Origin of the sequence: Vibrio sp. 1151_11 (assembly GCF_029478525.1) — a bacterium.
Classification (GTDB): Bacteria; Pseudomonadota; Gammaproteobacteria; order Enterobacterales; family Vibrionaceae; genus Vibrio; species Vibrio anguillarum.
Genome location: NZ_SHMN01000003.1, coordinates 57672 through 115342, shown reverse-complemented (window position 1 = coordinate 115342; position 57671 = coordinate 57672). Strand labels below are relative to the sequence as shown.

General features: G+C 44.7%; 40 protein-coding genes and 4 tRNA genes (2 of these 44 cut by a window edge). 28 read left to right on the top strand and 16 right to left on the bottom strand.

Annotated elements, in window-relative coordinates; genetic code table 11:
* Nucleotides 1-1915, bottom strand: partial view of a DNA polymerase II gene (locus EXZ60_RS03605; protein ID WP_277435340.1) — the 5' portion only. The gene continues 449 nt to the left of window position 1, outside the view; only the first 1915 of its 2364 coding nucleotides appear in the window; it begins with the start codon at nt 1913-1915; the stop codon falls past the left edge of the window.
* A 481-nt stretch (nt 1916-2396) separates the two neighbouring features.
* On the opposite strand from EXZ60_RS03605, the gene uvrY reads away from it, so the two are divergent.
* The 8 genes from uvrY to EXZ60_RS03565 all read left to right on the top strand — a co-directional run bounded on the left by uvrY (nt 2397) and on the right by EXZ60_RS03565 (nt 7895).
* Nucleotides 2397-3041: a UvrY/SirA/GacA family response regulator transcription factor gene (gene uvrY, locus EXZ60_RS03600; RefSeq protein ID WP_277435339.1), complete on the top strand. Its 645-nt coding sequence runs from the start codon at nt 2397-2399 to the stop codon at nt 3039-3041.
* Complete coding sequence (gene uvrC / locus EXZ60_RS03595) at nt 3041-4873, top strand: excinuclease ABC subunit UvrC (RefSeq protein ID WP_277435293.1); 1833 nt, start codon at nt 3041-3043, stop codon at nt 4871-4873. The genes uvrY and uvrC overlap by 1 nt, the downstream gene beginning before the upstream one ends.
* A gap of 46 nt (nt 4874-4919) precedes the next feature.
* On the top strand, nt 4920-5477 hold the full coding sequence (gene pgsA, locus EXZ60_RS03590; RefSeq protein ID WP_013856615.1) for a CDP-diacylglycerol--glycerol-3-phosphate 3-phosphatidyltransferase: 558 nt from the start codon (nt 4920-4922) through the stop codon (nt 5475-5477).
* Nucleotides 5478-5745: 268 nt separating this feature from the next.
* Nucleotides 5746-5819 (top strand) — tRNA-Cys (locus EXZ60_RS03585).
* Between the two features lie 2 nt (nt 5820-5821).
* Nucleotides 5822-5897: transfer RNA gene (locus EXZ60_RS03580), tRNA-Gly, on the top strand.
* Nucleotides 5898-5982: 85 nt separating this feature from the next.
* A tRNA-Leu gene (locus tag EXZ60_RS03575) sits at nt 5983-6069 on the top strand.
* Nucleotides 6070-6092: 23 nt separating this feature from the next.
* Nucleotides 6093-6168 (top strand) — tRNA-Gly (locus EXZ60_RS03570).
* 752 nt (nt 6169-6920) lie between these two features.
* A complete protein-coding gene (locus EXZ60_RS03565) occupies nt 6921-7895 on the top strand; it encodes a carbohydrate porin (RefSeq protein WP_170888333.1) in 975 nt (324 codons plus the stop codon).
* 84 nt (nt 7896-7979) lie between these two features.
* On the opposite strand, the gene EXZ60_RS03560 is transcribed toward EXZ60_RS03565, so the two are convergent.
* Nucleotides 7980-8462: a GNAT family N-acetyltransferase gene (locus tag EXZ60_RS03560; RefSeq protein ID WP_019282586.1), complete on the bottom strand. Its 483-nt coding sequence runs from the start codon at nt 8460-8462 to the stop codon at nt 7980-7982.
* A 216-nt stretch (nt 8463-8678) separates the two neighbouring features.
* Between EXZ60_RS03560 and pheS the strand changes: the two genes are divergently transcribed.
* From pheS to ihfA, 3 genes are all read left to right on the top strand, one after another.
* Nucleotides 8679-9662 (top strand): phenylalanine--tRNA ligase subunit alpha, encoded by a 984-nt coding sequence (gene pheS / locus EXZ60_RS03555; RefSeq protein WP_277435338.1) that lies wholly within the window; start codon nt 8679-8681, stop codon nt 9660-9662.
* Between the two features lie 16 nt (nt 9663-9678).
* Entirely contained in the window at nt 9679-12066 is a 2388-nt protein-coding gene (pheT, locus tag EXZ60_RS03550) for a phenylalanine--tRNA ligase subunit beta (RefSeq protein ID WP_277435292.1), read from the top strand.
* Nucleotides 12067-12487: 421 nt separating this feature from the next.
* Entirely contained in the window at nt 12488-12784 is a 297-nt protein-coding gene (gene ihfA, locus EXZ60_RS03545) for an integration host factor subunit alpha (RefSeq protein ID WP_010319630.1), read from the top strand.
* 70 nt (nt 12785-12854) lie between these two features.
* Here the strand turns inward: ihfA and EXZ60_RS03540 are convergent, their stop codons facing one another.
* Complete coding sequence (locus EXZ60_RS03540; RefSeq protein ID WP_017044849.1) at nt 12855-13628, bottom strand: phosphoribosylglycinamide formyltransferase; 774 nt, start codon at nt 13626-13628, stop codon at nt 12855-12857.
* 347 nt (nt 13629-13975) lie between these two features.
* Here EXZ60_RS03540 and EXZ60_RS03535 point away from each other — a divergent pair, with 347 nt between their 5' ends.
* A complete protein-coding gene (locus EXZ60_RS03535; RefSeq protein WP_047688272.1) occupies nt 13976-14623 on the top strand; it encodes a thiopurine S-methyltransferase in 648 nt (215 codons plus the stop codon).
* A gap of 121 nt (nt 14624-14744) precedes the next feature.
* Nucleotides 14745-16043: a PAS domain-containing methyl-accepting chemotaxis protein gene (locus tag EXZ60_RS03530; protein ID WP_194545179.1), complete on the top strand. Its 1299-nt coding sequence runs from the start codon at nt 14745-14747 to the stop codon at nt 16041-16043.
* A gap of 64 nt (nt 16044-16107) precedes the next feature.
* Here the strand turns inward: EXZ60_RS03530 and purT are convergent, their stop codons facing one another.
* Nucleotides 16108-17283: a formate-dependent phosphoribosylglycinamide formyltransferase gene (gene purT, locus EXZ60_RS03525; protein ID WP_194545180.1), complete on the bottom strand. Its 1176-nt coding sequence runs from the start codon at nt 17281-17283 to the stop codon at nt 16108-16110.
* Nucleotides 17284-17571: 288 nt separating this feature from the next.
* Here purT and EXZ60_RS03520 point away from each other — a divergent pair, with 288 nt between their 5' ends.
* Entirely contained in the window at nt 17572-20319 is a 2748-nt protein-coding gene (locus EXZ60_RS03520) for an EAL domain-containing protein (RefSeq protein ID WP_277435291.1), read from the top strand.
* Nucleotides 20320-20377: 58 nt separating this feature from the next.
* Here the strand turns inward: EXZ60_RS03520 and cdd are convergent, their stop codons facing one another.
* The 8 genes from cdd to EXZ60_RS03480 all read right to left on the bottom strand — a co-directional run bounded on the left by cdd (nt 20378) and on the right by EXZ60_RS03480 (nt 31570).
* Nucleotides 20378-21265, bottom strand: a complete 888-nt coding sequence (cdd, locus tag EXZ60_RS03515) for a cytidine deaminase (RefSeq protein ID WP_017047013.1) — start codon at nt 21263-21265, stop codon at nt 20378-20380.
* A 208-nt stretch (nt 21266-21473) separates the two neighbouring features.
* Nucleotides 21474-22154 carry a CidB/LrgB family autolysis modulator gene (locus EXZ60_RS03510; RefSeq protein WP_010319624.1) on the bottom strand — a complete coding sequence of 227 codons (681 nt, stop codon included), beginning with the start codon at nt 22152-22154 and terminating at the stop codon, nt 21474-21476.
* Nucleotides 22154-22486, bottom strand: coding sequence for a CidA/LrgA family protein (locus tag EXZ60_RS03505; protein WP_033197434.1), 333 nt, complete (start codon nt 22484-22486; stop codon nt 22154-22156). The genes EXZ60_RS03510 and EXZ60_RS03505 overlap by 1 nt, the downstream gene beginning before the upstream one ends.
* 124 nt (nt 22487-22610) lie before the next feature.
* Nucleotides 22611-24035, bottom strand: a complete 1425-nt coding sequence (gene sbcB / locus EXZ60_RS03500) for an exodeoxyribonuclease I (RefSeq protein WP_017044049.1) — start codon at nt 24033-24035, stop codon at nt 22611-22613.
* Nucleotides 24036-24186: 151 nt separating this feature from the next.
* Entirely contained in the window at nt 24187-25554 is a 1368-nt protein-coding gene (locus EXZ60_RS03495; protein ID WP_026028454.1) for an L-cystine transporter, read from the bottom strand.
* Nucleotides 25555-25975: 421 nt separating this feature from the next.
* Nucleotides 25976-28111, bottom strand: a complete 2136-nt coding sequence (locus EXZ60_RS03490; RefSeq protein WP_277435290.1) for a type I secretion system permease/ATPase — start codon at nt 28109-28111, stop codon at nt 25976-25978.
* Between the two features lies 1 nt (nt 28112).
* Nucleotides 28113-29465, bottom strand: coding sequence for an HlyD family type I secretion periplasmic adaptor subunit (locus EXZ60_RS03485; RefSeq protein WP_088728917.1), 1353 nt, complete (start codon nt 29463-29465; stop codon nt 28113-28115).
* On the bottom strand, nt 29462-31570 hold the full coding sequence (locus EXZ60_RS03480) for a type I secretion system permease/ATPase (RefSeq protein WP_277435289.1): 2109 nt from the start codon (nt 31568-31570) through the stop codon (nt 29462-29464). The genes EXZ60_RS03485 and EXZ60_RS03480 overlap by 4 nt, the downstream gene beginning before the upstream one ends.
* Before the next feature lie 317 nt (nt 31571-31887).
* On the opposite strand from EXZ60_RS03480, the gene EXZ60_RS03475 reads away from it, so the two are divergent.
* From EXZ60_RS03475 to btuD, 10 genes are all read left to right on the top strand, one after another.
* The gene (locus tag EXZ60_RS03475) at nt 31888-32223 is read left to right on the top strand and encodes a hypothetical protein (RefSeq protein ID WP_277435288.1); all 336 of its coding nucleotides are present in this window, start codon (nt 31888-31890) and stop codon (nt 32221-32223) included.
* A 15-nt stretch (nt 32224-32238) separates the two neighbouring features.
* Complete coding sequence (gene rtxC / locus EXZ60_RS03470; RefSeq protein WP_017044044.1) at nt 32239-32700, top strand: RTX toxin-activating lysine-acyltransferase RtxC; 462 nt, start codon at nt 32239-32241, stop codon at nt 32698-32700.
* 21 nt (nt 32701-32721) lie between these two features.
* Nucleotides 32722-45333, top strand: coding sequence for an MARTX multifunctional-autoprocessing repeats-in-toxin holotoxin RtxA (rtxA, locus tag EXZ60_RS03465; protein ID WP_277435287.1), 12612 nt, complete (start codon nt 32722-32724; stop codon nt 45331-45333).
* Between the two features lie 192 nt (nt 45334-45525).
* Nucleotides 45526-46554: a nicotinate-nucleotide--dimethylbenzimidazole phosphoribosyltransferase gene (gene cobT, locus EXZ60_RS03460; protein WP_277435286.1), complete on the top strand. Its 1029-nt coding sequence runs from the start codon at nt 45526-45528 to the stop codon at nt 46552-46554.
* On the top strand, nt 46554-47354 hold the full coding sequence (locus EXZ60_RS03455) for an adenosylcobinamide-GDP ribazoletransferase (RefSeq protein ID WP_277435285.1): 801 nt from the start codon (nt 46554-46556) through the stop codon (nt 47352-47354). Before cobT ends, EXZ60_RS03455 begins: the two co-directional genes overlap by 1 nt.
* Entirely contained in the window at nt 47354-47953 is a 600-nt protein-coding gene (cobU, locus tag EXZ60_RS03450) for a bifunctional adenosylcobinamide kinase/adenosylcobinamide-phosphate guanylyltransferase (protein WP_094133604.1), read from the top strand. The genes EXZ60_RS03455 and cobU overlap by 1 nt, the downstream gene beginning before the upstream one ends.
* Nucleotides 47950-48552 (top strand): histidine phosphatase family protein, encoded by a 603-nt coding sequence (locus tag EXZ60_RS03445; RefSeq protein WP_088732562.1) that lies wholly within the window; start codon nt 47950-47952, stop codon nt 48550-48552. Before cobU ends, EXZ60_RS03445 begins: the two co-directional genes overlap by 4 nt.
* Nucleotides 48553-48774: 222 nt before the next feature.
* Nucleotides 48775-49803 carry a succinylglutamate desuccinylase gene (locus EXZ60_RS03440; RefSeq protein ID WP_194661926.1) on the top strand — a complete coding sequence of 343 codons (1029 nt, stop codon included), beginning with the start codon at nt 48775-48777 and terminating at the stop codon, nt 49801-49803.
* A gap of 139 nt (nt 49804-49942) precedes the next feature.
* Nucleotides 49943-50938, top strand: coding sequence for a vitamin B12 ABC transporter permease BtuC (gene btuC, locus EXZ60_RS03435; RefSeq protein WP_029388300.1), 996 nt, complete (start codon nt 49943-49945; stop codon nt 50936-50938).
* On the top strand, nt 50925-51680 hold the full coding sequence (btuD, locus tag EXZ60_RS03430) for a vitamin B12 ABC transporter ATP-binding protein BtuD (RefSeq protein ID WP_277435284.1): 756 nt from the start codon (nt 50925-50927) through the stop codon (nt 51678-51680). Before btuC ends, btuD begins: the two co-directional genes overlap by 14 nt.
* Before the next feature lie 228 nt (nt 51681-51908).
* Here the strand turns inward: btuD and EXZ60_RS03425 are convergent, their stop codons facing one another.
* From EXZ60_RS03425 to EXZ60_RS03415, 3 genes are all read right to left on the bottom strand, one after another.
* On the bottom strand, nt 51909-52484 hold the full coding sequence (locus EXZ60_RS03425) for a nucleoside triphosphate pyrophosphohydrolase family protein (protein ID WP_010318603.1): 576 nt from the start codon (nt 52482-52484) through the stop codon (nt 51909-51911).
* A gap of 143 nt (nt 52485-52627) precedes the next feature.
* Nucleotides 52628-53194: a DUF1415 family protein gene (locus EXZ60_RS03420; protein WP_026027360.1), complete on the bottom strand. Its 567-nt coding sequence runs from the start codon at nt 53192-53194 to the stop codon at nt 52628-52630.
* A 69-nt stretch (nt 53195-53263) separates the two neighbouring features.
* Complete coding sequence (locus EXZ60_RS03415) at nt 53264-54478, bottom strand: MFS transporter (protein ID WP_277435283.1); 1215 nt, start codon at nt 54476-54478, stop codon at nt 53264-53266.
* 154 nt (nt 54479-54632) lie between these two features.
* Here EXZ60_RS03415 and EXZ60_RS03410 point away from each other — a divergent pair, with 154 nt between their 5' ends.
* Nucleotides 54633-55502, top strand: a complete 870-nt coding sequence (locus tag EXZ60_RS03410; protein WP_026027359.1) for a LysR family transcriptional regulator — start codon at nt 54633-54635, stop codon at nt 55500-55502.
* 23 nt (nt 55503-55525) lie between these two features.
* Here the strand turns inward: EXZ60_RS03410 and EXZ60_RS03405 are convergent, their stop codons facing one another.
* Complete coding sequence (locus EXZ60_RS03405) at nt 55526-55753, bottom strand: glutaredoxin family protein (protein WP_010318599.1); 228 nt, start codon at nt 55751-55753, stop codon at nt 55526-55528.
* A 164-nt stretch (nt 55754-55917) separates the two neighbouring features.
* Here EXZ60_RS03405 and EXZ60_RS03400 point away from each other — a divergent pair, with 164 nt between their 5' ends.
* The 3 genes from EXZ60_RS03400 to EXZ60_RS03390 all read left to right on the top strand — a co-directional run.
* Complete coding sequence (locus EXZ60_RS03400) at nt 55918-56421, top strand: M48 family metallopeptidase (protein WP_194566728.1); 504 nt, start codon at nt 55918-55920, stop codon at nt 56419-56421.
* Nucleotides 56421-57455, top strand: coding sequence for a 23S rRNA (adenine(1618)-N(6))-methyltransferase RlmF (gene rlmF / locus EXZ60_RS03395; RefSeq protein ID WP_277435282.1), 1035 nt, complete (start codon nt 56421-56423; stop codon nt 57453-57455). Before EXZ60_RS03400 ends, rlmF begins: the two co-directional genes overlap by 1 nt.
* A gap of 62 nt (nt 57456-57517) precedes the next feature.
* Nucleotides 57518-57671, top strand: partial view of a hypothetical protein gene (locus EXZ60_RS03390; protein ID WP_017048653.1) — the 5' portion only. It continues 68 nt past the right edge of the window; the window shows 154 of its 222 coding nt (coding positions 1-154); it begins with the start codon at nt 57518-57520; its stop codon lies beyond the right edge, outside the window.

The following is a 57671-nucleotide window of genomic DNA, read 5'->3' as shown; positions in this document are numbered from 1 at the left end:
CAAGCCCTTTAAAAATTAGCCGCTCGTTTTCGCCTTCACCGATCAATCCCGCATAGCGTTTTTTTGACCCTGTTTCTGAACCTCGGATGGTTGGCATCAGAAACTTTCGGTAGTGGGTTTCGTATTCCAATTCCAGCATCGATTCCAATTGGTACTCTTCACGCAAGTGGGTCGTCCACCATTGATTGATGTGTTCAACCAGTTGTATTCCTACGCGATCCGCTTGCTGCTGTGAATATTGACCACCTAAAGAGACAAAGGTTGAGTCGGTATCACCATAAATCACTTGATAGCCTTGCGCCTCAATTAACTTTTTAGTTTGCTTCATGATCTCGTGTCCGCGCATGGTAATGCTGGACGCCAAACGAGTATCAAAAAAACGACAACCTGACGATCCAAGTACACCGTAGAAAGAGTTCATGATGATTTTTATCGCTTGTGAAAAGGCTTTGTTATTGTTCTTTTTCGCCACATCACGCGCAGCCCACAATTTCTCGATCATCTCTGGAAGAAAATGTTTGGTGCGGTGAAATTGACCGCCACGAAATCCCGTTACCGCTTGATTATTCTCTTTGCCAATCGGAATTTTTAGCCCTTTAATCAAGCCAAGTGGGTCAATTAAAAATGAACGAATGATCGAGGGATATAAGCTTTTAAAATCAAGAAGTAACACAGAGTCGTAGAGGTTAGGGATGGAGTCCATCACATAGCCTCCGGGGCTTGCGACCCAATTTTCGGAGTGTAAGTTAGGCGCGATGTAACCCGCGCGATGCAATTGAGGTAAATAGAGATTGGTAAAGGCGGCGACAGAACCGCCGACGCGATCTAGCTCCACACCCGTGAGACGGGAACGTTCAATGGCGAAATCCAGCAAATGGGTATGTTCAAAGATTTTATTCACTAACACACAATCTTGCAGGTTGTATTTTGCCAGTGAAGGTTTGTCTTTTTTAAACATACGGTTGATTTCATCCATTCGATCATGAGCGTTGTGAATCGCTTTTCCTTCGCCTAAGAGCTCCCTTGATACTGATTCCAATGACCAAGAACGAAATTGGTAAGTGGCTGTTTTTAATGTATCAATTCCATCCAACACGACTCGCCCGGGAATGGTGATAAACCCTTGCTGACTCTGGTTTGAACTACGAAAAAAACTGTGCTGTTTACCGCGACCAATCGCAAGTTTTAACTTATGCCACTCGGCTCTTTTGTGGAGTAAGCGAAAATCAAAATCAATCACGCTCCAGCCAATTATTACATCAGGGTCGAACTCAGTGAACCAATCGATGAGAGCGTTGAGCAATGCGTATTCGTCTTTCACCCACTGAATTGGGGTATCGCAAGGTTCGGGCTCACCAATCATGATAACGCGGCTGTCCATTGGGCTATCAAAACCAATCGAGTAGAGAATGCCTTTTTCAGAACACTCTAAATCCAGCGAAACCACTTTCAGATGAGGAAGATAATTGCCTGGTCGACATTTCGCCTGTTCTATTTTTGAATGGGAAAACGTCTGGGTAAGCCGTCCAGTGAATTCAATGCTGCCTTTAAGAAAACGCTCCATAAGAAAGCGGTCGGCAAGCTTAATATCATCTTCTAACGTCAGAATATGATGTTGCTTTAGTAGTGCCGAAAACTCAGCATGCGTTTGAATCGTTTGACAATAACAACCCGCTAGGAGGGTATGTTCAAAATCTTCCAAATCCAATGTTTTTAATTCGATAGAGAGCTGCCGCTCTAACGCTAATTTTTGCGCTTGTGGTACATCTTTCTGTGGTATGAAGAAAACGGGTTTTTCACCACGGATAATCAGTTGGGTTGGACCTTGAGGCGTACTCAACCACAACTCAATATGAGTCGAGCCATGAAGGTCTCTTGCATGGCGAGTAAGTAAAAAACCGTGTTGAATAACCAAGCGTAATAAATCCAAATAGTCGTAACCTTGGGGGAGGGCATCATATCAGAGCTACGAGGTAAATAACGAATTTCAGTGAGGTGAGTAAGCGGGCGATGGAGATCAAATAACCGTTAATTGGTATGGTGTATGCATTTTAACTTTATGATTTGTTTTGGTTTTGTATTTTTATGAGGCTGGTTGCATTTTTATGTTTAGGTTCAAATTTGTCAAAAAATCATGTAAAAGTCGTGCGGCATCTCTGCTAATATAATTAAGCTTTTGATTTGTTAATGGATTCTCATTGGATGATTAGCCGAACAAATAAGTACTTGCCAAATTTGGGGTTTGAGCACATATTCAGTGTGAGTAAAAACCAATGTTAAGTTAATTACCCGATTGTGAGTTAATTTCCAATTGTGAGCTAATTAATGTGGGCCGCGATGCTGCTATCCACGATTCAGTGGGTGCAGAGCCAATAGATGAGTGTGGAGATACAAGTTTGATAAGTGTTTTCCTTGTAGATGATCACGAGCTGGTTCGCACAGGGATACGACGTATTATTGAAGACGTCCGTGGAATGAACGTAGTAGGGGAAGCTGACAGCGGTGAAGAAGCAGTAAAATGGTGTCGCAGTAATCATGTCGACGTTATTTTAATGGATATGAACATGCCTGGTATCGGCGGTTTGGAAGCGACAAAAAAAATTCTGCGCTTTAATCCAGATGTGAAAATCATCGTGTTAACGGTTCATACGGAAAATCCATTTCCGACCAAAGTGATGCAAGCTGGAGCCGCGGGTTATTTAACCAAAGGTGCAGGCCCAGATGAAATGGTCAACGCGATTCGCATTGTGAATAGCGGGCAGCGTTATATCTCGCCTGAAATCGCACAGCAAATGGCATTAAGCCAATTCTCGCCAGCTTCTGACAATCCATTTGCTGATCTCTCGGAAAGAGAGCTGCAGATTATGATGATGATTACCAAAGGGCAAAAAGTGACGGATATTTCCGAGCAACTTAGTCTTAGCCCCAAAACAGTAAATAGCTATCGCTATCGACTGTTTAGTAAGTTAGCGATCAGCGGTGATGTTGAACTGACCCATTTAGCTATTCGACACGGAATGTTAGACACAGAGACGCTTTAGTGACTTCTTTGTTCGACTCGGTCGCTTTTCTTAAAACCGTTACCCATCAGCCCGGCGTTTATCGAATGTATAACGCCGAGGCTGATATCATCTATGTTGGCAAAGCCAAAGACCTCAAAAAACGCCTTTCGAGCTACTTTCGAAAAACAATCGACAGTGAGAAAACGCGCGCGTTAGTCAGCCATATCAATAAAATTGATGTCACCGTTACTCACACAGAAACGGAAGCGTTGATCCTTGAACACAATTACATCAAGCAATATTTGCCTAAATACAATGTGCTGCTGCGAGACGATAAATCTTACCCGTATATTTTTATTAGTGGGCATAAGCACCCTCGTTTGTCGTTGCACCGTGGCGCGAAAAAGCGCAAAGGTGAGTATTTTGGTCCATACCCTGATTCTGGTGCGGTTCGAGAGTCGTTACACCTCATCCAAAAAATATTTCCGGTAAGACAATGTGAAGATACCGTCTATAGCAACCGGACTCGTCCTTGCCTGATGTATCAAATTGGCCGCTGCGCTGCACCTTGTGTGAGTCATATCATTGCGGATGAAGAGTATGCTGAATTGGTTAATTATGTTCGATTGTTTTTGCAAGGCAAAGATAACCAAGTACTTGAAACATTAGTGCAAAAAATGGAACAAGCCAGCCAAGCACTGCAGTTTGAAAATGCCGCTAAATTTAGAGACCAGATCCAAGCCATTCGAAGAGTCCAAGAACAACAGTTTGTTTCTGAAGAGACGATGGATGACATGGATGTATTGGGATTTGCCCAAGAAAATGGCATCGCTTGCATCCATATTTTGATGATCCGCCAAGGTAAAATATTGGGTAGTCGTAGCCATTTTCCTAAAATTCCGGCTAACACGACTCAAGAAGAGGTGTTTGATGGCTTTTTAGGACAGTATTATTTAAGTCACAATGAAGCGCGTACGATCCCAAGTCGAGTGATCTTAAATGCGGGTCTGCTAGAGGATGCAAAGCCGCTGCAAGAAGCCTTACAGACCCTGGTCGGACGTAAAGTTTCTTTCCACATCAGCCCAACAGGTGTGCGTGCTCAATATTTAAAATTGGCTAATACCAATGCATTGAGCGCAATAACGGCTAAAATTAACCATAGAATGACGATCAACCAGCGCTTTAAAGCACTTCAAGCTGTTTTAGGGTTGGATAGCATAGAGCGTATGGAGTGTTTTGATATTTCGCACACCATGGGAGAGAGCACGATCGCCTCATGCGTGGTATTTAACCAAGAAGGGCCTGTTAAACCAGAATACCGCCGTTATAACATCACGGGAATTACTGGTGGGGATGATTACGCTGCAATGGGACAAGTGTTAGATAAGCGGTATTCCAAGCAGCTTGACGTGGAAAAAATCCCCGATGTCATTTTCATTGATGGTGGTAAAGGGCAATTGAATCGAGCTTTGCAGATCATCTCTAGCCATTGGCAGGATTGGCCGAAAAGACCGGTGATGATTGGTATCGCCAAAGGTGTTACCCGCAAACCGGGGCTAGAAACGTTGATTACAACCGATGGTGATGAATTTAACCTGCCAAGTGATGCGCCAGCTTTGCATTTGATTCAGCATATTCGCGATGAAAGTCATAATCACGCCATTGCTGGGCATAGAGCCAAACGAGGTAAAACACGGCGTACTAGTACATTGGAAGGCATAGAAGGGGTTGGGCCTAAACGCCGGCAAGCACTGCTGAAATATATGGGAGGGCTGCAAGAGCTAAAAAGAGCCACTGTTGAAGAAATCGCCAAAGTACCCGGTATTAGCCATTCTTTAGCTGAAAACATTTATCAAGCATTGAAACAATAAGAAAAATAACGCAACATAACCGCGCAATCGATAAGAGCCTATAAATATGCGTTTGAATATTCCTAATATTTTGTCTTTATTACGACTTTTCCTTATCCCAGTATTTGTCGTTGTTTTCTATCTGCCTTACGGCTGGGGCCCTTTTGCTGCGGCAATGGTGTTTTGGGTAGCGGGTTTTACCGATTGGTTAGATGGCATGCTTGCGCGAAAACTTGGGCAAACCTCTCGCTTTGGTGCTTTTATTGACCCAGTAGCGGATAAAGTGCTCGTTGCGACGGCTCTTATCTTGATCACCGACCATTACCACAGTCTCTGGATAACGATTCCAGCCGTGACAATGATTGCCCGTGAAATCATCATTTCTGCGTTGCGAGAATGGATGGCGGAAATTGGTAAAAGAGCCAGTGTGGCCGTTTCATGGGTTGGGAAGGTTAAGACGCTCACCCAAATGTTTGCATTGTGGGTACTGATTTGGCGTCATGATGATTGGATGGTGTGGGTCGGCTATGCAGCGTTATACATCGCAACCATTTTGACCTATTGGTCAATGGTTCAATACTTGGCGGCAGCTAAAGACGACCTCCTCAATGCAGAACATCATTAAGAAACGGGCTTAGGCCCGTTTTTTGTTCCTCCAATTTCTACAATCCCTTTCACAACATGCATTATTGCTTCAGTTAAAGCACAGTTATCTCGTGTAAAAGGTGGTGAATTTTGCTATCAAATTAACCAAATCTGTCCTTTTTGAATGCAAAATAGCCAAACGGTTTAAAAACTAAAAAAATAATATTGACTCATCGAATCGAATGCGTAGAATGCATCCCGTACTTGAGAGGAACGGAAGAAACAACCCAACCCCTTGATGTTACAGGGGCGCGTTGGCAGAGGGGCTATGCAGCGGATTGCAAATCCGTGGACCTCGGTTCGACTCCGGGACGCGCCTCCATTGCGACACTAGCTCAGTTGGTAGAGCGCAACCTTGCCAAGGTTGAGGTCACGAGTTCGAACCTCGTGTGTCGCTCCAAATTTTGAGGTGTTGAACTTAACGTTCAGTATCTAAAGATGGTGTTACTAAATTTTGTAAACAGCATCGCAATGCAGAATTGCGTGCCCTGGTGGTGAAATTGGTAGACACAAGGGATTTAAAATCCCTCGACTTTCGAGTCGTGCCGGTTCAAGTCCGGCCCGGGGCACCATCTTTTTACTGCTTATGCAGTATGCGACACTAGCTCAGTTGGTAGAGCGCAACCTTGCCAAGGTTGAGGTCACGAGTTCGAACCTCGTGTGTCGCTCCAAATTAAAGCCCTAGCAGAAATGCTGGGGCTTTTTCATCTCTGTCTCACAGCCAGTTTACAACCAACGATATCGTTTTAGAGCAACCTTGCCAAGGTTGAGGTCACGCTTTTAGTTCAAAAGAAAGCGAACCTCGTGTGTCGCTCCAAATTAAAGCCCTAGCAGAAATTGGGTAAATCCCCCCTACGTTCACTATATTCGTTGACGGTTTCGGACGTGAAATTGAAATATTTTAAGCAAAGCCATCACCATCAAACAGCAGTGCTTCAATTTATGGTCAAATCTCGCATCGTTTTTACTCTCCATCCCCAATTCTAGAATGTTAATAATTTGATAAAGCAACCTTTATCTTGAGTTGTTATTATTTTGTGATGTGAAATTTCGGCCTACTTCACATAATTTTCGTGCCAACATTTAATTTATGGTGTGAATTATTTGCAAAAGCGTGATTTATATAAACTTATCAATAACCCATTCATGGGAACGGTTCCTAATGTGACATTGATCTATTTTTACATTGATTTGGTGAATGTAAACTCCATCCCCGTCAGCAACGTTAAGGGAATACATAAGCAGTGGTTGCTGAGCAATAAAGAGATTGAGCTGTTCATGATTACCAAAGTAGCGTGCTACTTCCCCCGGTGAATTTGAATCTAACTCATTAATTTTATTGAATATATCTCAGGATGAGATTCAAGGTGCCAAGCACCAACATAATGATAATGATGACCATAAGGTCGATGGAGTATAAAAAATGAATTTTGCTACCTCTGGTAAACTTTCTCTTGCCGCAATTCTAATTTCAGCGGCACTACAAGCAAACGCAGGTATCAGTGTTGAAGGTGAACAAGGTGTTTTCTCAATCGGCGGTGATGTTGAGTTCGATATCAACCTTCGTGATAAAAATGCCACTGATAAGCAAGAGCTAAATCAAGACGGTCGTCTTTTGGTTCAAATCGCTGGTGAGCGCAGTGTGAGTGGTGACCGTTATATCAAAGCACAAGCACAGCCTTTACTTAAAACAACGGGTGATGTTGAGCTTGATGATGCGTGGATTGCATTTGGTCAAGCAAATAACTGGGAATTGAGAGTAGGTCGTTATGAAGCATTTGATCTATTCCCTGTTGGTCAAGATACTATGCTTGAATACGCAACAGCAGAACCGTATCGAGCGAATGCGGCTCGTGGTCGTGGCGATAACGGCCAAGTCGGTTTTAGTAAGACAGCGGATAATCTTTACTTTGAACTCTCTACCAAATTTGAGAAGAATGCGACTACAGCGGATAAAAATGCTGTGTTCATACGCCCAGTTGTTGCGTACCAAATCGTTGACTCAGTTCGTGTTGCTGCTGGTTTAGAAGCCAATCTGACTGCAGATGATAAAGATGCTGCGAATGATTTCCTTGGTTATGGCGCGACAGTTAACTATTCTGCTAACGATCTTTCTATCAACGTGAACTATGCGTTCCGTGATTTCGACAAAACTAAACAAGAAGATACGACCATCGGTGCTAACTTACTGTTTAAAGGCTTTGGTCTAGGTCATGTCTATGGTGATGTTGATAAAGGTACTAGCGAGAAGGTAAATACCACTTATGCTTCTTACCAATTTGCTAATGTGATGGATGTGGAAGATTTCTCTGTTTATCTAGGTACTTACTACTCGAAAGTAGACGACACAGAAAACAAAGATCTAGGCATGCGTATCCGTCTAAAATACTTCTTCTAAGTTTTAAAACTTAAGCATTAAATCTCAACTGCTTTTGATGCCTACCGTTCGGTAGGCATTTTTTGTATAAGCAGATGCGATGATTTACAGCTGTTTAAGCATCCACACATCGCAGCCGTTGTGCTCAGTGCCGTCCATTGGTCGATCCAAATGTATAAATCCGAGCTTTTCATATAACTGAATGGCGGATGTCATACTAGATAATGTATCCAAATAGCAAGATTGATAACCTGCATTTTGAGCAAACGATAGGCATGCTTCACTGAGCATTTTTCCCAGCCCGCAACCGCGACTTTCTGGTAATAAGAAGAGTTTTTTTAGCTCACAGATCCGTTGGCTATGATGAAAGGCTGCAATACCTGCTCCACCGACAATGATGCCGTCACGTTTGGCTACCAGATAAAGGCTGCTGCTCTCTTGCGTGTAATGTTGACTCATGTTTTCCACTTCAGCATCAGATGGGCCAAAACCCTCACCGATGGCCCCAAATTCAGCACCTACAGATTGGATAATTTTACAAATGTCCGGATCATCTTGTGGTTCGATTGGTGTTATCGTGATGTTCATCGTTTCTTCTTAAAAATAGTCATGTTTTTATTATTGTTTGGGGGGAGGGAGGTAATATCAAGAGAGCGGCAAAAATAATGCCGTTTTTTTGTTCAAGAGCAAGCCTCAGTATCATTTCAATTTGGCTTTAGAGGTGGCTTTCGATACTATGTGCAGCTATCTGAAAAATACAAAAACATCCTATACGGACACTACCTACAGGTAGATGAGGAAACGATGCAACATCTAGAAGAGATTATTGCTAATGCGAGCGCAGCGATTAATGCTGCCGATTCGCTAGTCGCACTTGATGAAGTGCGTGTTCAGTACTTGGGTAAAAAAGGTGAGTTAACCACTCAGCTACAGAGCCTAGGTAAATTGCCACCCGAAGAACGTCGCGCTGCAGGTCAAGAGATCAACGTTGCGAAAGAAACAGTGCAACACGCCATTGCTACGCGTAAAGATGCTTTGCAGCGAGCAGAGTTAGAAGCCAAACTAGCGGCTGAAACGATTGACGTTACTTTGCCTGGACGCCGCATTGAAAATGGTGGCTTACACCCAGTGACTCGCACAGTTGAACGCATTGAGCAGTTCTTTGGTGAGCTTGGTTTTCATGTTGAATCTGGCCCTGAAATTGAAGACGCCTTCCACAACTTTGATGCGTTGAATATCGCTGCCGATCACCCTGCACGTACTGATCACGATACCTTCTTCTTTAATCCAGATTTAATGTTGCGTACACACACGTCAGGTGTGCAAATTCGCACCATGGAAAATGGCCAACCACCGTTTCGTTTTATTGCGCCGGGCCGCGTATATCGTAATGACTACGACCAAACACACACACCAATGTTCCACCAAGTTGAAGGTATGTTGGTTGATGAGCACGTCAATTTTGCTCAGCTTAAAGGTATTTTGAACGATTTCTTATGTAACTTCTTTGAAGAAGAAGTTGAAGTGCGTTTCCGTCCTTCTTATTTCCCATTTACAGAACCTTCTGCGGAAGTGGATGTGAAGGGTAAAAATGGTAAATGGCTTGAAGTTCTAGGCTGTGGCATGGTTCACCCGAACGTTTTGCGCAGTGTTGGTATTGACCCTGAAAAATATTCTGGCTTTGCATTTGGTATGGGTGTTGAGCGTTTAACGATGCTTCGTTATGGCGTCAACGACCTACGCGCGTTCTTTGAGAACGATCTGCGCTTCCTCAAACAATTCAAGTAATTCAAGGGTAAACACAATGAAATTCAGCGAATCATGGCTTCGTGAGTGGGTTAACCCTGCGGTTACGACTGACGAACTTACACATCAAATTACAATGGCAGGCTTGGAAGTCGATGACGTTCTTGCTGTCGCCGGTGAATTTACTGGCGTCAAAGTGGGTCACGTTGTGGAATGTGGTCAACACCCAGATGCCGACAAACTGCGTGTAACGAAAGTTGACGTGGGTGAAGAAGAACTGCTTGATATCGTTTGTGGTGCAGCAAACTGCCGCCAAGGCTTAAAAGTGGCGGTAGCGACTGTCGGTGCGGTACTTCCTGGCGATTTTAAGATCAAAAAAGCAAAATTACGTGGTCAACCTTCTCACGGCATGCTTTGTTCATTCAGTGAGCTAGGGATTGATGTTGAATCCGCTGGCATTATGGAGCTTGCAGAAGATGCCATCGTTGGTACTGATTTCCGCGAATTCCTAAGCTTAGATGATGTGACTATTGATGTTGATTTGACCGCGAACCGCGCAGATTGCTTTAGTATTCGTGGCCTTGCTCGTGAAGTAGGTGTATTGAACCGCATTGATGTCACTGAGCCATCGGTCATCGCTGTTCCTGCTTCAATTGAAGATAAAGTCTCTATTGAAGTGAAAGCACCGGCCGCTTGTCCGCGTTATCTTGGCCGCGTGGTTAAAAACATTAATGTTCAAGCCCAAACACCGCTTTGGATGCAAGAGAAGTTACGCCGTTGTGGTCTACGTTCAATTGATCCAGTGGTTGATATCACTAACTATATCTTGCTTGAACAAGGCCAACCGATGCATGCCTTTGATCTTGCCAAGATCGAAGGCGGTATTGTTGTTCGTATGGCCGAGCAGGATGAAAAACTTACGCTACTCGATGGTACAGAAGCTAAGTTGAATGTCGATACGCTGGTTGTTGCCGATCACAATAAAGCATTAGCCATTGCGGGCATTTTTGGTGGTGAAGGTTCAGGCGTTAGCTCAGAAACCCAAGATGTACTGCTTGAGTGTGCTTTCTTTGCACCAGACCATATCCGCGGTCGTGCCCGTAGCTATGGCCTACATACTGATTCATCCATGCGTTTTGAGCGCGGTGTTGACTACGCGTTGCAAGCCAGTGCGATGGAACGAGCGACTCAGCTGCTGGTTGATATTTGTGGCGGTGAAGTTGCACCTATGGTTAGTGTTGAGTCTGAAACGGATTTACCTAAACCAAATCAAGTCACACTTCGTCGCACTAAACTGGACAGTTTGCTTGGTCATCACATTGCGGATGCTGATGTGGTTGAAATCCTAAAACGTTTAGGTATGAGTGTTGAGAGTTGCGCAGAAAGTTGGGTTGCTACTGCGCCAACGTGGCGTTTTGATATCGCGATTGAGCAAGACTTGATTGAGGAAGTTGGCCGTATTTACGGTTACAACAATATTCCTAATCAAGCTCCCGTTGCAGCATTGAGCATGAATGACCACCAAGAAGCAAACTTGCCACTTAAGCGTGTTCGTCATTTGTTAGTTGACCGTGGTTACCATGAAGCGATCACCTACAGCTTCGTTGAGCCAGAGCAGCAGAAACTGATTGTTCCAGATGTTGAACCACTCATTCTACCTAATCCTATTTCTGCTGATATGTCGGCGATGCGTTTGGGCTTGATCCAAGGTCTATTAAATACCGTGGTTCATAACCAGAAACGCCAGCAGCCACGCGTTCGTTTGTTTGAATATGGTTTGCGTTTTATTCCTGATGCTTCGGCAGAGAACGGTATGCGCCAAGAGCCTATGCTCGCGGGGGTAATATCCGGTACTCGTGGTGAAGAGCACTGGAACATGGACACCGCAACGGTTGATTTCTTCGATCTAAAAGGTGACTTGGAAGCCATTCTTGATTTAACCGCCAACGGCAAAGCTTACAGCTTTACTTCTATTGCACACCCAGCGCTGCACCCTGGGCAATCGGCCGCTATCGTTGTCGATGGTGAGATTATTGGGGTGATAGGCACTGTTCATCCAGAGCTTGAGCGTAAGTTTGGCTTGAATGGCCGCACCATCGTATTTGAACTTGAATGGTCAGCTGTGAACACCCGTGTAATTCCAGAAGCTGCATCACTGTCTAAGTTCCCAGCGAACCGCCGTGATATAGCACTGGTTGTTGATGGCGCCATTGCTTCAGGTGATATTGTCGATGCATGTCGTAACGCTGGTGGTGAGCTTCTAAAAGAGGCGAAGCTGTTTGACGTTTATGTAGGCAAAGGGGTTGAAGAGGGCAAGAAGAGTTTAGCGATTGCGTTGATGCTTCAATCGACTGAACGTACTTTAGAAGAAGCCGATATTGCAAGCGCTGTTGAATCGATTGTGACTTCAGTAGCGGCACAGTTTGGTGCAGCCCTGCGCGACTAATTCAGAAAGTAGCCTAAGTATATTTGAGCAGGTTCAAGTTGGGCCTGCTTTTTTATATGCAATTTAGTGACAAGTTAGTGTTAAACAAGTCTATGATTTAACAGGTTATAAATTTTTTTATCAGAAATCGATATCCATTCAAAATAGTATGAAATTCTGAAAATATTGGCTGTTATGATATAACTAACTAAATTGTCAGTGTTTTTTCTCAATCTTCGACGTCTAATTGTATAAATGCAGCCAGTATATGCGCTTATTTTGATGAAACTATTAATATTGTTGCGAATAAAAAAGTTGGCGAAAATCAGAAGCTTGGCATACACTTTTCAGGTAAAGCCGATATCTTATTGATTGGCTAAGCGAAAATGCTTTGGCGCTGCTTAGAAGCAGCAAGGTTTAACATAGCTTTGAGGGAAGTTTTATGGCGCTCACAAAGGCCGAATTGGCTGAAAACCTGTTTGAAAAGCTTGGATACAGTAAACGGGATGCCAAGGAAACGGTTGAAGTGTTTTTCGAAGAGATTCGCAAGGCGCTTGAAAGTGGCGAACAGGTAAAACTATCTGGTTTTGGTAATTTTGATCTACGAGACAAAAACGAGCGTCCGGGTCGAAACCCAAAAACAGGTGAGGATATTCCTATCTCCGCTCGACGTGTCGTAACGTTCCGCCCAGGGCAGAAATTAAAAGCCCGAGTCGAGAACATTAATGTCGAAAAATAGACCGAGCAATAGACCACGCTATGCGTGGTCTTTTTTTTCTGTTTATGGTGAGTTAAGGGTTCTGAACGTATTAGGCTGCTTGAATATGAGTGGTGATATACGGCTGCCAGGCGTTTTGGTAGAGCTCGATAGATTGGCGACGAAACTGGTTAATTTGCGCTTTTTCAATATCATGTAACGCTCGCTTCTCTAATGCGGCGACACGTTCAAACTTCTGGATCTGTTCATAGAAACGATGTTCGGGGCCATTTTTCACATCGGCAATGGCTTTAAGATGTAATTGTACTTCTGCAATAACATTGGTTTTAGGAAGTTGAACCAGTAAGTTTAAATCACGATAGCCTGATGCGGCAGGCGATTTAAAGCGGTTCTTTACTTTTACGATGCTGGCTTCTCGGCTTAATACTTCATAAGCCTCGACTAAGCTTGGCACATCATTTGCCACAAGAGTTGTTCTGGCTAAATCTGTGATCCTATCAGCTCGCCCACCTAATTCATGTTCTATTTTACTTAATGCTCGGTCACGTGATTTCACGCCAGAAAAGTGAGCCTCTGTTGATGTTAGTAAAGCAGTACTTCTGCACAATGTTTCAAGTTCACGTTGAGCTTGGTGAGCTTTACTGTAGAGAATTTCAAAATCGTTGTAGGGTTGCAAAGGCTGGTTGTTGGTGGACTGGATGCCATATAAACCGCTTAAACTATGCTTGAACAGTTTAGATGAGAGTTGATTTTTCGATTCACCAACTTTGGCATCACTTTCTGAATTGAACGGAACGGCTGCAAAGGCAGGGGCTCTGCTTAGTACTAAAAGCATCAGTGCCGTAGTACGTAAAAATAGGCTCATTCATTCTCCTTAACTTAGTCTAGGTAAAAGGTGAAACCAAAATAGACCTAAACACGTGATAACCAGAGTCGCTTGCTATGAGATCTTGGGATGAACAAAGTCAACTCAATAGCTCGTGGAACAATTAATCCATAATTTTGCGCTTTATCACAGGTCTTATCTTCAGACGCCTCGCCAGGCTATCTGTTCAATTTGATGTGTTACCAAGTGTATCTAATGAGGATGAACCAAATATGAACATCTTTATCTGTCTTTGTGCTGTTTGTTTAACCCGTTGGGGATTCACTTATTAGTCAGTAGCATGTACTTTGTCTGGCTGTAGATTTTAATCGTAGAGTACGAAGATAATGAAAGATCCCGAGTTTTGGCACAAGAAATGGGCATCCAACCAAATAGGATTTCACTTAGAAGATGTGAACCCATTGTTGATCGAATATTGGCCTCAACTCTCACCTCAACGAAATGAAAGTGTATTTGTACCATTGTGCGGAAAAAGTGAAGATTTGATATGGCTCGCTTCCCAGCATGAACAGGTTCAGGGTGTAGAGCTGAGTGAAATTGCCGTTCGTTCCTTTTTTGCCGAGCATTTTTATACGCCAACGGTCACTCGCTTAAATGGAGCGCATGAGCTGTATCAGTTTGATGAACTGATGATTTATACCGGAGATGTCTTTAGTGCGCCGCTAAAAGCGGTTGAGCTTATCTACGACCGAGCGGCGTTAGTTGCGTTGCCCCCTGAAATGCGAAAGGAGTACGTTACTCGCTTGCTTTCACTGTTAAAAGAGGGCGGAAGGGTGCTGCTTGTGACGCTGGATTACGTTCAAAGTGAAATGATGGGCCCTCCATTCTGTGTCGCCAAAAATGAAGTTGAGTCGTTATTCACTGACTGCAAAGTGACGTGTCTGTTTCGTGACGATGCTGATGAAAATCACCCTAAGATCAGTCAACGAGGATTAAGCCGTTTTGCTGAAGTCGTGTGGTTAATTGAGAAGTAACAGACTATGCTTAAATCGTTTATTTATACATCTTATACAACAATAAATAGGTAGGTTTTAGGCGTTTGATGAGAGCAAGCCATTACGTCTATATCAGCCGCTCTAATACTAAGGAAAAACTATGGGTTTGTTTAGTAGGAAGCCAAACAGCAATCAACAGTCTAAAAAGAGCAGTGATGAACTGGTGGTTGATTCAATAAAACGCACGATGGCTTATATTGAGTTTGATCCACAAGGACATATTCTGACTGCCAGCTCCTCATTCTTACAAGTGTTGGGTTATTCATTATCGGAAGTGGTGGGCCAGCATCATCGAATGTTCTGTGAAAGTGAATTTGTTAATGCGCCTCAATATAGTCAACTTTGGCAAAATTTAGCGCAAGGTAAAACTCATGCGGGTACGTTTTGCCGTTTAACTAAAAGCCATAATAAAGTGTGGATTGAAGCTACGTACATCCCAGTAAAAGATGAGCAAGGAAAAGTGGTTAAGGTGGTGAAGATTGCCAGTGATGTAACTGCTGCAAAAGAGAAATTGGATAGACAAGTGGCCGTATTTGAAGCTGTCGATAAGTCAATGGCTGTGATTTCTTTCACTCCCGATGGGACGGTTGTAGACGCGAATCCAAACTTTCTGTCCTGTGTTGGGTACAAATTGCAAGAAATCGTTGGTAAACACCACCGATTATTTTGTGATGATGAATTTTATAAAAAGAACCCAAATTTTTGGGCGTCGCTCGCCAGTGGTCATTTTAAAACGGGATTATTTAAACGTTTTACAAAACATGGTGATGAAATTTGGTTAGAAGCGACTTATAACCCCATCTTTAACGAAAAGCATAAAGTGATTGGTGTGACTAAGTTTGCAACCGATGTCACGCAACGAGTACAACAAGCTCGGGCGATTAAAGATGCAGCAGAAGTGGCGCATCACACCTCACAAGAAACGGTACATATTGCTCAACTTGGGACGGGAACGCTAGCCGAAGCCGCCTCCATTGCTAAAGAGATTGATAACGCGATCACTAAGGCGAATACATCGATGACGCAACTGGCCAATCAGTCGCAGCAAATCACCAAAATTGTAACCACCATTACAGGCATAGCAGAACAGACTAATTTGCTGGCGCTCAACGCCGCTATCGAGGCTGCGCGTGCTGGGGAGTATGGCCGGGGTTTTGCGGTGGTTGCTGATGAGGTGCGCTCATTGGCCTCCAATACCACCAAAGCGACCGATGAAATTGGTAATATTGTTAAGCTCAATAGCGAACTGACCAACAGCTCGACATCGATGATGGGGGCAATTCAAGGCCAAGTCACGGCATGTAACAGCAAACTAGAAGAGACGCAAAAGCTGATTGATGAAATGAGAAAAGCCGCGGACAGTGTGGTTGGCACGGTCAGTGAACTGATTAAAGAGTAAAGCTCTGCAGCGAGTATTGTTGGTGAAGAAAATGAAAGCGAGCCTAGTGGCTCGCTTTGCGTTTTTACAGAATCACTTGCACGCTTTTGGCACATTGAATTGCGTTGTGCAAAGCCTGTTTGAGTTCTTTATCTTTCGCCAGAGCAACCCCAAGCCGACGGCGTCCATCAATGTCTGGTTTACCAAACAGACGAAGTTGAGTGTGTGGGATAGACAGTGCTTCATTTATTCCATCAAATCTAAGGTTAGTGGAGGTGCCTTGACCTAAAATAACCGCAGATGCCGATGGCCCATATTGGGTAATACTGTTGATTGGCATACCCGTGAACGCGCGCACGTGTAGCGAAAATTCAGACAGCTCTTGCGAAATAAGGGTGACCATTCCCGTATCATGTGGGCGAGGGGATACTTCATTGAAGATAACATTATCGCCTTTTACAAACAGTTCAACCCCAAATAAGCCGTAACCACCGAGTGCATTAACCACTTGTTCTGCTACATATTCAGCGGCTTTAATTGCGTTAGCCGACATCACTTGTGGTTGCCATGATTCGCGATAATCCCCTTCCTCTTGTCGATGGCCAATGGGAGCGCAGAAATGGACACCATCCACTGCTCGAATCGTCAAGAGAGTAATTTCGTAGTCGAAATCGATAAAGCCTTCGACGATCACTCTCCCAGCTCCACTGCGGCCACCTTCTTGAGCGTATGCCCAAGCGCGGCTAATATCCTCTTGCGTCTTAATCACACTTTGGCCTTTACCTGATGAACTCATCACAGGCTTAACTACGCAAGGCATACCGACATGCTCAATCGCCAGTACAAAATCATTATAGTCATCAGCAAACTGATAAGGAGAGGTAGGTAAGGCAAGAGTTTCTGCGGCTAAACGGCGAATGCCTTCACGGTTCATCGTCAATTGAGTGGCCGTTGCAGTGGGGACAACGTTTAAGCCTTGCGCTTCCAGTTCAACCAGCTTATGCGTGGCAATTGCTTCAATTTCTGGCACCACGTAGTCTGGTTTTTCGAGTTCGATAATGGCTTGTAGCGCATCGCCATCGAGCATATCCAATACGTGGCTACGATGCGCCACCTGCATTGCTGGAGCGTTGGCGTAGCGATCACAGGCAATCACTTCTAAACCAAGGCGTTGGCATTCAATTGCCACCTCTTTGCCCAATTCTCCGGAACCAAGCAGTAAAACGCGGGTGGCATTTTCACGTGTAGCAGTACCAAACATAGTGAATCCTTACATTCAAGCAATAGGTAATAGCGAAAACAGCCAAAATCATACTAAAATTAAGAATAAAAGCAAACGTTTGCCTTTGTGATGAGAGATGAGTGATTTCCTGTTCGTGCTGCCGATAGAGTGGTTTGTGTAATACGCAGTAAACGAACTCATATCTGTACAAAATTAAGGCTGAAATAGCAATTAATGTGCAGTAAACAGCATTCGAGAAACTGCGTTAAGAATATGAAGTAATTTCAGTCTAAAGTTTATGTGAGATTGACTAAGAAAAAGACACCTATGGCTATGAAAACTTTCTTACGTTTGCGTTTTATTACTCTACACACGAAAACTGCTCTGTTGTTTTCTGTCGGGTTGGTTGGGATCATTCTTAGCAGCTTATTTATTACTCGCCACTTTTTTTTATATAGTTTGAATGAACTTGAATCAATTGAGATTCATCGAGATAGCAATCAAGCTCAGTCGGTCATTCAAGATCTTTTAGTACAGCAAGAAAAGCGTTCTTATGATTGGGCTTATTGGGATGAAACTTATCAGTTGCTGTTGAATGGCGACACTCAATTTGCTGAGCGCAACTTGTATCCTGATTCCCTCGATACTTTAGGTTTAGACGTCTTGGCTTTCATCACCGAATCTTCGCAATTGGTTGAATACTTATGTCGGGATATTGAGTTTGGCACAAACTGTTCGTTAGTGGAACAGTTGATACGCTCACAAGGTGTGAGCGACCATTTAATTCAGATGCATCATACACTTGATGAGGATAAAACCAGCCGCTCTGGCCTCATCCGTGTGGAAAATAGTGTATGGGTGGTGAGCCTAACTCCGGTGCGTAACAGTGAAGGTACGGCTGATGTTGTGGGTTGGATGCTATGGGGACAGCACTTAACCCGTCGTTTCCCTTCTCAGTATCAGAACCTACTAACCGCTAAACATGACATTGTAGTTACCGATGTTCCTGTGATTTTACCTGTTAGTCATAATCAAGAGGGTATTGAAAGAGATCAAAATAATATCACGCATTACACCTTACTTAGTGATATGACAGGGCAACCTATTGGTTATCTAAAAACCTGTGCTCAGCGGCTTTACTATCAAAAAGGGAACGAAACTTTTTATTATTTGATTTTGACGATCATTATTGCGGCCGCCTTTGTTGCCGTGGCTACTTTTGCTCTGTTTCGCAGCAAGGTAGCCAAACGGTTTGAGAATTTTGAGCGAGGGATCAATCAGCTGATTGAAGAGAGTGCATTCTCTTCACAATCGAATGATAAGCAAGATGAGTTTGAACGAATTACCGAACTTGTCCGTTCACTTGCTGCCTCATCCTCTTTGGCGGAAGATAGGCTTAAAGAGACGTTACAGAAATTTGATGCACTTTATCAAAGCCAAAATCTCGGAATGTTGCTGGTGGTTGATCGCTTCATTGTCGATGTGAATCAAGCCTTGTTGGATATGCTTTCTTATTCTAGAGATGAGTTGGTTGGAAAGGTTTTAGATGAGTTTTGTATTATACAAAATGATGTAGTGTGCAGCAGTGAATTACTCTACCAAAATATAGAACAAGGGATGCGTGAATTTGAGGGACATGTTGTTACAAAGGGTCAGCAGCGTTTAGAGTGTCTTATCGAAGCTACATTGATAGAACAACGTGGGCATCGCTCTATCATGCTATCGATTACTGATATCAGCGAGCAAAAGCAGCAAGAGCAGCTTATTTACGACCTTACCCATTGTGACCCAGTGTCAGGTTTACTTAATCGTCCAACGATGATGAGCCAAGTCCAGCCTTTGATTGACAATCCGACCGAATGTGGTGGGTTTTCCATGCTCTACCTACGGGTTAAAAGACTAAAAGAAATTTCAGAAGTGTACGGACACAGTGCTTACGATATGGCCGTTAAACATTTTTCGGCTACGCTTAGAAACCGTTTCAACACGTCCATAATGGGACGAATTAGTGAATATGAATTTATGGTGTGTGAGTTGGGTAACGGTGGAACCTCTTTTTTGATTCACAGAGGCACTAAGCTTATCGATAGTTACAAGAGGAAGACTGACATTGGCGGCTTGGAACTCGATTTGAGAGTGGAAGGTGCTGTGATTGATTCACAATTGGCTATCGATTCTTTTGAAACTTTGGTTCAAAGTGGTTTTTATGCCATTCAACAAACAGAGAAAGCTGGAGCCAGCTTGGTTGTTTCAGTGACACAAGAATTGTTTGTTCATGCCCAGAAGTCGTTAGCGATCAATCGAGATCTCATCTCAGCTGTGAAAGATGGCCATATTATTGCTTACTATCAGCCGATTGTTCGTGCAGACAGTGCCGAAATCATTGGCTTTGAAGCTCTTGCTCGCTGGGAACACCCTCAACTTGGTATGGTTTCGCCAGCCGTATTTATCCCTTTGGTTGAGCAACGTAAAGTGATCATTGAATTGGGAGAGCAGATACTAGGCCAAGCTTGCCAATTTATTAACGAATTGCAAACGCAGTCGCAATTTTCGTTGGGTAAACGGCTAAGTATTCACGTCAATCTTTCTAGCCCGCATTTCTACAGTAAAAAATTGGTCGGGTACTTATCAGGATTGATTGAAAAATATCAAATTGAACCGGGACAATTAGTGCTCGAATTGACGGAAAGTATGTTGTTGGGGGCTGAAGAAGAGACGATCAAACGCATGGATGCGATAAAAAAACTCGGTATACAGTTGGCGCTTGATGATTTTGGTACGGGGTATTCCTCGTTTAGTACATTGTGTGATTTTCCATTAGATATAGTGAAGTTAGACCAGTCTTATATTTCCACATTGGAATCCAATGACAAAGCCAAAACCTTGGTGCGCAGTATTATCAATATGTCGCAAGAGCTAGGCTTAACTACCGTGGCTGAAGGGGTTGAAACTGCTTCGCAACTGCGCAAGCTCAAAGTCTGGAATATTGATGAGATCCAAGGCTTCTATTTTTACAAGCCGATGAGTAAACAAGAGGTGTTCGATAATTTGTTGGGCGGAAAGGATATGCGGTAAAACCTGCACCATCAAAAGGAAAAAATCCCCATGCGTTGGGGATTTTTCACTAGAGCGCCTAAACCACAAGATAGGAAAGAGGAATGTCTGGGTTAATTACTTCCAAGGTGGCTTGAGTATCGGCTAAATGGCTAATACTGCCATCAGACATCTCAACTAATGCGGCTGCGACAATATTATCAAAGCGTTGGCCATCCATCATTAACTGAACAAGAGCAACTTGCAATGGTGGTAAGCTTGGGTTGAATGCGGCATTTTCAGCATACGCACCGACGTAGGTTTTACCATTCTCAACTTGCAGGGCAACACCACTGAGATTGTTGGTATAGGGTGCGTAACTGCGGTTTAGGCCATTAAGAGCTAAGCCAATGAGTGGGTCATCTTCGCTAGTTGTTTTGCCGTGGTTAGCGTCTGCCATTAGACCAGAATCAACACCTAAATCGGCAGGACCAAATGATTCAGGTAGGTACTCTTGCAGTGACTTCTCATCACGCTGTGGTAGCTGAATGGCAAGCGAGTCTGCGGTCGTAAGCTCATTCATAAACTGACGGCAGTGCCCACAAGGGCTGAAGTTGATGGTAATGTCAGCAACGCCTTGTTCACCTTTCATCCACGCATGGCTGATGGCACATTGCTCGGCGTGTACGGTTTGGCCCAATTGCGCACCGGAAAACTCCATATTCGCGCCAAAGTACAAACGGCCCGATAAACCTCTGACGATGGCTCCCACGTAAAAGTTTGAAAGTGGTACATAAGCATAGGCGGCCGCAAAAGGCAGCAGTGCAACGCGCAATTCCGCATCGTCTAACCCAGAAAGAGAAAGCAGTTGGTTGAACTGTTCTGGTGATAGGGTTGCGTCAAAATCATCGCACAGCAGAATGGGCGACAAAAATTCTGCAACGGGTTTTGGCGTATCAGCTAGCGCCTGTTCAATACGGCTTTTCATAATGAGTCCTTATCTATGTATTGAGGAATATTCTAGGCGAAGAATGAAATTTTACTGAGATTTAAGTCACGTAATTCAATGTAACATGATTTTGGTTTTCACATTTAGAGTGAGGTCACACATGAAATCGATTACAGTCAGCCTTAGAGTGAGACACGTCTACAATCAAAATCCATGAGTAGACGTATCTTTGATTTCTGTTGGCACTCTATAGCGTGGACAACCACATTGAAAAAGCAAAAAAACTTGGAGCAAGTATCGATGTGATTACGCCGCACACGACTAATGCAAGTGAACTAAAGGCTGCGTCACGTGGATCTTTTTCAGCGCAGGTTGCTGTGCCCAGCGCATGAGATACGGTGCCCATGGTTAAGCCTTTAGCAATGGGATGCGTAATGTTGAGAAGGTTGTAGATAGGGTAGGCGAGAATCGCGCCAAACAGCCCTACAATGACCACTAAAACGGCGGCAATGGCTGGCTCCCCACCGAGGTTACTGGAAACTTCCATCGCAATCGGTGTGGTGACTGATTTACCCAGTAGGCTGGCGATTAAATGTATATCCGTTTGAAGATAAACAGCAATTAAGCTGGCTGTGAGCATTGACATAGCACTGCCCACCCCGCAGGCGAGGGCAATGATGCGCCAATTTGAGCGGATCTGAGGCAGTTGTTCATAGAGAGGATAAGCCAGCGCCACCACGGCCGGTTGCAACAGAAAGCTAAGCCATTGGTTATCAGCATAGTAACTGGCATAAGGGATGTTAAAAAATAGCAAGATAGGAATGATGATCACAAGGCTGAGCAGTAACGGATTCATTATGGCCGTTTTGCATTTTTTACTGATCCAACGTGTCAGGAAAAAGACCGCAATCGTGAGCAATAACCACATCACTTATTCCCCTTTTTCAAAAAACGATCCAGCCCTAAACCCAGACAAACTAATACGATCAGCGTACCGCCCACCGCGCTAGCAAGAATCGGTATGGCGTTACTCATCAATAAATCAAAATGCTCGATTAATCCGACACTGATAGGGACAAATAAAATGACCATATAACGGATAAAAAGACTGGCACTGGGTTTTACCCATTCGACAGGCACGAGCCCACTTGCCAATAAACTAAACAGAATTAGCATTCCGATAATACTGCCCGGAATGGTGATGCCAAGCCAATGTTGAAGATTGATACCTGCCATCAGGCAAAGGAAAATCAGCCCCATAGAGACCAAATATTTTGCAATGGTATTCACAATAAAAGTCGGTGCCTTGTTGTGCCTAAACTATTTTCGGAAATGGAATCGCAGCGTGTTGGTTTGAAACCTGACAGCGCGAAAACCTCGTACATTAACTCGCGATGTCTTCGACATAACGGTAAACGGATTTTAAAATAGCCATTTTCTTTTCGTCACTGCTGTGGGTGTGAACTAAGTTCTCTAAATTGAGCATGTACTCTTCAAGGTGGCTTTCGAAATAATCACGACAGTGGGTTGCCCAACGTCTTTGCTCTTCGTCACTTAATGTCAATGGGTAATGGCGAGCGCGGTAGCGAAACAGCAAGGGTTCGATGCGCTTATCGCTAAAACTAATGTCTAATGCGGCGAGGTTGACAGGGTCAGCTTGGCGAATGATCTCCATCGCCGCTTTGTCGGCCGGAGAGAAGAAACCGTCGTAGAGTTGAGTATCGACATCGTCACTGTGCTTATATTCTCGCTCAATTGTGTAGAGGCCAATCAGCTTTTCTCTAATCTCTGGGTACTGCTTGATGAGCGCTAAGTGTTCAAGGCACAGGTTTCTATCGACCCCGATATGGTCTGCATTTTCGGCCGTTAATGTTTTGGCCGGCGCAAGGATAGGGCATTTATTGAGATGCACTAATTTGATGGGCACTGGCAATTCATCTTCTGCCAACTCTTCGCGTTTGGTATATAGACGTTGATGCAGTTCTTCGCTGCTTAAATCGATCAGGGGTTGAGGGTTTTTGGCAAGGTCCACCACAATAACCGAATTTTGATTGGTGGGATGCCAAGCAATCGGCACGATCCAACTGGTGTATTGGCATTCTCGGCCTAACATACCCGATACGTGCATTAAAGGTGTCATGTTGACGATATCAATCAGATCATTGAGTTTGCGTTTATGGCGCATGTTAAAAAAGTAATCAAACAACTTGGGTTGGGCGGCTTTTACTTTTTTGGCCAGCTCAATGGTGGCGATAACATCGGCCATAGCATCGTGGGCATTTGCGTGTTCGATGCCATTGGCAACCGAGAGATGCTCCAACTTAAAACTGGTAAAGCCTTCGTCATTTTCGGGCCAGTTGATGCCTTCTGGGCGTAGCGCATGGCAGGCGCGCATCACATCAAGTAAATCCCAGCGTGAATTGCCGTTTTGCCAGCTCCAAGCATACGGATCAATGAAATTACGATAGCAAGTGTAACGCGTTACTTCATCATCAAAACGAATACTGTTGTAACCAAGGCTGGTGGTGTTGGGTGTGGCGAGTTGTTGATGAATTTTGGCGATAAATTCAGGCTCTGGCAAGCCTTGGGCCACCGCTTTTTGTGGTGTGATACCCGTAATAAGCGCCGCTTCTGGAGAAGGCAAATAGTCCGCTGGTGGTTGGCAATAGATGACCAGTGGTTCGCCAATAATATTAAAATCCATATCGGTGCGAACGCCCGCAAATTGGCTCGGACGATCTTTCGCAGGGTTGACTCCCCACGTCTCATAGTCGAGGAAAAAGAAAGTAGGCGGGTGCTCTTGTCGCATTCGATAGTATCCAGTCGCTGAAATTTAAGGTTTATTAGACCATTGCCTGTGTGACATAGCAATGTGCGAAGCATGCTCTGATGAGGATTTGAAATGAAAAAGCCGGCGCATTGGCACCGGCTTGGAGAAAAACGAGAACGTTCGATACTTTCTAGGCTTGCTGTTCTTGAACTTGTACCTGTTTACCGTTCAGTAAGCGGCTGGTAATGGTACCTGCCGTCATTGAGCCTGAAACGTTCAACGCGGTGCGGGCCATATCAATCAACGGTTCAATGGAGATAAGCAGTGCTGCAATCGTCACTGGTAGGCCCATCGCTGGTAGTACGATTAAGGCTGCAAAAGTGGCACCGCCACCGACGCCGGCAATACCAAATGAGCTGATTGCGATAATAGCCACTAGCGACAAAATAAAGTGCACGTCCATTGGATTAATACCGACGGTAGGAGCAACCATCACAGCGAGCATGGCTGGGTAAATACCAGCGCAGCCGTTTTGACCAATAGTGGCACCGAATGAAGCCGATAGGTTGGCAATGGCTGGTGGTACGTTCAGCTTAGTGATTTGCGCTTCTACATTCAGAGGAATGGTTGCCGCTGAGCTACGTGAGGTAAACGCGAAGGTCAACACTGGCCAAATTTTCTGAAAATACTCTTTAGGGCTAACGCCTACAAAAGAAACCAAGATACCGTGCACCACAAACATCAATGCAATGGCGACATAAGAGGCGACAATAAAACCGAGCAAACTCAGAATATCGCCCGCACTTGATGTAGCGACAACTTTCGCCATCAACGCCGCAATACCGTAAGGGGTTAGTGCCATCACCATTTTCACGAGGCGCATCACAATCGACTGTATCGCTTCGACAAAGGTGCGGATTGGCGTTTCTAGCTCGGCTTTCTCTGACATTACTTTACGCGCCGCAATACCCGTTAGTACGCCAAAAATAACCACAGCGATGATCGAGGTTGAGCGAGCACCGGTTAAGTCGGCAAAAGGATTGGTCGGAATAAAGCTTAATAGCATTTGAGGAATAGTTAAATCACTCACAGTAGCGGCGCGGCTTTCTAGTACAGCAATACGCGCCGTTTCACGGCTGCCTTCAACGAGGCCGTCTGCTGTTAAACCAAAAGCTTGGGTGACAAAAATACCGATCAATGCCGAGACAGCAGTCGTCAGCAGTAAGATAGAAATGGTCAGGCCAGAGATTTTACCCAGCGAGCCACCTTTATCGAGCTTCACAACCGCAGCGATCATCGACACCAGCACCAAAGGCATAATCACCATTTTTAGCAAACCAACATAGCCGTTACCGACGACGTTGACCCAGCCTAATGTTTCCTTGATAGCCACATGTCCTTCACCAAGAACTACTTGTAGAGCAAGGCCAAATGCGCTGCCTAGGATTAACCCAAGTAGCACTAAGCGTGAAAGAGTGTGAGACTTTTTCTGCTGTCCGAAGAGAAAAAACAGAATACCAATAAATACTGCGAGTGCGGCAATGGCTGCAACTGACATGATGCGACACCTTAAAAGTTGTGTACCCATGATTACGTTGATCGCCGATGAGCGATGTAGTCGATAATGCTAGGTAAAAGGGGAATAAAAGCGATGAAACGCAACCATATCTTTTAACGTAGGTTAATCCAAAGACAAAATCAGCATGATTTAGAACAAATGGTTATCAATCTTTCTATTGTGCTGGTAAATGAACCGATCGGTGAATTATTTAAGCAAGTCATTGATACTTCTTGAGCAAGGCAAGCATATCGCGAGAGTGCAAAATATCTATGGCGTGTGGTTGTATCGAGCCGAGCTCTACTTAACTCACAAAATCTCGCGAGTTCAGCTGATGATCTGAATAATTTAGTGAGTAAGTTTAAGACCCAGTAATTTCTGGGGAGATTTTTTATACCTAACCCATTTGAAGGAGAGAAAGTTAACCACTGACTTGTTGTTTCCATAAACGTGCGTAAAGTCCTGCACGTGCGAGCAACGCTTCGTGAGTACCTTGCTCGGCCACTTGCCCATCTTCGATGACGATAATGTTATCGGCATGACGAATCGTCGATAACCGATGTGCAATACTGATCACCGTTCGATCATGGCAAATGGTTTCCATATTGCTCATGATGGCCGCCTCTGACTGATAATCGAGCGCTGAAGTCGCTTCATCAAGCAGTAAGATTTTTGGGTTAACTAACAATGCGCGAGCCAGTGCAATGCGTTGACGTTGCCCGCCAGATAAGTTGGCACCTCTTTCTCCTACTTGTTGTTCAAACCCTTGTGGCAGCGCTTCAATAAAGCTTAACGCACCAGCAAGCTTTGCAACGTTTATCAGCTCTGCATCGCTTGCATCGGGTTTACAAAGACGAATATTGTCGGCAACGCTGCCTGCAAATAGCATGCTTTCTTGCAGCACCACACTCATGCTGCGCCTTAACGAGACTGGATCTGCAATGGCGAGATCCATACCATCGACTAAGACTTGCCCATGCAAAGGTACATAAAGACGCTGTAGCAGTTTCGTTAATGTACTTTTGCCTGATCCGGAAGGCCCGGTAATACCGATAAATTGCCCCGGAGCGATGGTCAACGAGAGATTCGCTAAGACTTCCGGTGCATCGATATGATAACGGAAGCGAACATTTTTAAACTCAATGCCTCCTTGAACAGAAGGGATGGAAGCAAGGCCATCTTTACTATTTTCAGCCGGTTCGTTAAGAATGTCGCCTACGCGACGCAAGGCTACTAAGGTGTGCTGGAAATCTTGCCACACTTGCGCAAGTCGCAAAACGGGTTGAGTAACATGCCCTGCTAGCATATTGAAGGCGACCAATTCACCGGGGGTGAGCTGTCCATTGAGCACTAAGTTGACTCCCCACCAAAGTAAAATGGCAGCGGCTATTTTCTGCACTAAGGCAATCAATTGCCCAGCAATCAAACTGGCTTTTTGGGCTGAAAACGCGCATTCAATTTGTCGACTGAGTATTTGCTGCCACCGTTCTAAAAATCGAGCTTCCGTTGCAGTTGTCTTGATTGTTTCAATACCCGTTATAGATTCAGTCAGGAAGGTGGTTGTCTCTGCTTCTGCGTCATACTCTGTCGTTACCTTGTGACGAACCCAAGGTCCAATACCTAACCACAGCAGAAAATAAATCACTAATGAACCGAGAATCAGCCCGGTGAGCGCTGGCGCATAATGAAACATCACACCAATAAAGAGGGTGATAAAAATGAGATCCAAGAGCAGCATTAAGGTTGAGCCCGTCAAAAACTGACGTATTTGCGCCATTTCCCGTACGCGGGCGATGATTTGCCCCGTTTGACGCTGCTTGAAATAACTTAATGGGAGATTAATCAAATGCCGATACAATCGCCCCGATAGCTCTGCATTGACTTGACTAGAAAGATGACCAAAAACCGTATTGCGCAAATAACTGTAAAGAGGTTCAGCAATAGCCAGCGCAAGCATAGCCAGCGCTAAAACGTGCAAACTCGACAAACTTCGCCCCACAAGAACCTTATCAATAACGGTTTCAAAAAGTTTGGGACCAAACAGGGCAAACAGTTGCAGCACAATCGAATACAGAAACACATCACGTAGCTGTTTTGACTGACGGAGTACCGAAGGCATAAACCAGCGGAGGCCAAAAGCGACATCGCTTGGCTCTATACTCTGCTCAATCAGTAATAAGACCTCATAACAAGAGCTTGAAGATCCTTGCGCCAACGGAAACTCGAAATAGCGCTGTTTAATGGGATCGTACAAGGTCCAACCATACTCGTTTAGCGCATGAATGACATGCCATTGCTGACGGATTTTGACCAATGCAGGTAGCGGGATCGGCTCGCTTCCTCTGACGGTGATCATTCGGCTTTTCAGACCAATAGATTGAGCGGCTCGCTGAATGTCGAGAGCACTGAGCTCATTTTCGGCAACGCCTAGTGTATGAATCAGTTGTGATGGCGTGACTTTCTTATCAAATGAAAGGCTGGCGAACGAGAGGGCCGCTAATGCGCCATGGCTTTCTTGATCATGAACCGTTGAGACGGTGTTGGTTAAGGTATCCACTCTATTTTTCTCGCAATGCTTCAGCTTGATATTCTCGGATTGGGCTGAGTAGATAATCGATGATCCGACGTTGGTCGGTTTTAATCTCAGCCACGACAGACATACCGGGTAATAAGGCAACAGAGGCACCATCGACCTCAATTGTGTGGTTTAACAATTGCACTTGAGCGGGAAAAACCAACCCAAGTTGCTCATCCATTGTCGAGTCTCTAGAGACGTGGACCAATGTTGCCGACAAGGTGCCGTAACGCGTGTAGGGAAAGGCATCAATTTTCAACGTCACGGGTTGGCCAGCATAAATAAAGCCAATGTCTTTATTGAGAATTTTAACTTCGGCGACTTGTACCGAATCGTCAGGCACAATAATCATCAAATTTTGTGCTGGTTGTAAGACCGCTCCAAGGGTGTGAACACTCAATTGCTGTACAGTGCCAGTGACAGGAGATCGAACCACTTGTAATCCTTCATGTTCGCGTACTTTGTCCAGTTCATGTTGCAGCGCTGAGAGTTGTAGGTGTGCTTGCTGACTTTTGTCTTGCCACTCTCTGGCTTTTTGCGCACGCAGCGCTTTTAAACGCTCTTCTAGGTTGAGATATTGCTTTTGCAGCACATGTTGTTGTGATGTTTGCTGGGCTAACGCTCGTTCGGATTCTAATAACTCTTTTTCCTGCTCCAGATACTGCACTTGACCGATCAAACGCTGTTGCTTGAGCTTTTTTTGAGCATCAAGGCGCTGAGTAATATTACTCACTAACTGTTTTAAGCCTCTGATGTCGACTTCAAGTGAGGACTGGGAAGCAAGATTGACCTGCATTTCAGCACGCAAGTTTTCCAACACCGATGTGAATTCGTTCTTTTCAGTATCAAAGCTGTCGATGACCTCTTGCTGTGCCGAAGGTGCCAATGCCAAATACAGGGGATGTTGAGCTAGATCAGCCTTACCACGCAAAGCTTGATACTTGAGAAATTCATGGGTTTGATAGCGTATTTGATGACGCAAACGTTCAATATCTTGGCTAACGCCTAACGTGTCCAGAGTCAGTAAGGGCATCCCTTTTTCGACACGTTCGCCGTCTGCTATATGGATTTGTGCTACTCGGCTTTGTTCGTAAGACTGAATCACTTGCGAGCGCCCAGGGACTAACAGCCGCCCGTTTGCGGTCGCTTGGATATCCAATTTCCCCCAATAGGTCCAAAGTAAGGTGAGCAGTAACCCTACACTTAGCGTGATGGCGGTGATGCGAGCAAACGGAGAGGGCGGGCTCTGCTGTAGAGCAAGATGGCCGGGTAAAAACTCAAAGTAGCCGTTCGTTTTCGAGCGCTTAGAGCGAAGCTTCTTTAACTGAGAGATCATACTCGCTCATCCTCTTGTTTTAATGCTTGTTGCAGTTGCCATAGCTGGAAATATTTGCCTTGCTCTGCGAGAAGTTGTAGATGCGTGCCTTGCTCTGCAATCTCGCCTTTTTCCAGCACGATAATTCGGTCACACTCTCTTACCGTAGAGAGGCGGTGTGCGATGGTAATAACGGTGCGCCCAGCGGCAATTTGCTCCATATTGGTTTGAATGATGGCTTGTGATTCATCATCTAAAGCGCTGGTGGCTTCATCAAGAATCAAAATCTTAGGGTCTGCAAGCAGTGTGCGGGCAATGGCTAAACGTTGTCGTTGCCCGCCTGAAAGTGACTGCCCCCCTTCAGCTAAAATCGTGTCGTAACCCAGTGGCAGTTTTAAAATAAACTCATGAGCGCCCGCTAATTTTGCTGCTTGCACAATCTCATCCAAGTTGGCTTGTGGCTTTGAATGGGCAATGTTGTCACTAACACTTTTACTAAAGAGAAAGTTCTCTTGTGATACCACCCCCAACTGGCGACGCAATTCATGAACACCGATCTGTTTGAGTGAAGTGTTATCGAACATGATTTGGCCTGATTCAGGGCTGTACAGCTTGAGTAAAAGCCGAGCCAAGGTGCTTTTTCCCGACCCCGAGCCACCGACCACACCAATTTTCTCACCCGCTTGGATATTGAGTGAAAGCTGATTGATGGTCAGCGGTAAATCGGGTTGATAACGGAAACTCACTTTACTGAGAGTGATCGCACCTTGCAGTTGTAGGGGATGGCTAGCTTGCTGCTGCTCGGTGGGCAAATTGAGTAGGTCGGAAAGTTTATCGACTGCAATTTGCGCTTGTATAAATTGTCCCCACAGCTCGACGAGCCGGGCAAGAGTTTGTGCAACATGACTGGCTAGCATGTTAAAAGCGATCAGTTGACCTATGGTCATTTGTAACGCGAGCACTTCGGATGCGCCAATCCATAGTAGAAAGACGCTCGCTATTTTTTGGATGAACTGCACTGCGTGGCTAGAGCGGTTATTCCACTGCTGAACCACATAGTTGCTCGATATCATCTGTTCGGTTTGAGTATCCCAACGTCGAATAAAGCGAGGTTCAGTCGCTAAGCTTTTAATGGTATCACTCCCCGCGACGGTTTCAGTTAGAAACGAAGTGTTGTGCGCCATATGGGTAAATTGTTGTTCAATCGCTTGTTGCAGCCTTGGGGTTAGCCACCAAGCCAAAAAGAGATAACACGGCAGTGTGGCCAATACCAATAAGGTTAGCCCGCCAGAAAGTAAGCTCATCACATAGAAAAAGATCACGAGAAAAACGAGATCAATCGTGAGGGTAAACATCGAACCTGTGATGAACTCGCGTATGGTATCGAGCTCTCTTACTCGAGTCACAATCGCCCCAACTTGCCTTGATTTGAAAAACAGCAGTGGTAAACCGAACAGATGATGAACCAATTTAATGCCAAGCTTAATATCAATGCGGTTAGCGGTATGAGCATATTGATATTCGCGTAAACCGCGTAGCAATACCTCAGCTATTCCAGAAATAACTAAGACGAACACTAAAACATCGAGTGTCGAGTGGGCTTGATGCACTAATACTTTGTCCATCACGACTTGGAAAAATAGCGGTGTAATAAGTGCAATAACTTGCAGTACGAAAGAGAATAAAACAATCTCAGCGATTAAATGTTTATGTTGCGATAATTCAGGTAAGAACCAACGAATATCAAAAGAGGATTGCTTTTTTTTGATATCTAGCGTTTTGCCATTCCAATTCTGTTTTAAATAGCTTGCATCTACTACTTTTGGGGTATCTGAATCACATGGGTGAATTAAACATTTATCCTGTTCAACTTTAGCCAAAATAAATGGGTGATTATTTTTGTTAAATAAAATAATCGGTTTCTTTATTTTAGTAATTCCAGTAAAAGACTTCACTTTATTAGCAGTGACTAAATAATTTCTTCCTTTTAAATCTTTTATTATTGAATCAATTGCATTGGATGGCGTTTCATTAGAGATGTCTAATTTTATCTCACGAATTCCGATCAGCGGTAAGTAGACTGATAAGCAATGTAGCATGGCTTTTTTTTCATTTAAATCAGTCATATATTTGATTCTTCAAGGGCCAGGAAAAGAAAGGGGGGCGGATTATATCATTAATATTGATGAATGCTCAAATATTACCTGGTCTGACTAGCTGGTATGGTTTTTTAAGATCTTTATTATCAATGGGTTATGGTGTATTGCGTTTGTGTTTCTTTAATTAACTCATAAGTTGTCGTTATTATATGGTTGCGTGCTGTTGAAATGCTATATAATATAAAAATCAGTTTTTGGTTATCGTTACTCCTTCTTATAAGCTACTACTTTTATAAGAAGATTTATTTTTTTGTTTTATTTTTAAATTATGAGGTGATTTATTTATGTCTGAGAAGTTTGTCCAAACAGTATCGAGTGTTAATTATAACAAAGGTGTTTTCTCTCTCTATTTTGTTGGACAGAATCAGTCCAACATGGCGAACGGTATTATGGCGGAAAGTGATACGGACTTAGAGCTAAAAGAAGTGATTCATATGCCTGCTTCTGGTTTTATGTATATGGTTTCGATGGTTAAGAATATGCTTGAAGATCCTCGTATGAACGAAGAGTTAGAAAAATTAATTGCCGCTGGTTTTCTACCATCACCGAGTGAAGCACCTCAAGAAAACGAGACTGGTATTGAGCCTGCTAAAAAACGAGTGACACGCACGAAAAAATAAAAGGTGGCTTAGCGTATGTTGATTCAACATCACGCGGCGAAACTGGATCGTGCAATGATGCAGAAAATGATGGGTGGGATTCTTCTACTCAGCCAATATTCTCCTCTGCATCAGCGGTATCTTATCAGTGAATGGCAGCAACGGATTATGCCATCATTTGAGTTAAATCAGTTTTGCTATTACGAAGATGAACAAGGACGTCCAATTGCATTTTGTAATTGGGCGTTTTTGTCTGAGCAAGTGAGAGAGTTGCTATTGTCCGGTGAACGAGAAATCGAAGCCGCTGACTGGCGCTCTGGTGATCATATCTACATTCCTGAAATGCTTGCTCCTTTTGGTCACGGACGTCAAATCGTCAATGACTTACGACAGCGTGTTTTTTTGCCGTGGAAAGGGCAAAAAGTGTGTACTGTCCGCGGCAAAATCGACACGCAAAACGACCGCTGTATCCGAAAGGTACAGTGGTTTTCTATTTAATCCGAAATTAGAGTTTATTTTATGGGAAAACCATTTTGGAGAAGTGTTGAATACTTCTTTACAGGGAGCTATACCGCTGACGATGGGGACAATAATATTGTTGCGACTAGTCTTATTGGCGGCGATATTCGAGCTTACGGCGGTGATGATCATATCACCGTCGCTTCAATTACTGCCACAGTTTATACGGGTAGTGGTAATGATACAGTCGTAGGCGGTGCGGCCCATCTAAAGGTAGAGGATTCTATTGGTAACCTTAGTGTAAAAGGTGCGGCTGGGTATGTTGATATCAATAAAAGTGGGGGTGGTGATGTCTCATTTGCCGGCCTTGCTGGTGGAGTTACTATTGACCACTTAGGTAATCGCGGTGACGTAAGTTATGGAGGTGCAGCTGCATACAACGGTATAACCCGTAAAGGTCTAAGTGGTAATGTGACATTTGGTGGTGTTGGTGGTTACAACAGTCTTTGGCATGAAACAAACCAGGGTAACTTATCCTTTACGGGGGCAGGGGCCGGAAACAAACTCGACCGAACTTGGTTCAATAAATACCAGGGTTCACGTGGTGATGTGACATTCGATGGGGGCGGTGCGGCTAACAGCATTAGTTCACGAGTGGAAACTGGCAATATCACTTTCCGTGGTGTTGGTGCCGATAATCATCTGGTTCGAAAAGGTAAAGTTGGAGATATAACCCTACAGGGTGCAGGCGCATCAAATCGAATTGAACGTACACGCCAAGCTAATGACGTTTATGCTGAAACACGAGGGAACGTTACATTTGAAGGGGTTGGAGGGTACAACAGCCTTTACTCTGATGTCGCCCACGGAAATGTCAGTTTTTCCGGGGGGGGAGCCTACAATAATATTACCCGTAAAGGGATAGGTAAAGACTTCGACGGCGAAGGGATGGCGCATGTCAATGCCGATGAAATCGTGCTTACTCAAGCGGTACTAAGTGGAACTTGGATTGGCCAGGATCATCAAGTTACGGGTATAAAATCGACACGTGAGCCGAATACTTATCTGTTTGCTTTCTCGGATTCTAAGTACACCAAAATAAATAAAATTCAGCTGAGTAACGATCCTGAAACTGGAGAGCTTAAGTATTATTCTACCGCTTGGTACAAAGAAGGCGATCATTTAAGTAACTTAACGAGCCAGGATATTTCCTCTGAGAGCGGGTTTAACCCCGTTAAAGTCTATGGCGCATATACGCTGTCGGATTTGAAAGTTGAACACCAGAAAGCGGTGACTATTCACGCCGTTGAAAAAGACCTTACAGAATATGAGTGGGTGACCTACGCTAACGGTGCGGTGATTGATGCTAAAGACGTGTCATTATCTGATGCAAAAATGGGTGGGCATGCTATCTCTTCGGATGGCTCGACTGTCGATGTCAAAGCAGTTAAATCGAATCGAAAAGCAAACACGTACGTCTATGCAAAAGTCTTGGGGTCATACACAAAAATAGTTGTCGTCGAACTTGCAAACGATCCCGATACCGGAGTACTAAGGTATCAAGCTCGTCCTTGGTATAAAGAAGGCGACCACACCCAAAATTTGTCTAGTGAAGATATTTCTTCCGCAAACGGTTACAGCTCTGGGTACAAAAATGGTTACTCGTTGAGTCAGCTACAATACAGCGTTAATACGTTGAGAAGTACCAGTGAAATAGTAGCGGATATTGATGAATACAATGAACAATCATTGTTTAAGTCTGCTAGCGATGGTGGTGAAAGTTCAGGGGACGTTCGGTTCAATGGTGTCGGTGGCGGTAACGTCATCAAATCCAATGTGACACGCGGTAATGTCTACTTTAACGGTGGTGGTCTCGCCAACGTTATCCTTCACAGCTCTAAGTTTGGTGATACCGAATTTGTTGGCGGCGGCGCGGCTAACGTCATTGTTAAAAGTGGCGATGAAGGCGACCTCACTTTCCGTGGTGCTGGTTTAGCTAACGTGCTCGTTCATCAGAGCAAACAAGGGAAAATGGATGTCTACGCAGGCGGTGCGGTCAATGTATTGGTTCGTATTGGTGACGGCGAGTACTTAGCCCACTTACTTGCTTATGGCAATATTTCAGTTCACAAAGGTAACGGTAATAGTCGTTTGACTATGCTAGGCGGCTACAACACGCACACCCAAATTGGGTCTGGCAACGGGTTGTGGTTAGCGGTCGGTGGCTTTAATGTCATGACACAGGTTGGTAAGGGCGACATCGCTTCTGTACTTGTCGGTGGCGCGAATGTCATGACTAAAGTGGGTGACGGTGACCTCACGGCGGGTATGCTTGGTGGCGCCAATATCATTACTCATATTAGCGGTGATGATACGGCCTCAAATACGACCGCAGTCGCACTTGGTGGTGCAAACATCCTAACCAAAAAAGGCAATGGCAATGCGCTTGCCGTTATGGGAGGAGGCGCTAACGTACTTACACATGTTGGTGATGGCTCGACAACTGGCGTCATGGTTGGTGGGGCGAACATTCTAACCAAGGTGGGCGATGGCGATACCACAGGCATTATGTTGGGTATTGGTAACGTACTGACTCATGTTGGCGATGGCCAAACACTTGGCGTAATGGGTGCTGCGGGTAATATCTTCACCAAAGTAGGCGACGGCACTTCAATAGCCGCTATGATCGGCGTAGGCAATATCTTCACTCACGTTGGTGAAGGGAACGCGTGGGCGCTAATGGGCGGCCTAGGCAATGTATTTACCAAGGTTGGTCATGGTGATGCATTAGCGCTTATGGTCGCGGAAGCCAATGTCTTTACGCATATTGGTGACGGCACAACAGTCGCATTAATGATAGCAAAAGGTAATATCGCGACTAAGGTGGGTAATGGTACCTCGATAGCCGCGATGGTAGGTAACGCAAATATATTCACTCAGGTGGGTAATGGCAGCACGTTTACTGCAATGCTTGGCCAAGCCAATATCATGACGAAAGTGGGTAATGACCTAACTGCTGCATTAATGATCGGTAAAGCGAATATCTATACTCACGTTGGTGATGGCACAAGCTTAGGTTTATTTGCTGGCGAACTAAACGTGATGACGAAAGTGGGTAATGGCACAACCTTAGCCGCGATGTTTGGTAAAGCAAACATTATGACTCACGTAGGAGATGGTCTTACTGGCGTACTAGCCCTTGGTGAAGCGAATATCATAACGAAAGTCGGTGATGACTTCATGGGTGTTGTCGCAGCTGCGAAAGCCAACGTCGTGACTCATGTGGGCGATGCAACAACTGCGGCGGTCTTGGCTGGTAAAGGCAATATCCTAACCAAAGTGGGCGAAGGCACCACGGTAGGGTTGTTGATTTCCGATATCGGCAACGTGATGACTCATGTCGGAGATGGCACGACCATTGGTATTGCCAAGGGCAAGGCAAACATCATCACAAAAGTGGGCGATGGATTAGGCGTTAACGTGGCCTGGGGACAAGCAAATATCTTCACTCACGTTGGTGACGGTGATCGATACAACTTCGCCAAAGGTGAAGCGAACATCATCACCAAAATCGGTGATGGCCAAGAAGTTTCTGTGGTTCAAGGTAAGGCGAATGTCATTACTCACGTCGGTAATGGCGATGATTACACGGGAGCTTGGGGCAAAGCGAATATCATTACGAAAGTGGGTGATGGCCGTAATGTTGTTTTAGCGAAAGGTGAAGCGAACATCGTTACTCAAGTGGGTGACGGAGATAGCTTCAACGCACTTTGGAGCAAAGGCAATATCGTCACTAAAGTCGGTGATGGTATGCAGGTCACGGCGGCAAAAGGTAAAGCCAATATTACGACAACCGTGGGTAATGGCCTGAGTGTAACGGCGGCCTATGGTGATGCGAATATCAACACCAAAATTGGTGACGGTATTTCAGTGAACGTTGCATGGGGCAAATATAACGTTAACACCAAAGTGGGTGACGGTCTCAATGTTGCGGTGATGAAAGGCAAAGCAAACGTGAATATTCACGTAGGTGATGGCTTAGGGATTAACGCTTCTTATGCCAGAAATAACGTTGCTATCAAAGTGGGTAACGGTGATTTCTATAGCCTAGCCGTCGCGTCAAGTAACACGAGCAGCAATAAGCTTTCCGCACTGTTTGATAATATTAAACAAACTCTTCTTGGAGTGGGTGGCAGCCAAGCGATTAATTACCTAGTTCAAGGTGATGAAGCTTCTTCATCAGGAATTCAGAAAGGACGAGGTGCTATTTCAACGCCTGAAATCACTAAACTTGATGGTTTCGACTTAGATGAAATCGAAGAAGTGGGTTCCGATCTAGGAGACGGTTTAAGTGGAAGCGTGACCAACGTTGAAACGCCTGATCTCAGCAACATGGAAAATGAACTCAACATCGAAGAATCTTCAAATCAAACGCAAACACCTAACTTGATCGTCAATGGTGATTTTGAGCAAGGTGGTCTGGGATGGGAATCGACTCACGGTGTTGAAGTTGCCTCTTCAAGTAAGGATTATGGCGTAAGTGGTGATGGTCATGGTTCACTTGTTACAGAGCTAGATACTTATACTAATACAAGTCTTTCTCAAGATTTAACGGATTTAGCGGAAGGTGAAGTCATTGCGGTTAGCTTTGATTTTGCAAAACGTGCAGGTATTTCAAGCAACGAAGGCATAGAAGTTCTCTGGAACGGTAATGTTGTATTCTCAACTTCTGGCGATGAAGCAGCTTGGCAACAAAAAACACTTAAGTTGACTGCGAATTCTGGCAGTAACCGAATAGAATTTAAAGGCACAGGCCATGATGATGGGTTGGGCTATGTTTTAGATAATGTTGTGGCGAAATCTGAAACATCACACCAAGCTAATGCTGTTGCCGATAATGCGGAACAAAATCAAGCTGCGCAAAATGCAATGTCTGACAAAGAACGAGCGGAAGCCGATCGTCAACGCTTAGAGCAAGAAAAGCAGAAACAACTTGAAGCCGTATCGGGTTCTCAGGCTCAATTAGAATCCACCGATCAAGAAGCATTAAAGAGCAATGGGCAAGCGCAGCGCGACGCTGTGAACGAAGAGTCTGAAGCGGTAACTAAAGACCTGACGACATTGGCCCAGGGACTTGATGTGCTGGATAACAAAGCGGTTTATGTAGGTGAATCTGGTGAGCATTGGCGCAACCATTTCGCAGACGGTCTTTTAGAGGATGCTCAAACCAAATTAGGTCAGGCTAAAGATGTTGCTGGGGAAAGCATCATCGCTGCGAAAAAAGCGCACGTAGACAACCAAAAAAGTGTCAACGATTCTGTGGCGAAATCAGAAGCAGGCGTTGCGAAAGGCGAACAGAATCGCTCTGGTGCAGAGAAAGATATTGCGAATACTAAAGCCGACGCTGATGCGCGTAAAACAGACGCCACTACGAAAGCTAATGAAGCTAAACAAGCTGAATCGAATGCGAATAATTCAGCTAGAGACGCTGAAGAACGTGGTAATCGTGATGCAAGAAATGCTGAAAACAAAGCGGATCAAGCACAAGCGGATGCGAAAGGTTCAAAGCAGAACGAAGAGGATCGTCCTGATCGTCAAGGTGCTGTGGGCAGTGGACTTTCGGGTAAAGCACGCAGAATAGAAGGTGCAGGCGTCACGGGTAACCATGTGAATGCCAACAACAAGTCAAGCGCCGATGGCCGATTCAGTGAAGGATTGAGCGAGCAAGAGCAAGAAGCGTTAAACGATGCTGTTCAAGCCGTAAACCGACTACAAATCAATGCAGGTATTCGCTCTAAAAATACCGGAAGAGCTATCACTTCCATGTTCACTGAGAGCAATACCGACAGTATCAGAGTTGTAAATCGAGCATCACAAGATGTAAACCGAAAAGATATTCGCATTTCAGGTGTCAATCTTCACGGGCTGGGTGAAGCGGCTGACACTTCTTTAGCTGTAAGAAAAGGCGTAGATGGTTTTGACTTCTCATTGCTTGGCTCTAATGATGCAAGATTTGTCGATTCGACTAAGCGACACATTGGCAAGCTTTTAACGGATTTACCTAGTAAAGAGTTGAAAGTGGTAAGAAGTAACATTCAGTCAATTCAGCGTACCCCATCTGAAAAGAATCTTGCTGCCTTAGAGTTGGCTCTTCACCAGTGGCAGAAAAAAAATCCAAAAGAGTTCGCTCAACGTGGTGAGTTAGTTAAGACACTCCAATTTGAAATGGTGTCGCTGCAAAGCCATATTCAGAGGAACCGTTCGAAGGACGCCAATGTCTTTGGTATTGCAATTGATCCGAAAGCTGTTGAAGCGTTTGAGTCTAAGCTCGTGTTTGACGGTATTGGTCGTGTGGTTGGTTTGGTTGAACCTTTGACCGAGCACGAAATCAATAGCTTAAAGTCGTTCGGAGTGGTTTCACCGACTCTGACGAATTCAACTTCAGAGAGAGATGCGCCAAAAACTGAAAATGAGAGCCTTATTGAATTTATTTATAAGCTAGGTCAGATAGAGACTACTGAAACTTATGCGAATGAAATACATGAGTTAGTAGAGCAAGCTAAAACGCTATGGATGAGCGGAAGTGTGACTCAAGAGAAAGCGGTTAAGCTGTTTAGCGAGGCTCATGAAAAGTTAGCAGAACACCCTAAACTGCAAACGCTGGCAAATAAATTACTGGCTGATGCAAAGAAAGATAAAGCGACAGGTCAATATCTTGATAATTTGTTTGGCCGTCGTTTTGACTCTGAAATAGCTCATGAGTTGGTGAAAACACCGACAGAACAAGCGATTAATACTTCAGTTCAAATCGGAACCAGTTTAGTTAATGATTTTGACGAATGGATACATGGCTTGCTGCCGGATGCGGGAGACGATGTGTTGCGCGCTGAGCGAATCCAGACAAAAATGGAAGCGTTTGCAGAAGAGATCGCTAAAGACAAGCGTCCATGGTTTAGTCGCGTCCCGACCTTAACTCAATTCCTTGAAACACCGAATTATGACAACTTCAAAACTATGATGACACAAGTTGATGATGGTTTCGGTGTTATAAAAGTTCCTTTCCTGGCTGTGAAAATGGCAATTACCCCTGGTTTGGGAATGGAAATGGCCCCGTGGAAAGCTGAAGGGGACCGTTTCTATCGGAATGTTATCACCAAGGCTCGTTCAACTGATGCGGTAATATCATCAGGGGTTGAAGGTGAAAACAAAGTTACCCTTATTGAAAAGAAAACCAGTGATTATGGTACGGCGCTTCAATATCAACCGAAAGGTGATAACTACGATGACTTTATAGAAGGCCGCAGTGTCGCAGATGGTCGAATTCTTACTCCGGGTAAAAAGACAACATTCGAAAGTAATGCCTTGAATAATGGTCTGCCGGTAGTGACGGGCGCGTCGGGTTCAACCAATATCATGACGCACCTGAACCAACATATTGCGAGTAAGAATCCAGGATTCTCTGTTGATCAAGCTTACCTAAACACCTTGTCTTTCTTAGTTTTTGACGGCGGTCACTCAGTCAACGAAAGCCTTGCTGTGTACAAAGCTTTGCAGGAAACGGGAGAGGATCGCAAAAAAGTATTGGAAAGCTACACCGCCAACTATCAGGATCTGATAGACCTAGTTGATGATAGCTCAAAGGGCACAGTGCGCGATGCGCTGGACAAGGCATTGGATAAAACGCTTAAGTTCTACAAAGAGCATGCTAATTCTGCATCAGATGAACCAGGGGAAGTGTTACCAGTTAAGAGGGCGACAAGTGACAAAGTTGCGGATCTTGAATCATTAGGAAAAAAGACCGGATTAAAAGTAGATTTATCTCAAGTATTTACGAAGCAAGAGCTGAAAGATAGAGCGAAAATTTTTGCTAAACCGATTGGTGCTTCTTATCAAAGTATCTTAGACCAAGTTGATTTGGTGCATCATTCCAATGGTCAAGAGCAGATGAGCGCGAGCTTTGAACTTTGCAATAAGATTAACGCTTATTTAGCTGAACATCCAACCTCCGGTCGTAATCATGCACTAACGCAATTGAAAGAACAGGTAAGTACTGAGTTATTTAAAGGGGAAATGAAAGTTACCCAAAAGGCCATTGACGCTATTGCAAAGACACGCCCCGAACTTGCCGCTGACATTTATATGGTGGCGATCGAGGAAGCCAATGGTGAACATGCGGGTCTAACCGAAATGATGGTCCGTTGGGCAAATGAAGACCCGTATTTATCGCCAAAGCAAGGATATAATGGAGAGACTCCGAAGGATTTGGGCTTTGACGCTAAATATCACATCGAACTTGGCGAACATTATTCAGACTTCAAACAATGGTTGGAAAAATCACAGGCGAACGATTTACTAAGCAAAGCTGTCTTGGATGAAGCGACGAAAACTGTCCACTTGGGTTACAGTTACCAAGAGCTTCAAGACTTGACCGGGGTTGAGTCTGTTCAGATGGCTTTCTATTTCTTGAAAGAAGCAGCTAAGTCGTCGGATCGGAGCTCTGGCGATTCAGCTGAAATGATCTTGCTAAAGAAATTCGCAGACAGAAACTATGTTTCTCAAGTTGAAGCCGGTCGAATGGATCAAATTAAAGGTATTTACCACAGTAGTCATGAGACAGATGTTGAGAGCTGGGATCGCCAATATTCTGGTATTGGATACGAAGACCTAAGTAAGAAACTTGCCGAAAAGAAGAATGTCGAAGAGCAGCTTTCTCTACTTCTAAATGACCGTAAAGGTCTTTTAATTGGCGAAGTACATGGCAGCGATGTTAATGGTTTGCGCTTTGTTAATGAGCAAATGGATGTACTCAAGAAGCAAGGTATCACTGTCATTGGTCTAGAGCACCTGCGTTCGGATCTTGCGCAGCCACTGATTGACAATTATCTGGCTACTGGTGTGATGTCCAATGAATTAAGTGCAATGCTCAAAACTAAGCATATAGACGTTACTTTGTTTGAAAATGCACGTTCAAATGGTATGCGCATTGTTGCTCTTGATGCGAATATTACGGCTCGCCCTAACATTCAAGGGACAGAGCATGGGTTGATGTATCGGGCTGGAGCTGCAAATAATATAGCGGTAGACACGTTGCAAAAATTGCCAGCGGGTGAAAAATTTGTTGCTATCTATGGGAGAGCACATTTGCAATCTCACAAAGGCATTGAAGGGTTTGTTCCTGGCATTACCCATCGTTTAGGTTTACCGGCACTTAAAGTGAGTGAAACGAACCAATTCAAGATTGAGAAGGATGATGTGAGTCTACGTGCTGTTTACGAAGATGTCGTGAATAAACCAAAGATTGTTTTCACTAGCTCCTTAAGTGGAGAGGACGGTCATGTTAATAATAAACATGTTGATAGTTGGAAGCGTGTTGAAGTTCTACCTCAAACGGGTGGCGGGGAAACTCGATTTGATGGACAAGTTATTGTTCAAATGGAGAACGACCCTGTGGTGGCTAAAGCTGCGGGGAACTTAGCAGGTAAACATCCTGATAAGAGTGTGGTAGTTCAACTTGATTCAGACGGAAACTATCGAGTGGTGTTTGGTGACCCCTCGAAGCTTGATGGAAAGGTTAGATGGCAATTAGTTGGTCATGGCCGTGGTGATTCAGAAAACAATAATATGCGCATGAGTGGTTATAGTGCTGATGAATTAGCAGTCAAGCTTGCTAAATTGAATCAAGCCTTCAGTGGATCAGGAAGCATCACCACTCAACCTGATCATATTAGCGTCGTGGGCTGTTCTTTAATTAGTGATGACAAACAGAAAGGCTTTGGTAAGCAGCTTATTAAAGCGATGGATATAAATGGAATTCGTAGCGATGTTTCAGTCCGGAGCTCAGAGGTTGCGGTTGACTCAACTGGTCGTAAACACACTCGTGATGCTAATGGCGACTGGGTACAAAAAGCGCCACAACACAAAGTTACATTTAGTTTGGATGCTCAAGGTGAAGTGACGACGAAAGAAGAGCGTATTCGAAATGGCATTGCTGAAGGAAACATTAATCTTTCTCACGTTGGTATGAGCAAGACGGACGAGTCTGTCCGTGGGGCTATTGGTGAAAACAACAATGTTTTTGAGGCACCAGAAAAAAGAAAAATAAATCAAGGAACCTCCTCAACTTCAGGAAACAGCAATCAGCTCAGCTACTCTGGGAACATTCAAGTGAATGTGGGCGATGGCGAGTTTACCGCGGTGAATTGGGGCACATCTAACGTTAGCATTAAAGTGGGCACTGGTGGCTTTAAGTCATTGGCATTTGGTGATAACAATGTGATGGTTCATATCGGTAATGGTCAGAGCAAACACAGCTTCGATATCGGTGGCTATCAGGCTCTGGAAGGTGCGCAGATGTTTATCGGAAATCGCAACGTGAGCTTCAACTTAGGACGAAGCAATGATTTGATTGTGATGCTGGATAAATCGATCCCAACCCCACCACTTGTTAACCCGTTTGATGGGGCCGCTCGTATTTCTGGAGTTCTGCAAGGTATAGCAAATTCGGGCAAAGGCAAAGATTGGGTTTCTGCTCAAAATCAACAGTGGACATTGTCAGGCGCGAAGAAGTTCGTTAAAGATATGTCTGGTTTAGATCAAAGTAGCAGTGTTGACTATGACACTCTTGTGAGTTTGGATTCGCAAAATGGACGTAGTAGCCGAGGTTTGAAGAATGACACTGAAGCTGTTCTGAACAAGAAGTTCAACAAATGGTTAGGTGGTAATGACACCAGTGCAAACAAACTAAGTCGCGCAGATAAGTTTCGTCAAGCGAATGAGAAGTTAGCATTTAACTTCGCTGTTGGTGGTCAAGGTGCGGATATTCAGGTCACGTCGGGCAATTGGAATTTTATGTTTGGTGACAATATCCAGTCTATCCTTGATACCAATCTAGGTTCTTTGTTTGGCTTAATGACACAGCAGTTCTCTGCAACAGGTCAAGCGAAAACAACCTTCACATATAACCCTAAAGATTTACCCCGACAGTTAAAGAATAAACTACTTGGCCAGTTGTCTGGTGTGGGTGCGGATACGACACTTGGGGACATCTTCGGTGTGGATTACACCGCATCTGGGCAAATTCTTGCTCGTAATGGTAAGCCGGTAGACGGGGTTGCAATCCTCAAAGATATGCTGGAAGTGATTGGTGAGTTTAGTGGTGATCAACTTCAAGCTTTCGTCGATCCTACTAAGCTGTTAGACGATTTGAAATCGGGAATTGATATGGGCGCAGATGGCCTTAAGTCGTTCGCAGAAACTCATGGTTTGAAAGAAAAAACGCCAGAAGAGAAAGAGGATAAAGCATCAGTTTCCGTTAATGGGACCAACGTAAATGGTGTTCAAAAAAGTCGCGATGAGGCTACAACGCCTGAAAAAACCCCGAAAAAAGATCGTGCATTTGGTTTTAATTCGTTCAGTCTACCTAACTTGTTTACGACTATCTTTAGCCAAGATAAGCAAAAAGAGATGAAATCGTTGGTAGAAAACCTGAAAGGGAACCTAACGAAAGATCTACTGAATATGAAAGAAAAAACATTCGATTTCTTAAGTAAGAGTGGTCATTTAAAAGGGGATGGTGATGTCCATGTTTCTCTAGGAAACTATAACTTCAACTGGGGCGGTGACGGTAAAGATCTCGGCGCTTATCTAGGCGACAATAATAACTTCTGGGGAGGACGTGGAGACGATGTGTTCTACGCAACGGGAGTCTCCAATATTTTCACCGGCGGTGAAGGCCACGATATGGGCGTTTTAATGGGTCGCGAGAACATGATGTTCGGCGGTGATGGTAATGATACGGCGGTTGTGGCCGGACGCATTAACCACGTCTTTATGGGCGCGGGTGATGATCAATCCTTTGTCTTTGGCGAAGGTGGTGAGATCACCATGGGGGCAGGTAATGACTATGCAGTCACTTCAGGTAACTTCAATCGTGTGGACATGGGAGACGATCAAGACTTTGCTGTAACCATCGGTAATAACAACCAACTTGATCTTGGTGCAGGCAACGACTTTGCGAAAGTCTTTGGCAATTACAACCGAATTGATGCTGGACAAGGAAACGATGAAGTTAAACTGATGGGTTACCATGCTTCGATTAATGCTGGCGAGGGTGAGGATTACTTAATTGCCGCCGCCATCTCAAAATTCAGCACATTAAACGGTGGTGAAGGTAAGGATGTCATGGTGCTTGGGGGTTACCAAAATACGTTCAAAGGCGGTGCTGGCGTAGACAGTTTTGTGGTCAGTGGTGAGGTGATCGATAACGTGGTTGAAGATATTCGCCAAGGTGAAAACATCATCTTCAACGGTATTGATTGGAACCGTTTATGGTTTGAGCGTAGTGGTTATGATCTGAAAATCTCTATGGCACGCCATACTGATACCTCTTCCGATCAAACGCTATTTGATGCGTTAGGTTGTGTGACTTTCAATGATTATTTTGCAAATAATCGAGCCAAACTTATTATCGGTTTAGGTGAAAAAGACGCTCAAGGTGAGCAGGAATATACCTGTTTGACTGATAATGCGTTAGACAATCTCATTCAAGCCATGAGTTCCTTCGCGCCTAAGGTGGGAGAAAGCAACTTTATGGATAGATTAGCTTCTCAGCCTCAGCAAGCGATTATGGCCGCATGGTCGGATGTGAATACCGGGAAGTTTAGCTTGTCGTAATCATGTCTTTCATGGGTTAAAACCAGCCTTTGTGGACGTGTCTGTTTGACAATAGCGCCCATATAAACCTAAAAACGCCTCCTGATTTTATAGAAAACAGGGGGTGTTTTTTTAGGCTCAAATAGGCAAAACCTAGCCGATACTAGCGAATACGAGTAAACTCTTCTCTTTTCATGGAAGAGCCCAGAAGCAATGTTAAAACAAGATCATAGCCAAGCAATACAGCAAAGAATCGATCAAAAAACCAAACCGTTGGGAGCGCTGGGCCAACTTGAGTCATTAGCACACCAGCTCGCCTTAATCCAAAGTCAAAATCAGCCTCAGCCCACTCAGCAGATCACCATTCATAAGCCTACAGTACTGGTCTTTGCTGGCGATCACGGCATTGCAGATGAAGGCATTAGCATTGCGCCAAGCGCGGTGACTCAGCAAATGGTGCTTAACTTTCTGGTGGGTGGTGCGGCCATCAACTGTTTTTGTCGCAGCAATCAAGTCGAGATGAAAGTAATAGATTGCGGGATTTTACTCCCTGTAGAAAGCGACAATCCGCACTTTCTTGTGCAGCGCTTAGGTAGCCGAACGGAGAACTTTGCTCGCCAAGCGGCGATGTCTGTAGAGCAAGTGAAGCAAGGGCTACTGCTAGGCAATCATGCCGTGCAGCAGGTGATCCGTGCGGGGTCCAATATAGTGATGTTTGGTGAAATGGGCATTGGCAATACCAGTAGCGCTTCTGCGATATTAGCGGCGCTTTCTAAACATTCTGTTGAGCAGTGTGTTGGTTACGGCACTGGCATTTCAACACAGCAATATCAGAAAAAAGTACAGCTGGTGAAGCAAGGCGTAACACGCTGCCGTGGTTTGGATCCAGAAACGGTCCTTGCGGAAGTAGGCGGCTTTGAAATTGTGCAAATGGTCGGAGCATTTTTAGGCGCTTACCAGCAGCAAACGCCGATTCTGGTGGATGGATTTATCGTCACGGTAGCCGCGTATGTGGCCACACTTATTGAACCTGATTGCCGCGAGTTGATGATTTTTGCTCATCAGTCCCATGAATCGGGCCATCAACGCGTACTTGAACTGTTAAACGCGACACCACTGCTTAATTTAGGGTTGAGGTTGGGTGAGGGAACGGGTGCTGTATTAGCGCTACCTTTGGTCAAAGCGGCCGCCGAGTTTTACAACACCATGGCCAGTTTTGCCGACGCAGGAGTGACAGTGTAATGCTGCGCGCTTTCGCTTATCAATTAGAGCTGTTCTGGTTGGCGCTGAGTTTCTTCTCGCGCCTTCCTATTCCTAACAATACGCCCTATTGCAGTGAACGAATGAACCGATCTGGGCGCTATTTTTCCTTGGTTGGTCTATTACTCGGCGCGATCTGCGGTGCCATCTACAGTGTGCTGATCCTGATTCTACCGAACGAGGTAAGCATCGCACTGACGATGGTGGCCAGTTTGCTATTAACAGGGGCGTTTCATGAAGATGGCTTAACTGACATGGCGGACGGCATTGGCGGAGGAATGACGGCTGAGCGCCGTTTGAGCATCATGAAAGATAGCCGCATTGGCACTTATGGTGCGGCCAGTTTAGTGATGGCGCTACTGTGTAAGTTTCTCTTTTTAGAGGCGCTACTTGGTTATGGCAACGTATTAATGGTGTGGGTACTAGGCTACAGTTTTAGCCGTGCGATAGCGGCATCGTTGATTTTCGACATGCCGTATGTAAGCGATCTCGATAGCAGCAAAAGTAAGCCGCTAGTCAATAAACAAACCCTTCCAGAGCTCATTTTTCTACTGCTGTGCGGCTTAGCGCCTGCGTTATGGTTTGGTTGGCAGGTAAGCTTAAGTTTGGTATTGGTTGCTGTAGTTTTTCGTATTTTCTTCAAAGCTTGGTTGATGGCGCGTATTGGTGGCTTCACGGGTGATTGCCTTGGCGCTGCACAACAGATTATGGAACTGCTGATCTATCTGCTGCTTATTGTATTCGCTGGGTTGGGTTATTTGAGCATGGGAATGATTGAATAATGGTGCATTTGATTTTGGGTGGCGCGCGTAGCGGTAAGTCTTGTTTCGCTGAACAGGCCGCAAAGCAAGAACACCAAGCCCTGCTAATGCGGCTGCCGCAGGCTCAGCTTAACTATGTTGCCACCGCGATTGCGTTTGATGATGAAATGCAGGCAAGGATTGCTCACCACCAGCAGCAAAGAACGTCGGAATGGCAAGAGCACGAATGCCCTGAACAACTGCCTGAGTTAATTGCCACTTTTTCGGCACATGATGTGGTATTGGTGGACTGCTTAACGCTGTGGCTGAATAATGTTATCTACAACCATGGCCAGCAAGCTCACGAAGCGGAGATAAAAAAGCGAGTCGAGCAACTCTGTTTTGCCGTTGAGCAAACGCCCGCCACTTTGGTTATCGTCGCTAACGAAGTGGGCCTTGGCGTGATCCCGATGGGGGAGATTTCGCGCTTATTTGTCGATAACGCGGGCTGGCTTAACCAAGCGCTAGCCAAGTTAGCAACCCGAGTGAGCTTTATTGCGGCGGGCTTACCGATTGTTTTAAAAGACATCGTTTTAAAAGACAGTGCTCTAAACGACACCGCTTTAAAAGGCTCACTATGATCAATCTCTATTTGATGCGCCACGGTAAAACCGTCGGTCGGCCTGCGCTCAATGGTAAAACAGATGTGCTCGTTGAAGCGCATCGGCAAGAGCAGATCGCTCACACTTTGCTGAGATCCCGTTACTCCTTCTCAAACATCATTACTTCGCCGCTACGCCGTTGCCATGATTTAGCGCAGCAACTGGTTTTACAGCAGCCGAAATTGGATTACCAAATTGAGCCTGATTTCCAAGAAATGGATTTTGGTGACGTCGATGGCGTGGCCTTTGATGAACTGCAATCGATGTGGCCAGTAGTGGAAACTTTGTGGACCAATCCGGCCCAACATCAACTACCGAATGCAGAAAACTTGGCCGATTTTCATCAGCGTGTAACTCGTGCTTGGGAGGCTCAGATTAAAGAGATCAAGCAAGACACTTTAATCATCGCTCATGGTGGAACAATCAGAATGATACTTGCCAATGTTCTAGGCACTGATTGGCAAAACCAATATTGGTATAGTGTGTTGAATATCGACTATCAATCATTAACTCATATCCAAATAGGAAAAGATAACGCTAAGAATGTGAGTGTGAAGAGCATCGGAATTCAAATTTAGCACCGGGTGAGCATGCAGTAGAGTATGGAGTAACTATCAGATTTAATGATAGAATTCCCGGCAATTAACGCCGGCCTCTGGTTAAGCGTATTTTGTATAAGGTATTGAGACGATCGTTGATGAGTTAAGTTTACCCTTATCCATCTTGATAAGTGGGATCGCCTCAACATAAATTGCTTCTACAATTCATTAACATACCGCTGTGCAATAAAGGAGTAACGCATGACGAAGTCCCTTTTCCGCCAATCTTTCCTATTTGATAGTTTGGATTTAGACCAAGAAATGGTCACTGGCGAAATCAAAACGGCAGCTGGTATTACGCTTAAAGTGCTCTCGCGTGGAGTGCTCGAAGTGATTCCCGCTCATCTCAACGATGAGAGTAAGCACATCATTATTTCTTGCGGTATTCATGGTGACGAAACTGCGCCAATGGAATTAGTAAATAAGCTGGTGGATGATATTCAGTCAGATTTTCAAGCGGTCCAACACCGCTGCTTATTTATTGTGGCTCATCCTCAGGCGACGAATCAACATACCCGTTTCGTGCAAGAAAATTTGAACCGTTTATTTGATGATAAAAAGGGCAATACCTCCCTAGAAAGAGAGATTGCACAGCATCTCAAACAGACAGTGAAAGACTTTTTCGAACACACCGCTGAGCAAAACCGGTGGCATCTTGATTTGCACTGTGCGATTCGTCACTCCAAACATTATTCGTTTGCCGTCAGCCCCAAATCTCGCCATCCTGTCCGCAGCCGCGCACTGATGGCATTGATTGAAAGTGCGCATATCGAAGCGGTGCTGCTTTCAAATTCACCCTCGAGTACCTTCAGTTGGTACAGTGCAGAGAATTTTGCCGCGCAAGCTTTAACGCTTGAGCTGGGGCAAGTCGCACCTCTTGGTCAAAACAACCTAGAGCGATTAGTCGCGTTTGACTTAGCCATGCGCGATTTGGTAGCCAATGCGACACCTGAACACTTGCCAAGAAAGCCAACCATTTATCGTGTCAGCCGTACCATCGTCCGTTTGCATGACGATTTTGATTTCATGTTTGATGATAACGTCGAAAACTTCACCGCGTTTAAACATGGTGAGGTATTTGGTCATGATGGTGAAAAGCCACTCATGGCGAAAAATGAAGATGAAGCGATCGTATTTCCTAACCGAAAAGTGGCATTAGGCCAGCGCGCCGCGTTAATGGTGTGCAAAGTGGCGACACGCTATGAAGACGATCAATTGGTATACGATTAACCGATGGTACTTTTGGCTTGTTAATCTTTTGACCTGTTGACAAGGTTAACAGGCGATTGCTTTGGTATATCACTTTCTATTTAAATGGCTTAACGGTAAGGTTAGGCCATTATTGTTTCTCTTACTTACATATAAGCGCATGACGTTCAATCAGTTACTCTTAAAAAAACAGCGTCGCTGGCATTACGCCCTCTACGCTATGCTGGCATTGTTGATTACGATGAGTGCGTTTTATTTGATGGTGGGTGAACTCTTTATCAGCCCATTTCACACTTGGTCACCACTGGAATGGCAGTTAGTGACTGAACTTCGTGCTCCTCGTCTGCTCTCTGCCGTCATCATTGGTGCTTCACTAGCCGTATCAGGCGCGGCGCTGCAAGTGCTATTAGGGAATGTTTTGGCAGAGCCGGGCGTGCTTGGTATTTCTGGTGGCGCCAGTGTGGCGATGGTAGTGGTGCTGTTTTTCTTCCCTGCTTTGGCCTCACCTGAAATTTTCATGCTTTGTGCCGTAGCCGGTGCGATGGTGTTTACTCTTTTACTGGTCAGCATGGCTAAAGCGATGCGTTTAAGTACAACCCGCTTACTGCTGGTCGGTGTGGCGCTGGGTATTTTATCTGGTGCTGTGGTGACATGGGCGTTTTATTTCAGTAATGATCTCAGTTTAAGGCAACTGGTTTACTGGTTGATGGGCAGTATTGGTGGTGCAAGCTGGTATCAACATACGCTTTCATTAGCTGCGCTTCCTGTGATCATCTGGCTTGCTCTGCAAGGAAAAACGTTAGACAAACTGATGTTGGGCGAAACTCATGCAAAGCAGTTAGGTGTGGATGTGCATCGACTACGTTGGAAATTGATTTTTGCCGTGTCGCTGCTGGTAGGAGCTGCGGTGGCATTGGGCGGTGTGATCAGTTTTGTTGGGTTGGTTGTTCCGCATTTATTGCGTTTGGCGTTTGGTTCTGAAAACCGCTACCTTTTACCTATGTCGGCTCTGTTCGGCGCACTTTTACTGGTCTGCGCGGATACCGTTGCCAGAACGGCGCTTAATGCTGCTGAGCTTCCACTTGGTGTCGTCACTACCACCATTGGTGCGCCGATTTTTATTTGGATGTTGTTGAAAAACCATGATTCACGTTAATAGCCTGCAGGTTTCATCACGTTTATTGCCACTCTCTTTTACCTGCCAAGCGGGAGAGGTGCTGCATGTCATTGGGCCTAATGGCAGCGGAAAAAGCACTTTACTGTCGGCGTTAGCTGGTGTGACAGAGAGCCAAGGTGAGGTCTACATTGGTGATCTTCAGCTTTCAAGCGCATCGTTAGAGGCGCTGTCACTGCACCGAGCTTATCTGTCGCAAAACGACAAGCCTGTTTTTAATGTCGATGTTTATCAATATCTTGCCTTAGCGATCCCCAGTTGCGCCGATTTACATTCTCAGGTTGTTAATCAAGCCGTGCTTCATCTCACTCAACGATTGAATATTCAAGACAAATTGCATCGATCCATTCACCAACTGTCAGGCGGCGAATGGCAACGTGTCCGCTTGGCCGGTATTTGCTTGCAAATTTGGCCAACCTTAAACCCTTACGCGCAGTTATTGATATTAGATGAACCTGCGGCGCCTCTTGATATTGCTCAAGAAGGGTTGCTTTATCGTTTGATTGAAGAGGTTGCACAGCAAGGGATAGCGGTAGTAATGGCCAATCACGATCTCAATCGAACATTGCGCCATGCCGATCGCGCTCTGTTACTGCAAGATGGCGTATTGCAAAGTTCCGGCTCGGTTGAACAAGTATTAGAGAGCCAAGCGTTAAGTGCAGCGTTTCAGACTCAGGTGAAGCAGGTTGTTGTTGAAGGAAAGCCTTACCTTATCTTTGATTAAAAGCACAACTGTCGTGCAGTTAGCACACTTTTAGCGCATCAATGTGCTGAAGATAGAATGATAAAAATAGTAAGTCTATTAAAAACAAATAGTTAGGTTTTATGTGAAAGTTGGCACGCCAATCGCATTAATAGAATCGATACATTCTCGTTCTTGTTAGGCTTTTTATAAGTCTCTTAACCACCTTGCTCCCACAAGGTGGTTTTTTTTATCTGAGTCTTTGCAAGGTTATTGCGTCAATGAAGCAAGGTCAGCAGGACGGTAATAGACTGATTTGAGCACTTTACCTTGGCGAATCGTTTTGCCTTCAGAGACAAAATCTTGTGCGCATTTAGCAATAATGTAGTCGCCTTTTTGTACGGCCATCAGCTCAATACCTTGCTCAGCATAGTAGGCTTGGGTATCGGCATACTCTTTTTCATTGCGACATACTTTACTCATGTTCGAGCTGTGTACTTCATCCCAGCATGGAATAAATTCGATGCCACGATTTACGGCAACATTGAGCAGAAGATCAATCAAATAGCTGATCGCTAAGTTGTCACTCACTTGGCTATGTCCAAGGTGGACTAAACGACCCATCAAAACATACACAGTATCGATGATCGCATCCGCTTGTTCTGTTTTATTGTCAGCTTCAGCAAGTTCAGTCAACTCTTCAATCGCGAGCGAAGTATGCAACGTGTCAGCTTTATCGTTTAAGCTGCTGGCATCAGCAACGGGGAGATCAAAGGTGCTACGAAACTCGGTAATATCGCGGTAAAGATGATCGTAAATCTCTTGAGTAAGCTTGGATAAATGCATTATCTCGGTCCATTGGTTTGGTTAACAGGGATTGTGACGCGTAGTAACAAATTGATAGTAATAAACTGATAGTAAGAAAATGGATAGTAACAAACTGATGGCAAAGCTGCGACCCATGCCATCAGTTTGGTTAAAGAACAGGGTTACTTATTGAGAAACAAATAAGGAAACAGTTGGCGGCGTTCTTGGTCACTTAGAGCACTAACACGAGCGATATTGGTATCGGGAATCGCTTCTGGGTTAGGGTAGTGCTTGAGTACTTTTTCCATGCTCTCTTCGCGAATAAGATGGAAAATAGGGTACGGCGAACGGTTAGTTAGGTTTTCGTCATCTTCGGGGCGTGTGCCGCCAAAACAGTAGTGAGGGTGAAAGGTAGCGACTTGGAAGATGCCTTGCCAATCTTGTTGCGTAATTAATGCTTCGACCCAATCGATAAAAAAGTTGTACTCAAAAAAATCTTCGAGCATGTTTGGCACCACCACTAAGGTGGTCTCAAGAGACTGTGCCGAGCTGCCTTCTAACTCTAGCAATTGTTGCAAAATGTCTTGCAGCAATTGTTCTTCAGTATCGGCTTCACTGACGAAAATTTTGATCTGCTGGTTACGTTGTGGTTTTGCGGCGAAAGGGCAGAGATTTAAGCCAATCACCACATCGTTAAGCCACTGTTCGACTTCAGTTGTGATGGCGGTTTTATTTATCGTTACGCTCATAGTGCTTATTAAAACAGTCAATTTGGCGCAAGCATAACATGAGTCTTTTGATAAAGTGAGTGGATAACACTACTTGATCAATTCATGCAGCGGTTTGCGGTGCGCAAGGGCGCGGTCATCATGGCGCAATTTCCAACAGAGAAAAAACATCGCCACATACAACACCATTCCACCCGAAACCACCACCGGCCAACCGCCATTTTGCCAGCAATAGAGTAGGAAAAACCCGCCGAGGCTGCCACCTACATAGTAATGAACCAAATATAGAGCGGTCGCGGTTGCTTTTGCGCTGCTGGCCTTTTGGCTCACCCATGAGTAGGCGAGCGTATGGGTAAAAAACGCGCCGAAACTGATCAACATTAAACCGATCAGCATAAACGGGATTGATTCAACCAAGGCTAGCCACATCCCCGATAAACTGAGCAAGGCTCCCAACATCATGCCCGAAATGGCATTGTAGCGTTTTGTCCAGTTGGCGGTCAGTTTCGAGCTGAGTGTTCCCGCCAAATAACATAGGAAGATCAATGAGGCTAAGCCAATCGGTAGCGAGTAGGGTTCGGCGACAAGCCGAAAGCCCATCACTGAGTAGAGATTAACAAACAGCGCGAAGTTAGTGCCACCAATCAGCATCGCTAGCCACAGTGTGCGGTTAGAAAGATGTTTTACTAGCGCACGGTTGTGGTGAAAGAACAAGCCTCGTTGCGGCGTGAAATTGCGTTGAATGGGCAGTAACCACAGCACAATGATGGCGCATACGAAAGTGAGTATGGCAATCACAATCACGGCTTGTTGCCAGCCAAAGGCATCGGTCAATATACCGCCTAAAATTCGGCCGCTAATACCACCTAATGAATTCGCAGCAATATAACCGCCAATCGCTTGGCTAAATGCTTGAGGCGAAAGCTCCTCAGCCATGTAAGCCACGGCAACCGAAGCAAAGGCGGCCAATGCGACGCCCATTAGTGCACGTGTTAAAACCAGCACCCATAGCTGTTGGCTGATCAACATTAAGCTGCCGATTAATGGCATCATGAATAGCCCTAATAACATCACTTTGCGGCGGCCAAAGGATTCAGAGCTGATTGCCCAAGGGACTAAACTGACGGAGAGTGCGAGGGTTGATGCGGCAAATAACCAGTTAATTTGGGTTTCCGAAACCGAAAAATGCGTAGCAAGGTAGGGCAACATTGGCTGAAAAAGATAGAGATTACAAAAGACTAAGAACGAGCCGAGAGCAAGCCCCCAAGTGACTTTTCGGTATTCTTTACTGCCAATTTCGATCATGATTACGCTTCACTTACGTTATGTATCTGTGATCACAGTAGCAGTGGCTTAGTGATTAATAAAATATATTAAAAATATCGTCGTGATATATAAAATATATCCCAACCTCGTTGGACGAATCTCGCTTCGTTTGATTTTGTGGAATCATAAAGCTATGGATACTCGCCATCTAAAACATTTTTCGGCTGTGGTTCAGTGCGGCAGCTTTACTTTAGCAGCCCAGCAACTGCACATTGCGCAGCCAGCGCTTAGTATTTCGATTAAAAAATTTGAGCAGCAATTAGGGGTTGTTTTGCTAAAAAGAGATGAGCGAAAAGTGACGCTGACCCATGAAGGGCAAGTGTTATATGAACACGCCACTCGTATTTTGCAGCAACTTGAAGATGCACAATTGGCGATGGATGAGCTTAAAGGGCTCGTCAAAGGTGAAGTGAGGCTCGGCGCGCCGAGCATGATGGGATCCTATTTCTTTCCAGAAATTGTAATGGCTTTTAAAAGTCACTTTCCCTTGCTAAAAATGACGGTGATAGAAGCGGGAACTCAGTCGATTAGAAAAATGTTGCTCAGTGGTGAGCTAGATATTGGTGTGATCCTCAATCATGATCTTCCTCCGGATTTAGAGGTTGATCCCCTCTTATCATCGCAAATGGTGGCGGTAGTGGGGAAAGAACATGAGTTAGCACAACGAGAATCGATAGATTTTAAGACCTTTTTTGAGCATGAATTGGTAATGTTTAAGCCCGGTTATTTCCACCGCGACTTCATTGATAAAGTGTGTAAAGAGCATAAGCTCAGCGCACATTTCTCTTTTGAAACCAATCTGTTGCCAATGATTTTAAGTATTGTCAAACATGAGTACGCAGTGACTGCGTTATTAGAGCTTGTAACGGAGCATGAACCGGATGTACGAGCGATCCCTTTTGAACCGCCAGTCTGGTTAGATTTAGCCCTCGCATGGCGCAAAGAGGGCTATTTGTCTAATGCCGACCGTACTTTTATTGAATTTGTGAAACAGTACGTGTGAAAGGGGCTATGTGTATCGTTCGATTAACTTTGATAGATTTTTTCAAAGTTGTTTGGGTTCCAGCCAATCATAATCCGATCACCAATTTTTAAAGCCGGTACACTGCGCGCGCCGATCGCATCCAGTTCCTTCCGGCCGCGTTGCATTTTTGCGTTACATAAGCGGTAGGGGATCTGTTTGGCGTCAAGATAGCGCTGAGCATCTTTACAGTGCGGGCATTTATCTTTGACGTAGAGCACAATACGTTTCATCCAATTCACTCATTAACCGAACATAAAGGGCGGCAAGTTTACCCACCGAGGCGCTGAGTTTCAACTCTCTCGGATGCGAAGCCTTGCTCCTTGTGATTGGAAAGATGAAACGCAGGCTTGATTCAGTTACACTTAGCGCCTTTTTATGAGTCAGTTGCTGGGCTATGCATCCATCTTTTCGTTACATACAAAACTATCCGCCTCATCTCATTTCACAAGTTGAACAGTTGATCACGGCCGGTAAATTCGTTAGTTGGTTTGAACAACGCTACCCGCAACGCCATTCGATTCAAAGTGAAAAAGCGTTGTTTAACTACGCGATTGATCTCAAAAATCAATACATGAAGAAAACGGCGCCGATCAGTAAAGTGGTGTACGACAATAAAATTCACATTATCAATAACGCACTAGGGTTGCACAGTTATGTTGCCAAAGTGCATGGTGGGAAAATCAAATCTAAAAATGAGATCCGCATAGCGAGCATGTTTAAAGAAGCACCGGAGCCGCTGTTGCGCATGCTAGTGGTACATGAGCTGGCTCACATCAAAGAGAAAGAGCACAACAAGGCCTTCTATCAACTGTGTTGCCATATGGAACCGAATTATCATCAGCTCGAGTTTGATGCACGATTGTTTATGATGTATCTCGATTTAAAAGAGGAGCAGTAATGTCAGCCAAAGCGAAGTCGCAGAAAAGCCAACCTGAAGCTAGCCATAAAAAACCTGCGTTAAAAGCAAAGCAGGGGTTACATCCTCGTAATCAGCATCAAGGACAATACGATTTCCCCGCGCTGATTAATACACTGCCTGCTTTGAAGCCCTTTGTTATTCGCAACCCGAGTGGTGAGCCGAGCATCAATTTCTCCGATGCGATGGCGGTGAAAATGCTCAACAAAGCGTTATTGGCACATCATTATCATGTGACCCATTGGGATATTCCCGCTGGGTATTTGTGCCCGCCGATCCCTGGTCGAGCTGATTATATTCATCGCGTGGCCGATCTGCTGCTAGATGAGTGCTCAGCAATCAAGCATGAAAAGGTTCAAGCACTTGATATTGGGATCGGAGCGAACTGTATTTATCCGATAGTGGGCGTGGCAGAGTACCGCTGGCGCTATGTTGGTAGCGATATTGATCCTATCTCTATTAAATCCGCCAATCTGGTGGTTAATGGTAATGCTTCGCTCAATGGGCGTATTGAATGCCGTTTGCAGAGCGATGCAAAACATATTTTTAAGCAGATTATTCAAGAAAATGAGCGTTACGATCTCACCACGTGCAACCCGCCTTTTCATGCATCACAAGTAGAGGCGCAGCAAGGCAGCGAACGTAAGTTGAAAAATTTACAGCGTAATCGAGTCAAAAAAGGTCAAGAAATTGTGGGGCAAGACGCTAACAGAAGTAAGGCGGTTACGCTCAACTTTGGTGGACAAAAAGCTGAGTTATGGTGCCCCGGTGGTGAAGCTGCCTTTATTAAAAACATGGCCTTTGAAAGTCAACACTACGCTCAGCAAGTGCTGTGGTTCACCACATTGATCTCTAAAAAAGAGAATGTACGTTGGATGCAAAAACAGTTAGATAAAGTGGGTGCTGCAGTGGTGAAGGTTGTTGAAATGCAACAAGGGCAAAAAGTGAGTCGATTCATCGCATGGAGTTTCCAAAATGACAGTCAACGCAAACAATGGTTAGCGGCAAAGTGCTAGGCTGACTTCGTTGATTGACTATATTGGTCAGTGAGTTGAGATAGCAATAGAAGGAGTAAGGTATGGACTTTGACCTTTATTTACCTTGCCAACCCGGATGGATCTGCCAGCCCTTCGCTTATCTGTTTGCCTTGCTTGCGATGATTGGGCTTGGGTTTTTTATTCGTATTATCTATCGCGAATATCAAAAAATTCAGCGCGCTCAGAAAGTCAGAC

Bases quoted from the DNA above. Each gene is read 5' to 3' on its own strand.
- pgsA (WP_013856615.1), top strand. From the start codon at position 4,920: ATGCGTTTGAATATTCCTAATATTTTGTCTTTATTACGACTTTTCCTT.
- EXZ60_RS03565 (WP_170888333.1), top strand. From the start codon at position 6,921: ATGAATTTTGCTACCTCTGGTAAACTTTCTCTTGCCGCAATTCTAATT.
- EXZ60_RS03560 (WP_019282586.1), bottom strand. From the start codon at position 8,462: ATGAACATCACGATAACACCAATCGAACCACAAGATGATCCGGACATT.
- pheS (WP_277435338.1), top strand. From the start codon at position 8,679: ATGCAACATCTAGAAGAGATTATTGCTAATGCGAGCGCAGCGATTAAT.
- pheT (WP_277435292.1), top strand. From the start codon at position 9,679: ATGAAATTCAGCGAATCATGGCTTCGTGAGTGGGTTAACCCTGCGGTT.
- ihfA (WP_010319630.1), top strand. From the start codon at position 12,488: ATGGCGCTCACAAAGGCCGAATTGGCTGAAAACCTGTTTGAAAAGCTT.
- EXZ60_RS03540 (WP_017044849.1), bottom strand. From the start codon at position 13,628: ATGAGCCTATTTTTACGTACTACGGCACTGATGCTTTTAGTACTAAGC.
- EXZ60_RS03535 (WP_047688272.1), top strand. From the start codon at position 13,976: ATGAAAGATCCCGAGTTTTGGCACAAGAAATGGGCATCCAACCAAATA.
- EXZ60_RS03530 (WP_194545179.1), top strand. From the start codon at position 14,745: ATGGGTTTGTTTAGTAGGAAGCCAAACAGCAATCAACAGTCTAAAAAG.
- purT (WP_194545180.1), bottom strand. From the start codon at position 17,283: ATGTTTGGTACTGCTACACGTGAAAATGCCACCCGCGTTTTACTGCTT.
- EXZ60_RS03520 (WP_277435291.1), top strand. From the start codon at position 17,572: ATGGCTATGAAAACTTTCTTACGTTTGCGTTTTATTACTCTACACACG.
- cdd (WP_017047013.1), bottom strand. From the start codon at position 21,265: ATGAAAAGCCGTATTGAACAGGCGCTAGCTGATACGCCAAAACCCGTT.
- EXZ60_RS03510 (WP_010319624.1), bottom strand. From the start codon at position 22,154: ATGTGGTTATTGCTCACGATTGCGGTCTTTTTCCTGACACGTTGGATC.
- EXZ60_RS03505 (WP_033197434.1), bottom strand. From the start codon at position 22,486: ATGGGGCTGATTTTCCTTTGCCTGATGGCAGGTATCAATCTTCAACAT.
- sbcB (WP_017044049.1), bottom strand. From the start codon at position 24,035: ATGCGACAAGAGCACCCGCCTACTTTCTTTTTCCTCGACTATGAGACG.
- EXZ60_RS03495 (WP_026028454.1), bottom strand. From the start codon at position 25,554: ATGTCAGTTGCAGCCATTGCCGCACTCGCAGTATTTATTGGTATTCTG.
- EXZ60_RS03485 (WP_088728917.1), bottom strand. From the start codon at position 29,465: ATGATCTCTCAGTTAAAGAAGCTTCGCTCTAAGCGCTCGAAAACGAAC.
- EXZ60_RS03480 (WP_277435289.1), bottom strand. From the start codon at position 31,570: ATGACTGATTTAAATGAAAAAAAAGCCATGCTACATTGCTTATCAGTC.
- EXZ60_RS03475 (WP_277435288.1), top strand. From the start codon at position 31,888: ATGTCTGAGAAGTTTGTCCAAACAGTATCGAGTGTTAATTATAACAAA.
- rtxC (WP_017044044.1), top strand. From the start codon at position 32,239: ATGTTGATTCAACATCACGCGGCGAAACTGGATCGTGCAATGATGCAG.
- rtxA (WP_277435287.1), top strand. From the start codon at position 32,722: ATGGGAAAACCATTTTGGAGAAGTGTTGAATACTTCTTTACAGGGAGC.
- cobT (WP_277435286.1), top strand. From the start codon at position 45,526: ATGTTAAAACAAGATCATAGCCAAGCAATACAGCAAAGAATCGATCAA.
- EXZ60_RS03455 (WP_277435285.1), top strand. From the start codon at position 46,554: ATGCTGCGCGCTTTCGCTTATCAATTAGAGCTGTTCTGGTTGGCGCTG.
- cobU (WP_094133604.1), top strand. From the start codon at position 47,354: ATGGTGCATTTGATTTTGGGTGGCGCGCGTAGCGGTAAGTCTTGTTTC.
- EXZ60_RS03445 (WP_088732562.1), top strand. From the start codon at position 47,950: ATGATCAATCTCTATTTGATGCGCCACGGTAAAACCGTCGGTCGGCCT.
- EXZ60_RS03440 (WP_194661926.1), top strand. From the start codon at position 48,775: ATGACGAAGTCCCTTTTCCGCCAATCTTTCCTATTTGATAGTTTGGAT.
- btuC (WP_029388300.1), top strand. From the start codon at position 49,943: ATGACGTTCAATCAGTTACTCTTAAAAAAACAGCGTCGCTGGCATTAC.
- btuD (WP_277435284.1), top strand. From the start codon at position 50,925: ATGATTCACGTTAATAGCCTGCAGGTTTCATCACGTTTATTGCCACTC.
- EXZ60_RS03425 (WP_010318603.1), bottom strand. From the start codon at position 52,484: ATGCATTTATCCAAGCTTACTCAAGAGATTTACGATCATCTTTACCGC.
- EXZ60_RS03420 (WP_026027360.1), bottom strand. From the start codon at position 53,194: ATGAGCGTAACGATAAATAAAACCGCCATCACAACTGAAGTCGAACAG.
- EXZ60_RS03415 (WP_277435283.1), bottom strand. From the start codon at position 54,478: ATGATCGAAATTGGCAGTAAAGAATACCGAAAAGTCACTTGGGGGCTT.
- EXZ60_RS03410 (WP_026027359.1), top strand. From the start codon at position 54,633: ATGGATACTCGCCATCTAAAACATTTTTCGGCTGTGGTTCAGTGCGGC.
- EXZ60_RS03405 (WP_010318599.1), bottom strand. From the start codon at position 55,753: ATGAAACGTATTGTGCTCTACGTCAAAGATAAATGCCCGCACTGTAAA.
- EXZ60_RS03400 (WP_194566728.1), top strand. From the start codon at position 55,918: ATGCATCCATCTTTTCGTTACATACAAAACTATCCGCCTCATCTCATT.
- rlmF (WP_277435282.1), top strand. From the start codon at position 56,421: ATGTCAGCCAAAGCGAAGTCGCAGAAAAGCCAACCTGAAGCTAGCCAT.